Annotated in this window: 47 protein-coding genes and 1 tRNA gene (1 of these 48 running past the window's edge); 24 read left to right on the plus strand and 24 right to left on the minus strand. The window is 71.0% G+C overall.

Features of this window, described 5'->3' with window-relative positions; translation table 11 throughout:
• Positions 1-549, minus strand: a 549-nt coding sequence (locus ACFY1E_RS45115) for a Scr1 family TA system antitoxin-like transcriptional regulator (RefSeq protein WP_389087678.1), incomplete at its 3' end; no start/stop codon positions are given.
• A gap of 125 nt (positions 550-674) precedes the next feature.
• On the opposite strand from ACFY1E_RS45115, the gene ACFY1E_RS45120 reads away from it, so the two are divergent.
• Positions 675-1,103, plus strand: a complete 429-nt coding sequence (locus tag ACFY1E_RS45120; protein WP_389087680.1) for an ATP-binding protein — start codon at positions 675-677, stop codon at positions 1,101-1,103.
• Between the two features lie 12 nt (positions 1,104-1,115).
• Positions 1,116-3,104: a hypothetical protein gene (locus ACFY1E_RS45125; protein ID WP_389087683.1), complete on the plus strand. Its 1,989-nt coding sequence runs from the start codon at positions 1,116-1,118 to the stop codon at positions 3,102-3,104.
• 94 nt (positions 3,105-3,198) lie between these two features.
• On the opposite strand, the gene ACFY1E_RS45130 is transcribed toward ACFY1E_RS45125, so the two are convergent.
• On the minus strand, positions 3,199-5,394 hold the full coding sequence (locus ACFY1E_RS45130) for a CDP-glycerol glycerophosphotransferase family protein (RefSeq protein ID WP_389087686.1): 2,196 nt from the start codon (positions 5,392-5,394) through the stop codon (positions 3,199-3,201).
• A gap of 229 nt (positions 5,395-5,623) precedes the next feature.
• On the opposite strand from ACFY1E_RS45130, the gene ACFY1E_RS45135 reads away from it, so the two are divergent.
• Positions 5,624-7,189 (plus strand): N,N-dimethylformamidase beta subunit family domain-containing protein, encoded by a 1,566-nt coding sequence (locus tag ACFY1E_RS45135; protein WP_389087688.1) that lies wholly within the window; start codon positions 5,624-5,626, stop codon positions 7,187-7,189.
• A gap of 6 nt (positions 7,190-7,195) precedes the next feature.
• On the opposite strand, the gene ACFY1E_RS45140 is transcribed toward ACFY1E_RS45135, so the two are convergent.
• The 3 genes from ACFY1E_RS45140 to ACFY1E_RS45150 all read right to left on the minus strand — a co-directional run bounded on the left by ACFY1E_RS45140 (position 7,196) and on the right by ACFY1E_RS45150 (position 10,768).
• A complete protein-coding gene (locus tag ACFY1E_RS45140) occupies positions 7,196-7,750 on the minus strand; it encodes an isochorismatase family protein (protein ID WP_389087691.1) in 555 nt (184 codons plus the stop codon).
• An 83-nt stretch (positions 7,751-7,833) separates the two neighbouring features.
• Positions 7,834-10,044 (minus strand): MMPL family transporter, encoded by a 2,211-nt coding sequence (locus ACFY1E_RS45145; protein WP_389087693.1) that lies wholly within the window; start codon positions 10,042-10,044, stop codon positions 7,834-7,836.
• 127 nt (positions 10,045-10,171) lie between these two features.
• Complete coding sequence (locus ACFY1E_RS45150; protein ID WP_389087695.1) at positions 10,172-10,768, minus strand: TetR/AcrR family transcriptional regulator; 597 nt, start codon at positions 10,766-10,768, stop codon at positions 10,172-10,174.
• 176 nt (positions 10,769-10,944) lie between these two features.
• Here ACFY1E_RS45150 and ACFY1E_RS45155 point away from each other — a divergent pair, with 176 nt between their 5' ends.
• Positions 10,945-14,223, plus strand: a complete 3,279-nt coding sequence (locus ACFY1E_RS45155; protein WP_389087699.1) for a S41 family peptidase — start codon at positions 10,945-10,947, stop codon at positions 14,221-14,223.
• A gap of 54 nt (positions 14,224-14,277) precedes the next feature.
• Here ACFY1E_RS45155 and ACFY1E_RS45160 read toward each other — a convergent pair whose 3' ends face one another.
• The 4 genes from ACFY1E_RS45160 to ACFY1E_RS45175 all read right to left on the minus strand — a co-directional run bounded on the left by ACFY1E_RS45160 (position 14,278) and on the right by ACFY1E_RS45175 (position 17,863).
• The gene (locus ACFY1E_RS45160; RefSeq protein ID WP_389087701.1) at positions 14,278-14,481 is read right to left on the minus strand and encodes a hypothetical protein; all 204 of its coding nucleotides are present in this window, start codon (positions 14,479-14,481) and stop codon (positions 14,278-14,280) included.
• A gap of 87 nt (positions 14,482-14,568) precedes the next feature.
• A complete protein-coding gene (locus ACFY1E_RS45165; protein WP_389087704.1) occupies positions 14,569-15,453 on the minus strand; it encodes an SDR family oxidoreductase in 885 nt (294 codons plus the stop codon).
• On the minus strand, positions 15,450-16,367 hold the full coding sequence (locus ACFY1E_RS45170) for an alpha/beta fold hydrolase (protein WP_389087706.1): 918 nt from the start codon (positions 16,365-16,367) through the stop codon (positions 15,450-15,452). The genes ACFY1E_RS45165 and ACFY1E_RS45170 overlap by 4 nt, the downstream gene beginning before the upstream one ends.
• Positions 16,364-17,863 (minus strand): flavin-containing monooxygenase, encoded by a 1,500-nt coding sequence (locus tag ACFY1E_RS45175; RefSeq protein ID WP_389087709.1) that lies wholly within the window; start codon positions 17,861-17,863, stop codon positions 16,364-16,366. The genes ACFY1E_RS45170 and ACFY1E_RS45175 overlap by 4 nt, the downstream gene beginning before the upstream one ends.
• A gap of 128 nt (positions 17,864-17,991) precedes the next feature.
• On the opposite strand from ACFY1E_RS45175, the gene ACFY1E_RS45180 reads away from it, so the two are divergent.
• Both ACFY1E_RS45180 and ACFY1E_RS45185 read left to right on the plus strand, forming a co-directional pair.
• Positions 17,992-18,633: a MerR family transcriptional regulator gene (locus ACFY1E_RS45180; RefSeq protein ID WP_389087711.1), complete on the plus strand. Its 642-nt coding sequence runs from the start codon at positions 17,992-17,994 to the stop codon at positions 18,631-18,633.
• Between the two features lie 93 nt (positions 18,634-18,726).
• On the plus strand, positions 18,727-19,362 hold the full coding sequence (locus ACFY1E_RS45185) for a DUF6518 family protein (RefSeq protein WP_389087714.1): 636 nt from the start codon (positions 18,727-18,729) through the stop codon (positions 19,360-19,362).
• Positions 19,363-19,375: 13 nt separating this feature from the next.
• Here the strand turns inward: ACFY1E_RS45185 and ACFY1E_RS45190 are convergent, their stop codons facing one another.
• Positions 19,376-20,179 carry an exodeoxyribonuclease III gene (locus ACFY1E_RS45190; protein WP_389087716.1) on the minus strand — a complete coding sequence of 268 codons (804 nt, stop codon included), beginning with the start codon at positions 20,177-20,179 and terminating at the stop codon, positions 19,376-19,378.
• A 68-nt stretch (positions 20,180-20,247) separates the two neighbouring features.
• Between ACFY1E_RS45190 and ACFY1E_RS45195 the strand changes: the two genes are divergently transcribed.
• Positions 20,248-20,724 (plus strand): GNAT family N-acetyltransferase, encoded by a 477-nt coding sequence (locus ACFY1E_RS45195; protein ID WP_389087719.1) that lies wholly within the window; start codon positions 20,248-20,250, stop codon positions 20,722-20,724.
• Positions 20,725-20,865: 141 nt separating this feature from the next.
• Here the strand turns inward: ACFY1E_RS45195 and ACFY1E_RS45200 are convergent.
• The 7 genes from ACFY1E_RS45200 to galU all read right to left on the minus strand — a co-directional run bounded on the left by ACFY1E_RS45200 (position 20,866) and on the right by galU (position 26,357).
• A tRNA-Ala gene (locus ACFY1E_RS45200) sits at positions 20,866-20,939 on the minus strand.
• A gap of 88 nt (positions 20,940-21,027) precedes the next feature.
• Complete coding sequence (gene glpR, locus ACFY1E_RS45205; protein WP_389087721.1) at positions 21,028-22,218, minus strand: gephyrin-like molybdotransferase receptor GlpR; 1,191 nt, start codon at positions 22,216-22,218, stop codon at positions 21,028-21,030.
• A 217-nt stretch (positions 22,219-22,435) separates the two neighbouring features.
• Positions 22,436-23,038, minus strand: coding sequence for a GNAT family N-acetyltransferase (locus ACFY1E_RS45210; protein ID WP_389087723.1), 603 nt, complete (start codon positions 23,036-23,038; stop codon positions 22,436-22,438).
• A 20-nt stretch (positions 23,039-23,058) separates the two neighbouring features.
• Positions 23,059-23,565 carry a molybdenum cofactor biosynthesis protein B gene (locus ACFY1E_RS45215; protein ID WP_389087725.1) on the minus strand — a complete coding sequence of 169 codons (507 nt, stop codon included), beginning with the start codon at positions 23,563-23,565 and terminating at the stop codon, positions 23,059-23,061.
• Positions 23,562-24,041 carry a cyclic pyranopterin monophosphate synthase MoaC gene (moaC, locus tag ACFY1E_RS45220; protein ID WP_389087728.1) on the minus strand — a complete coding sequence of 160 codons (480 nt, stop codon included), beginning with the start codon at positions 24,039-24,041 and terminating at the stop codon, positions 23,562-23,564. The genes ACFY1E_RS45215 and moaC overlap by 4 nt, the downstream gene beginning before the upstream one ends.
• A gap of 85 nt (positions 24,042-24,126) precedes the next feature.
• The gene (gene glp / locus ACFY1E_RS45225) at positions 24,127-25,449 is read right to left on the minus strand and encodes a gephyrin-like molybdotransferase Glp (protein ID WP_389087730.1); all 1,323 of its coding nucleotides are present in this window, start codon (positions 25,447-25,449) and stop codon (positions 24,127-24,129) included.
• A 5-nt stretch (positions 25,450-25,454) separates the two neighbouring features.
• Positions 25,455-26,357: a UTP--glucose-1-phosphate uridylyltransferase GalU gene (gene galU / locus ACFY1E_RS45230; protein ID WP_389087733.1), complete on the minus strand. Its 903-nt coding sequence runs from the start codon at positions 26,355-26,357 to the stop codon at positions 25,455-25,457.
• 94 nt (positions 26,358-26,451) lie between these two features.
• On the opposite strand from galU, the gene ACFY1E_RS45235 reads away from it, so the two are divergent.
• Positions 26,452-27,066 carry a 5-formyltetrahydrofolate cyclo-ligase gene (locus ACFY1E_RS45235; protein WP_389087735.1) on the plus strand — a complete coding sequence of 205 codons (615 nt, stop codon included), beginning with the start codon at positions 26,452-26,454 and terminating at the stop codon, positions 27,064-27,066.
• Between the two features lie 62 nt (positions 27,067-27,128).
• Here ACFY1E_RS45235 and ACFY1E_RS45240 read toward each other — a convergent pair whose 3' ends face one another.
• Complete coding sequence (locus tag ACFY1E_RS45240; protein ID WP_389087737.1) at positions 27,129-29,921, minus strand: penicillin acylase family protein; 2,793 nt, start codon at positions 29,919-29,921, stop codon at positions 27,129-27,131.
• Between the two features lie 240 nt (positions 29,922-30,161).
• Here ACFY1E_RS45240 and ACFY1E_RS45245 point away from each other — a divergent pair, with 240 nt between their 5' ends.
• From ACFY1E_RS45245 to mscL, 6 genes are all read left to right on the plus strand, one after another.
• Positions 30,162-31,697: a potassium/proton antiporter gene (locus tag ACFY1E_RS45245; RefSeq protein ID WP_389087889.1), complete on the plus strand. Its 1,536-nt coding sequence runs from the start codon at positions 30,162-30,164 to the stop codon at positions 31,695-31,697.
• A gap of 277 nt (positions 31,698-31,974) precedes the next feature.
• Positions 31,975-33,237 (plus strand): MFS transporter, encoded by a 1,263-nt coding sequence (locus ACFY1E_RS45250; protein ID WP_389087740.1) that lies wholly within the window; start codon positions 31,975-31,977, stop codon positions 33,235-33,237.
• 67 nt (positions 33,238-33,304) lie between these two features.
• Positions 33,305-33,610, plus strand: coding sequence for an FmdB family zinc ribbon protein (locus ACFY1E_RS45255; protein ID WP_389087742.1), 306 nt, complete (start codon positions 33,305-33,307; stop codon positions 33,608-33,610).
• 98 nt (positions 33,611-33,708) lie between these two features.
• Complete coding sequence (locus ACFY1E_RS45260) at positions 33,709-34,542, plus strand: S-methyl-5'-thioadenosine phosphorylase (protein WP_389087745.1); 834 nt, start codon at positions 33,709-33,711, stop codon at positions 34,540-34,542.
• A gap of 173 nt (positions 34,543-34,715) precedes the next feature.
• Positions 34,716-35,261 carry a hypothetical protein gene (locus ACFY1E_RS45265; protein WP_389087747.1) on the plus strand — a complete coding sequence of 182 codons (546 nt, stop codon included), beginning with the start codon at positions 34,716-34,718 and terminating at the stop codon, positions 35,259-35,261.
• 93 nt (positions 35,262-35,354) lie between these two features.
• On the plus strand, positions 35,355-35,813 hold the full coding sequence (gene mscL, locus ACFY1E_RS45270; protein WP_389087749.1) for a large conductance mechanosensitive channel protein MscL: 459 nt from the start codon (positions 35,355-35,357) through the stop codon (positions 35,811-35,813).
• A 19-nt stretch (positions 35,814-35,832) separates the two neighbouring features.
• On the opposite strand, the gene ACFY1E_RS45275 is transcribed toward mscL, so the two are convergent.
• Complete coding sequence (locus tag ACFY1E_RS45275; protein WP_389087752.1) at positions 35,833-36,015, minus strand: hypothetical protein; 183 nt, start codon at positions 36,013-36,015, stop codon at positions 35,833-35,835.
• A 140-nt stretch (positions 36,016-36,155) separates the two neighbouring features.
• On the opposite strand from ACFY1E_RS45275, the gene ACFY1E_RS45280 reads away from it, so the two are divergent.
• The 4 genes from ACFY1E_RS45280 (at position 36,156) to ACFY1E_RS45295 (ending at position 40,777) form a co-directional block, all read left to right on the plus strand.
• The gene (locus ACFY1E_RS45280; protein ID WP_389087754.1) at positions 36,156-37,412 is read left to right on the plus strand and encodes a low temperature requirement protein A; all 1,257 of its coding nucleotides are present in this window, start codon (positions 36,156-36,158) and stop codon (positions 37,410-37,412) included.
• Between the two features lie 38 nt (positions 37,413-37,450).
• Positions 37,451-38,479: a P1 family peptidase gene (locus ACFY1E_RS45285; protein WP_389087757.1), complete on the plus strand. Its 1,029-nt coding sequence runs from the start codon at positions 37,451-37,453 to the stop codon at positions 38,477-38,479.
• 147 nt (positions 38,480-38,626) lie between these two features.
• On the plus strand, positions 38,627-39,865 hold the full coding sequence (locus ACFY1E_RS45290) for an Ig-like domain-containing protein (protein ID WP_389087759.1): 1,239 nt from the start codon (positions 38,627-38,629) through the stop codon (positions 39,863-39,865).
• Between the two features lie 165 nt (positions 39,866-40,030).
• Positions 40,031-40,777, plus strand: a complete 747-nt coding sequence (locus ACFY1E_RS45295) for a DUF6227 family protein (protein ID WP_389087761.1) — start codon at positions 40,031-40,033, stop codon at positions 40,775-40,777.
• 144 nt (positions 40,778-40,921) lie between these two features.
• Here the strand turns inward: ACFY1E_RS45295 and ACFY1E_RS45300 are convergent, their stop codons facing one another.
• From ACFY1E_RS45300 to ACFY1E_RS45315, 4 genes are all read right to left on the minus strand, one after another.
• Positions 40,922-41,206: a hypothetical protein gene (locus ACFY1E_RS45300; protein WP_389087763.1), complete on the minus strand. Its 285-nt coding sequence runs from the start codon at positions 41,204-41,206 to the stop codon at positions 40,922-40,924.
• Between the two features lie 80 nt (positions 41,207-41,286).
• Entirely contained in the window at positions 41,287-43,374 is a 2,088-nt protein-coding gene (locus ACFY1E_RS45305) for a fructose-specific PTS transporter subunit EIIC (protein ID WP_389087766.1), read from the minus strand.
• Positions 43,375-43,600: 226 nt separating this feature from the next.
• On the minus strand, positions 43,601-44,548 hold the full coding sequence (gene pfkB, locus ACFY1E_RS45310; RefSeq protein ID WP_389087768.1) for a 1-phosphofructokinase: 948 nt from the start codon (positions 44,546-44,548) through the stop codon (positions 43,601-43,603).
• 39 nt (positions 44,549-44,587) lie between these two features.
• A complete protein-coding gene (locus ACFY1E_RS45315) occupies positions 44,588-45,349 on the minus strand; it encodes a DeoR/GlpR family DNA-binding transcription regulator (protein WP_389087771.1) in 762 nt (253 codons plus the stop codon).
• 169 nt (positions 45,350-45,518) lie between these two features.
• On the opposite strand from ACFY1E_RS45315, the gene ACFY1E_RS45320 reads away from it, so the two are divergent.
• The 6 genes from ACFY1E_RS45320 (at position 45,519) to fxsT (ACFY1E_RS45345) (ending at position 56,398) form a co-directional block, all read left to right on the plus strand.
• Positions 45,519-46,412 carry a toll/interleukin-1 receptor domain-containing protein gene (locus ACFY1E_RS45320; RefSeq protein ID WP_389087773.1) on the plus strand — a complete coding sequence of 298 codons (894 nt, stop codon included), beginning with the start codon at positions 45,519-45,521 and terminating at the stop codon, positions 46,410-46,412.
• Entirely contained in the window at positions 46,412-48,940 is a 2,529-nt protein-coding gene (fxsT, locus tag ACFY1E_RS45325; protein WP_389087776.1) for an FxSxx-COOH system tetratricopeptide repeat protein, read from the plus strand. Before ACFY1E_RS45320 ends, fxsT (ACFY1E_RS45325) begins: the two co-directional genes overlap by 1 nt.
• 78 nt (positions 48,941-49,018) lie before the next feature.
• On the plus strand, positions 49,019-49,864 hold the full coding sequence (locus ACFY1E_RS45330) for a toll/interleukin-1 receptor domain-containing protein (protein WP_389087778.1): 846 nt from the start codon (positions 49,019-49,021) through the stop codon (positions 49,862-49,864).
• Positions 49,861-51,414, plus strand: a complete 1,554-nt coding sequence (locus tag ACFY1E_RS45335; RefSeq protein ID WP_389087781.1) for a hypothetical protein — start codon at positions 49,861-49,863, stop codon at positions 51,412-51,414. The genes ACFY1E_RS45330 and ACFY1E_RS45335 overlap by 4 nt, the downstream gene beginning before the upstream one ends.
• 51 nt (positions 51,415-51,465) lie before the next feature.
• Positions 51,466-52,386: a MoxR family ATPase gene (locus ACFY1E_RS45340; protein WP_389087783.1), complete on the plus strand. Its 921-nt coding sequence runs from the start codon at positions 51,466-51,468 to the stop codon at positions 52,384-52,386.
• A gap of 163 nt (positions 52,387-52,549) precedes the next feature.
• The gene (fxsT, locus tag ACFY1E_RS45345; RefSeq protein ID WP_389087785.1) at positions 52,550-56,398 is read left to right on the plus strand and encodes an FxSxx-COOH system tetratricopeptide repeat protein; all 3,849 of its coding nucleotides are present in this window, start codon (positions 52,550-52,552) and stop codon (positions 56,396-56,398) included.
• A 63-nt stretch (positions 56,399-56,461) separates the two neighbouring features.
• Here fxsT (ACFY1E_RS45345) and ACFY1E_RS45350 read toward each other — a convergent pair whose 3' ends face one another.
• Positions 56,462-57,671, minus strand: partial view of an HEXXH motif domain-containing protein gene (locus ACFY1E_RS45350; RefSeq protein ID WP_389087788.1) — the 3' portion only. It continues 581 nt past the right edge of the window; 1,210 of the gene's 1,791 nt are visible here — the last part of the coding sequence; its start codon lies beyond the right edge, outside the window; the stop codon is at positions 56,462-56,464.

Genomic DNA, 57,671 nt, shown 5'->3' on the forward strand with positions numbered 1-57,671 from the left:
CCTTCCACCGATGGGCCGTTCCAGCGTCACCTGTTCCTGGATGAAGCTGAGCATCGGAGCGGGCTCCCGCTTGAAGATCACTTTTCGGGCTACGCGTGCGGTGGTTCCACGGTCCACCTCGTCCTGCGAGTAAGCGGGCTGCCTCACCTCGAACAGCGCCCGTGTGTACTCCGGCGTCTGCAACAACCCATGGATGTTGTGGCTGCTGTAGAACATCAGCTCCACCGCCCGCCCCTCCAGGTCCGTGAGCTCCCGCACCTTCTTCGGATAGCGGGCCTTGTCGATGTCTTCCATGAAAGCCCGAAGGTGCCCTCGCGCTCCGAGGACTTGGTCCGCCTTGTCGAGGAACTCCGGCCGGGGGATCCGCTGGCCCCGCTCCATCTTGCGGATCATGTCTTCGCCGTAACCAACGAGATCGCCCAGTTCGGCAGCCTTCATACCGGCCGACTCTCGACAGACCTTGATCAAGCGGCCCACCGCGTACACCAACGGCGCGACCTCGTCCCCAGGTTCAAGGTCCCAGCCGACCTCATCCACGTCCTCGCTCATGCCCACCTCCGTACCCGTCCAACTCCCGAGACAGCCGAGACAGCGCAGGACAAGAGCAAGACAGTCACCCTACGCACACGCGCCATCACTCACCCAGAGAACCAGAACCGGCCACGCTGAGTGACATGAATCAAGAAGCCGCCGAGCTCCGCCCCCAACGCGACAACCCCATCCGCAACTTCAGCGTCCGCCTGTCCCCCACACCCCTCGGCGCCCGCCTCGCCCGTCTCCTCGCGGAGGAACAACTGCTCACCTGGGGGCTCCCGTTGGAGCGCGCGACGCACATCGTCGCCGAGCTGGCGGCCAACGCCGCGACACACGGCCGCGTACCGGGGAGAGACTTCCGCCTGACCCTCTACGTCGTCGGGAGCACCCTCCGTATCGAGGTGACGGACACCCGCCCCGACCGCCTCCCCCGCCCCGCACCGGCGGACCCCGCCTCCGAGTCGGGCCGCGGCCTGCTCCTGGTGGACGCGCTCGCGGACCGGTGGGGCGTCGCTCCGGGGCCGTATCCACGGAAAACGGTCTGGGCGGAGCTTCGCGTGCCGCTCTGATACAAGTGTCGGATGGCGGTGAGCACGATAAACCCGAGAAAACTGCTGGGCAGGGTGCCGGTGACGGCGGTTGCGGGGATCGCGGGGTTCCCGGTCGCGCTGCTCGGGCTGTTCGTGGCCGCGGTGGTGCCCAGCGGCTGGGCGTTCGCCGTGTTCGCGGCCGCGGACTACCTCGCGGAGCCCAAGGCACTGCGCCGGATCGCAGGCTCCATGCAGCCCCTCGGCCAGGTGTGCCTGAGCGTCACGGCGGGCTCGCTGCTGCGGGGCGCGGCGGCGCTCGTGCTGCTGGCACGGCTGGGGGACGCGCAGTCGGGCGCGTTCGTCCTGACCGCCCTCGGCTTCCTGGCGCTGCAGGCGCTGCGCGGCGGTTGTGCGGGACTGCTGCTGTTCGTCTGGTGGTGCAGGCGACTGCCGGTGGTGACCCGGAACGTGGATCTGTCCGCGCTGCGGATCCCCGACGCGCCGCCGCGGCTGCTCATGGACCTCCACCGGGGACCGCTCACCTTCGTGGACCTGCCGCTGGTCGTCGGTGCGGCCGTCGCGGCGGCGGCCGGGGCGAAGTGGGCGGCGATCGGCGCCGGGGCCGCGGTGCTCGCCGCCCTGGCAGCCGCCGGGTGGCTGGCCCTGCACGCCTGGCGGGGCCGGCACCTGGCGGCGAAGGGCAAGGTGCTGCGCGCGGTGAACGAGCAGGTGGAGGCGTACCGTCCCGAGGTCGTCGCGTACTTCTCCGGCGCCCTGGAATCGGCGTACCAGCTCAACGGCTGGCTGCCGGTGCTCGACCGGCTGCGGCGGCGGGTCGTCGTCGTGCTGCGCGAGCGCGAGATGCTCACCCGGCTCGATCCGACGTCCCGGCCCGTGGTGTGCCTGCCGCTGGGCAAGGACCTGACCGCCTTCCGGCTGCCCGAGGCGCATGTGGCGCTGTTCGTGGCCAACGCCGCCAACAACACCCATCTGCTGCGGCTGCCGGAGTTCCGGAGCGTCTACCTCGGTCACGGGGACAGCGACAAGCCGACCAGCTCCAATCCGTTCACCAAGGTGTACGACGAGGTGTGGGTGGCGGGGCCCGCCGGGCGCGAGCGTTACGCGCGCTCGGGGTCCGGCGTGGCCGACGCGGACGTCGTCGAGGTCGGCCGCCCGTCGCTCGGACGGCTGAACGCCACCGGCGGCACCTCCTCGTCGCCGATGCCGACCGTGCTCTACGCGCCCACCTGGGAGGGCTTCCACGGCGACCCGGGCGCGGCGACGTCCCTGATCGGCATGGGGCCCCGGATCGTGAAGACCCTGCTGGAGCGCGAGCCGCCGGTCCGCCTGCTCTACCGTCCGCACCCACTGACCGGCACCCTGGACCCCCGGGCGCGCGCGGCGCACGCCGAGATCCTCGCGATGATCGACGACGCGAACACCGCCCGGGACGCCCGCGAGGAGTTCCGGCGGCAGGACACGCGGGAACAGGCCGCGCAGGCGGCCCGGCTCCCGGAGCTCACCCGCCGCCTCGACGAGCTGCGCCGGCCCGCACGCGGGGACGAGGCGCAGGCCGCGCGGGACGCCGGAGCGCCCGAAGAGCCGCCCTCGGCCGCCTGGGAGTCGGCACTGGCGGAGTGGAACGAGGCGTACTGGGCGGCCGAGGGCTGGTGGCGCCACCGCGTCACGGGCGGCTCCCGACCGGGCCTGTACGACTGCTTCGACCACGCCGACCTGCTCATCGCCGACGTCTCCGGCGTCGTCACCGACTACCTGGCCACCGGCAGGCCGTACGCCGTCGCCAACCCCGCAGGCCTCGCCCCCGACACCTTCCGCGCCCGCTACCCGGCCGCCCGCGCCGCCCACCTCATCGGCCCCGACCTGACCGGCCTCACCGCCCTTCTCGACGGCACCGATCCCCTGGCCGACGAACGAAAGCGCCTGCGCACCTACCTGCTGGGCCCGTCCACACCCGACCCCCTGGCCCCCTTCGAACGGGCCCTGGACGATCTCTTGGTCCGAGCCAAACGCGCCCTATAGGGGCGCGGGGCTGTATATCTCAGCGGCTCCGCCGCGGGGTGCGACCAGCCACAACGAACCCGCAGACGACCGCGTCCCCGGCCCGGACGGCCCGTCAGGGCTTCTCGCCGAGAAACACCCGCCGCACGACCCGCTCAGCCGCACGCCCGTCGTCAAACGCACAGAACCGCCGCCGAAACGCCGCCCGCGCCTCGTCCGCCGCGGCGGAGGTCACCGCCCCGGAGCGGAACACCTCGATCAGCTGCTCCTCGCTCTCCGCGACAGCGCCCGGCGGCTCGGCCAGCAGGTCGAAGGTGACGCCCCGGGTGGCCCGGTACGTGTCCCAGTCCGGGGCGTAGACGACGATCGGCCGGTCGAGGCAGGCGTAGTCGAACATGATCGACGAGTAGTCGGTCACCAGCACATCGGCCGCAAGGCACAGGTCCTCGACGACCGGGTACGACGAGAGGTCGACGACCCGGGCGGCGCCCTCGGCCCGCCTCTCGGCGCCCGTCTGTGCGCCTTCGGCGTCGTAGTAGTGGGAGCGCAGCATCAGCACATGATCCGGTCCGAGCGCGGCCGCCAGGCGGGACGGATCCGGCAGCGGACCGGCGCCCCCGTACTCCCGGAACGTGGGGGCGTACAGCACGGCCCTCTGGCCGGGCTCGATGCCCAGGCGGGCGCGGATGGCGGCGATCTCCTCCGGGCCGGTGCGGAAGTAGCGGTCGTTGCGCGGATAGCCGGTCTCCAGCAGCTCGTAGCTGCCGGGGTAGACGCGCGGCCACACCTCGGAGGAGTGCGGGTTGGCCGACAGCAGGAAGTCCCAGCGGGCGGAGTGCTCGCGCAGCCGCGCGAAGTTCATCCCCTGGGCACCCACCGGGTAGTGCTGCTGGTCCAGGCCCATGGCCTTCAGCGGGGTCCCGTGCAGCGTCTGGAGATGCACCGAGCCGCGGCGCTTGGACACCGTGTGCGGGAAGTTGACGTTGTTGACCAGGTATTTCGCCCGCGCCAGGACACGCAGGGAGCGCAGCGAGCCTTCCACGGCATGGTCCACCCCGGCGGGCAGCGAGGCGACCGCGTCCTTGCGTACCACCCACACCCCGTGGATGTCCGGGGCGAGTTCGCGGGCCGTCTCGTAGACCGCGCGGGGGTTGCAGGAGTAACTGCGGTACCAGTACGCCGCGTAGACGGCGAGCCTGTCGTCGACCGGGAGGCGCTTGTACGCCTCGTAGTAGAGGAGCGCCGGCAGGGCGCGGGCCCGCCGCGTCGCCGTCCGTGCCGCGCCGACCGCTCCGCGCACGCCCCGGCGGGCCTTCAGGCGCAGCCGGTTGACCGGGCGCAGCGCGGCGAACAGCCGGTAGTCGCCCCGTTCGACCAGGCGGAACTTCACGCCTCGGGCGCCGGGCGGATAGCTGTGGTCCGCGGGCCGGAAGCGGGCGAAGTGCTCGGCCATCCGGCGGAAGAACTCCCGCTGCCGGGCCGCCGGGACCCGGCCGGGTTCGTCGATGATGGTCGTGTAGTGCCAGATCGCCCGGTCGAACAGCCGGCCGCGGAACTCCTCGGCCGCCGCGCCCCGGTCGTCCAGGAAGGCGAAGACCTTCTCGTACTGGCCGAACACATCGAAGTGGCGGTCGCTGACGGTGGTGGTGATCGCGCCCGTACGCCGCTCGCGGTAGAGGTAGCAGACCCGGTCGAGCAGGGATATTCGCTCGGCGGCCACCAGGATCGGGTAGGTGACCGGCAGGTCCTCGTACAGACCCTGCCCGAAGCGCACGCCCAGACCGGTCAGGAAGTCACGGCGGATCGCCTTGTTCCACGCGGTCATCATCAGCTCGAGCACACTGGGCCGGCTCCGCAGCTCGAACGCCTCGGGCGGCGTCGGGTCACGCAGCAGGTGCGCGCGGGGAGCGGGCTCGACCCCGCCCTCGGGAAGCAGTCGTGCGTAGTCGAAGAAGAGCACGTCGGGCCGGGCCTCGGTCAGTCTGTCGGCTATCGCGGCCAGCGATTCGTCGGCGATCAGGTCGTCGCTGTCGACGAACCAGACATATTCCCCGCGAGCATGTTCCAGCCCGGCGTTACGGGCTTCGCCGAGCCCACCGTTGCGTTCCAGGTGCACGACCCGGACCCGCGGGTCCCTGCTCGCGTACTCGTCGAGGATCGCCCCGCACCCGTCGGGCGAGGCATCGTCCACGGCGATCACCTCGAACGAGGAGAACGACTGCCCGAGCATCGAATCCAGACAGGGACGCAGGTACTCCTCCACCCCGTACACCGGGAGAACGAGGCTGATCAGCACCTGGGACGACTCCACGCGTGACCTCCGGCCGACTGCGGGCGGCTAGTTCTACTGCGGAACGAAGCTACTGCGACCTGTAGGAGGTATCGGTGCCGGGCAAGGCACCTCACACCCCCACGGGCACAGTTGTTCCACAGTAACGTCGCCTTCCCGGGCCCTCGCCCTGTCATGGCGTCCAGGGCCGCGCCGTTGCAGGCTGTTCCCAGGTCGGACGCTCCGCGAGTGCGCACACACGGGAGGCGATGTGGGCCCCGAGAGGCGGGAAACACCGCGGCACGGGACGGAGGGCGGCTCGGCGCTGCGCCGCAGGACCTTCCTGGAGGCCTGCGCGGGTGCGGGGCTCGTCACGGCGGCGGCCGGTGCCTGCGACCGTTCTCATGCCGCCCAGGGCACCCGGGCGGCGGCGGCCGCGCACCGGCCCGAGGCGGAACGGGACCGCCCGGGGACACCCGACTGGCGCATCCGCTCGCCGGGTCCGCCGGCGGCCGTCGTGGGGTATGCCGACCGGGTGAGTGTGACCCCGGGTGAGGAGTGCGGTCTGTACGTCTCCACGACCGCGCCGTCCTTCCGTGTCTCGGCGTTCCGTGTCGGCTGGTACGGCGGGGCCGAGGCACGGCTGGTCTGGTCGTCCGGGCGGGTGCCGGGCGGCGTCCAGCCGGAGCCGGGCTTTGTGACCGACACCCGCACGGTCCGCGCGGACTGGCGCCGGACCCTGAGCTTCGGGACGACGGGCTGGCCGGAGGGCGCGTATCTGCTGCGGCTCGACACGCAGGACGGTCACCAGCGCTACGTCCCGCTGGTCGTGCGCTCCGTGCAGGGCGCGGGCCGGACGGTGCTGATGCACGCGCCCGCGACCTGGCAGGCGTACAACCGGTGGGGCGGCTACAGCCTCTACGCCGGCCCCTCCGGGGCGTACGCCGGACGGTCCCTCGCCGTGAGCTTCGACCGGCCCTACGACTTGGACGGCGCCGAGAAGTTCATGGTGTACGAGCGGGCGGCGGTGGTCCTCGCGGAACGGCTCGGTGTCCCGCTTGCGTACACCACCGGGGTCGACGTGCACCGGGACCCGCAGGTGCTGCACGGGGCGGCCGCCGTCATCTGCCTCGGTCACGACGAGTACTGGACCCCCGAGCAGCGCCGGCACATCACCCGGGCCCGCGACGCCGGCACCAACGTGGCCTTCCTGGGCGCCAACACCTGCTTCCGCCGGATCCGCCTGGAGCCCGCCGGGGCTCAGCCCGAGCGCACGGTGGTCTGCTACAAGTCCTCCTTCCCGTCCGACCCCTGCTACACCACCCACCCCTCCTTGGTGACGACGGACTTCCGCCGCTCCCCGGCGGCCGACCCGGAGTCCTCCCTGACCGGCGTGCTCTACGAGGGCTATCCGGTGGACGCCCCCTATGTCGTCCACGCGGCGGACCACTGGCTGTACGAGGGGACGGGCGTACGCCCCGGTGACGGCTTCGACCATCTGGTCGGGGTGGAGTACGACCGGGTCACCCCGGGTGCGCCCGTCCCCGCACCCCTGGAGATAACGGCCCATTCCCCCGTGGTGCGCAACGGCGTCCGCAGCAGCAGCGACTCGGCGTACTACACCGCGCAGAGCGGCGCCGGCGTCTTCGCGACCGGCACCATGCGGTGGGTGGAGGCGCTGATGGCCGAAACCCCCGACGGGGGCCGGGACCACGGTATGGACGCCCGCACCCGCACCTTCGTCACCCGCACGACGGAGAACCTCCTGCACGCCTTCGCGGAGGGCCCGGCCGCCCGCCACCGTCCGGCACCTCGCCCGAACATGACGGAGCTGTAGCGACCGTCAGCCCCCGAACGTCACCTGCTTCGCCTCCCTCACCGCCGCCGTGCGCCCCGGTGCCGAGTGGTACTGCCAGTACAGGTTCGTGTGGGCGATGACCTGGTCCGGCGGCGGGGCACCCCACTTGCTGTTGTCGTTCGTGGTGTGCGCGTCGGCGACCAGCGTGACGTCGTAGCCCCGCACGAACGCGCCGTGGATCGTGGAGCGTATGCAGGCGTCCGTCTCCGCGCCCGTCACGACGAGATGGCCGACCCTGGCCGCGGCGAGGACCTGCTCCAGGTCCGTGCCCTCGAAGGAGTCGCCGTAGTTCTTGTGCACCAGCGGTTCCTCGTCACGGCGGGGCAGTTCGGCCACGTACTGCCAGTCGTCACTGCCCTTCTTGAGTCCCTCGTCGGAGTGCTGGACCCAGACGACCGGCACGTCCGCGGCGCGGGCCTTGTCGACGAGGGCGGCGATGGTGGCGACGACGGCGTCCCGCTCGTGCGCGGACGCCACGACGCCCTGCTGGACGTCGATCACCAGCAGGGCGGTGCGGGGGCGTTCCTGAAGAGTGGTCATGCCGCCACGTTAGGCGGCACCACTGACAATCGCCCGGCGCTCGCGGTTCCCGGCGACCAGCCCGCCCGCCACCGGCCGGAGCGTCAGGCCCGTACCAGTTCCCGGTCCTCGTCCGGGTCGCTGTCCTTCGCGTCGCCGAGGGTCTTCAGGCCCTCGCCCTCGACGTCCACGTTCGGCACCGCCCGGTCCAGCCACTTCGGCAGCCACCAGGCCTTCCTGCCGAGCAGGCCGAGGACCGCAGGGACGATCGCCATCCGCACGACGAAGGCGTCGAAGAAGACGGCGATCGCGAGGCCGAATCCGATCATCTTGATCATGGACTCACTGGAGGTGATGAAGCCTCCGAAGACCGCGATCATGATGGCCGCGGCGGCCGCCACGACCCGCGCGCTGTGCCGGAAGCCGGTCACCACGGCCTGGCCCGGCGTCTCACCGTGGACGTACGCCTCGCGCATCCGGGTCACGAGGAACACCTCGTAGTCCATGGCGAGACCGAAGACCACGCCGACCATGAAGATCGGCATCATCGACATGATCGGGCCGGTCTGCTCGACACCCAGCAGGCCGCCGAGCCAGCCCCACTGGAAGACCGCGACCACGGCACCGAGCGCGGCCAGCACGCTCAGCAGGAAGCCGAGTGCCGCCTTCAGCGGGACCAGCACGGAGCGGAAGACCGCGATCAGCAGGAGGAAGGCGAGGCCCACCACCAGGCCCAGATACGGGATCAGGGCGTCGTTGAGCTTCTGCGAGAAGTCGATGTTCATCGCCGTGGTGCCGGTGACCAGCACCTTCGCACCCGTGTCGGCCTTGATCTCGCCGCCCTGGTCACGGATGGCGTGCACCAGGTCCTCGGTCTGCACCGAGGACGGCTTGGAGCCGGGGATGACGGTGATCGTCGCGGTGTCACCGGCCTTGTTGAACACCGCCGGGGTCACCGTCACGACGTCCTTGAGGCCCTTGATCCCCTCGGGCACCCTGTCGGCCGCCGCCTTGGGGGAGTCGCTGTCCTTGGCGTCGACGACGATCATCAGGGGGCCGTTGAAGCCGGGCCCGAAGCCCTCCGAGAGGAGGTCGTAGGCGCGGCGCTGCGTGGTGGATGTCGGCTGCGAACCGTCGTCGGGCAGGCCCAGCTCCAGCTGGGTGGCAGGGACCGCGATCGTGCCGAGGCCGACCACGCCGAGCAGCAGCACGGCGGCCGGACGGCGGATGACGAAGCTCGCCCAGCGGGCGCCCAGACCCGGCTTCGCCGGTGTGCCGGCCGTGCTGCCCCGGCGCTTCTCGCCCGCCGCCTTGACCTTCCTGCCCGCGTATCCGAGCAGTGCGGGGATCATGGTCAGCGCGATGAGGACGGCCACGACGACCGTGCCCGCCGCCGCGAGGCCCATCTTCGTCAGCATCGGCACGTTGACGACCGAGAGACCCGCGAGTGCGATCACGACCGTGAGGCCCGCGAAGACCACCGCCGAACCCGCGGTCCCGGCGGCCCGTCCGACGGCCTCCTCGCGGTCGCGGCCCTCGGCCAGTTCACTGCGGTAGCGGGAGACGATGAACAGCGCGTAGTCGATGCCGACCGCGAGACCGATCATCAGGGCGAGGGTGGACGTGGTGTCGCCCAGGTCGAGCGCCTTGGCCAGAACGGTGATGGTGGAGACGCCGATTCCGACGCCGATGACGGCCGTCAGCAACGGCAGTCCTGCCGCGACCAGTGAGCCCAGCGTGATGACGAGGACGACCGCGGCGATGGCGAGGCCCACGACCTCACCGGCCGCTCCCGGCTCGGCGCCGGCCTGCAGCGCGTCACCGCCGATCTCGACGGTCAGTCCGGCGTGCCGCGCGTCCTGCGCGGCCTCCTTCAGGGCGTCCCGGGAGGTCTCCTTGAGCTCCATGCCGGAGACCTTGTACTTCACGGACGCATAGGCGACCGTGCCGTTCTTGCTGACGGCGTGCCCCTGGTAGGGGTCGGCGACGGAGACCACCTCGGAGCCGTCGGCCAGCTCCTTCACCGTCCTCTCGACGGTCGCCTTGTTGGCGGGGTCGGTCATCTTCTCGCCCGCGGGCGCCTTGAAGACGACGCGTCCGGTCGCGCCGTCGGCACTCATCCCTGGGAAGCGCTGTTCCAGCAGGTCGAAGGCCTTCTGGGCCTCGGTGCCGGGTATGGAGAAGGAGGTGGAGCCCGCGGCGGGTGCGTTGGCGGCGCCGACCCCCGCGAGGGTCAGCAGCGCCACCCAGAACAGGGCGACGAAGTGCCGTCGCCTGAAGGCGAACCGGCCGAGTTTGTAGAGGAACGTGGCCACGGAGACGTACTCCCGGTCAGTCGTGGGTGTTTCAGGGCAGGGGTGATCAGCCCGGCGGGGAGGCAGGGGTGATCGTCCCGACGACTTGAGCGGTGACGTCAGGTGCTGGGGAGAGGGTGGGGAAGTGTCAGGCGCGGAGGGCGGGGAGGACCACCGCGTCGATGTACGAGAGGAGGAACGCCTGGTTCGGTGGCCGCTCGTCGATCAGCGTGCGGGCGGCGAACCCGCCGATCATCATGTGGATCATGTAGTCGACCGCAGGATTGTCCGCGCGGACCTCACCCCGGTCGATCGCCCGCTGCACGACACGGCGGAACTCCGCCATCTCCGGCTCGATCAGATGTTCCTTGAACGCCTTCAGGAGATCCGGATTGCTGTGGATCGCCATGGCCAGACCCCGCATCAACGCGGAGTTCTGCTCCATCTCGCAGTCGTCCGACCGCATCGTGAGGGCATGCAGATCGCCCCGGAGGGACCCGGTGTCGATCTCGCCGAGGGCCAGACCGCCCGGCTTGGTGTGCCGCACCGCCTTCGCGACCAGCTCGGCCTTGCCGCCCCACTGGCGGTAGAGCGTCGCCTTGCTGGACTTGGTGCGGGCCGCGACGGCGTCCATGGTGACCGCGTCGTAGCCCACCTCCCGGAGCAGGTCGAGCACGGCCTCGTACAACTCGGCCTCACGCTCGGGCGTGATCCGACTGCGACGCGCCGTTGCGACCTCAGTCATGCCACTCACCTTCCCGCTCGGGATGCGCCGACTCGGCGCCTGCTTCGTACGTTCATGAAGATACCCTGTCCGCTTGCGAAACGAAACAGTTTCGTACGTGTGGTGGCTCACGTAGGTGAAGGATCCATGAGTTCCCACGAGTTGCCCGGCCCCATCCGGCGGAAAAGCATGGGGAGGTGAGCTATCTGCGCCTGCCCCATCTCAGCGGTGACCTGTTGTGCTTCGTGGCCGAGGACGACCTCTGGCTCTCCCCTCTGGACGGCCCGGGCCGCGCCTGGCGCCTCACCGTCGACCGTACGAAGCTCGGCCAGCCCCGTTTCTCGCCGGACGGGACCACCATCGCGTACACGAGCTGGCGCAGTCTGGTCCCCGAGATCCACACCGTCCCGGTGGACGGCGGCCCGGGCAGGCAGCTCACCTACTGGGGGTCCGCGGACACCCAGGTCTGCGGATGGACACCCTCCCAAGGGGACAGCGGGGGCACCATCCTCGCCGTCGCCTCCCACGGCGAGCCCTTCTCGTACTTCACCTGGGCCTACAAGGTCTCCCCCGACGGCGACCCCGGACGCAAACTCCCCTGGGGCCCGGTCTCCGACATCCAGGTCGCCGACATCGAAGGCGAACGCAGGACCCTCCTGCTGACCGGCACCCCTCCGCACGAACCCGCCGCCTGGAAGCGCTACCGCGGCGGCGCCATGGGCCGCCTCTGGCTGCACGGCGAACGCCTGCTCGCCGATCTGGAGGGCCATCTGCACTCGCCGATGTTCGTCGGCGGCCGGATCGCCTTCCTCTCCGACCACGAAGGCATCGGCAACCTCTACTCCTGCGCCTACGACGGCTCCGACCTGCGCCGCCACACCGACCACGACGCCTTCTACGCCCGGCACGCCTCGAGCGACGGGGCCCGGGTGGTGTACCAGTGCGCCGGGGACCTGTGGATCGTCGACGACCTGGCCGCCGACTCCGGGCCGCGCCGCCTGGACGTACGGCTGAGCGGTCCGCGCGCGGGCCGGCGCACGTACCAGGTCCCGGCCGCCCAGCACATCGACGGCATCTCGGTCGACGAGACGGGCCGCGCGAGCGCCGTCGTCGTACGCGGCAGCCTGTACTGGCTCACCCACCGGGACGGTCCGGCGCGCACGATCACCGACACCCCGGGCGTACGGGTCCGCCTCCCGGAGATGCTCGGCTCGACCGGCCGGGTCGCCTATGTGACGGACGCGGAGGGCGAGGACGCGGTCGAGATCGCCCACCTGCCGCGCGCGACCGGCGACCGCGAGCCGCGCCGACTGGCCTCCGGCGCGCTGGGCCGCGTACAGGAACTCGTCGCCGACCCGCAGGGCGAGCGCCTCGCCCTCGCCTCGCACGACGGCCGGCTGCTGCTGCTCGATGTGGCGGAGGACTCCGCGGGCACCTCCCGGACGGAGTCCGGGGGAGGCGAGGTGACCGAGCTGATCCACTCGGTCAACGGGCCGGTGCGCGACCTCGCGTTCTCACCGGACGGCGCCTGGCTGACCTGGTCCCACCCGGGCATCGGCCGCTCCCTGCGGCAGATCAAGATGGCGCGCATAAAGGACCGTTTGATCGTCGACGTCACCAACGGCCGCTTCGAGGACGAGAACCCGGTGTTCACGAGGGACGGCCGCTATCTCGCCTTCCTGTCCTGGCGCGGCTTCGACCCGGTGTACGACGTCCACACCGGGGACCTGTCCTTCCCGCTGGGCTGCCGCCCGTACCTGGTCCCCCTGTCCTCCGCGACCCCCTCCCCCTTCGCCCTGACCCCGGAGGGCCGGCCGGCCGCCGGCGGCCTCGACCCCGTGGAGGACGAGGAGGAGGGCGGCGACGGCGCGGTCACCGTCGAGATCGAAGGGCTGGAGAACCGGGTCACCCCCTTCCCGGTCACCGCCTCCAAGTACTCGGCGCTGTACCCCGTGGCGGGCGGCGGCCTGGTCTGGCTGCGCTGGCCGATCTCGGGGGCGCTCGGCGAGACCTTCGCCAACCCGGACGACACCACCGGCCGCCCGACCCTCGAACACTTCAACATCAGCAAGGCGAAGAAGTCCGAACTCCTGGAGCACCTGGACTGGTTCGCGCTCAGCGGCGACGGCACCCGCCTGGTCGTGGTCGACGAGGGCGATCTGCGAGCCGTCCCGTCGTCCGAGTCCGGAGACGGCGACACGACGGTCTGGATCGACCTGCGCCGCATCCTGCACCAGGTCGACCCGGCCGCCGAGTGGCGCCAGTCGTACGAGGAGGCCGGGCGTCTCATCCGCGCGTACTTCTGGGACCCGGGGATGTGCGGCATCGACTGGGACGCGGTGCTCGACCAGTACCGTCCACTGGTCGAACGGGTCGCGTCCCCCGACGAGTTCGCTGACCTGCTGCGCGAAGTCCTCGGCGAACTGGGCACCTCGCACGCCTATGTCACCGCGGCCCGCCGCAACGAGGGCCCACCCCACTACCAGCGCCTCCAGGGCCTGCTCGGCGCCAACTTCGTCCGCCGGCAGGAGGGCTGGGTGGTCAAGCGGATCCTCCCGGGCGAGTCCTCGGACTCCAAGGCCCGCTCACCGCTGGCGGGCACGGGCATCAGGGAGGGCGCCGTACTGACCCACGTGGACGGCCGCCCGGTGGACCCGCTGACCGGGCCGTACCCGCTGCTGGCGGGCGCGGGCGGCACCACGGTCGAGCTCACCTTCACCGCGGCGGAGGGCGAGGCGGGCCGCTCACGCCGGGTTGCCGTGGTCCCCCTGATCGACGAACGCCCCCTGCGCTACCAGGACTGGGTGGCCAAACGCCGCGCCGTGGTGCGGGAGTTGAGCGGTGGCCGCTGCGGCTATCTACACATCCCGGACATGGGCGGCTCGGGCTGGGCCCAGTTCAACAGGGACCTGCGCATGGAGGTGTCACGGCCCGCCCTGATCGTCGACGTACGCGGCAACGCGGGCGGCCACATCAGCGAACTCGTCGTCGAGAAACTGTCCCGCACGATCCTGGGCTGGGACCTCACCCGTGACGCCCAGCCGGTCTCGTACGCCTCCAACGCGCCCCGCGGCCCGGTGGTGGCCCTGGCCGACGAGGCGACCTCCTCCGACGGCGACATGATCACGGCCGCCATCAAGCTCCTCAGGCTCGGCCCCGTCATCGGCCAGCGCACCTGGGGCGGAGTGGTCGGCATGACCGGCCGCCACCGCCTCGGCGACGGCACGATCATCACCGTCCCGATGAACGCGGCCTGGTTCGACGCCTACGGCTGGACCGTGGAGAACAAGGGCGTCACCCCGGACCTGGAGATCCTCCGCACCCCCCTGGACTGGGCGGAGGGAAGGCATGCACAGCTGGACGACGCGGTGCAACTGGCGGTGCAGTTGCTGGAGACCAACCCTCCGGCAACCCCTCCGGATTACAGCAACGTCCCGGACCGCTCACGGCCGAAGCTGCCGCCCAGGACGAAGTGAGAAAGGGTGCCCCTCGTCAGGGACACCCTTTCCAGTCAGTGCAGGACGTCGACGTCAGACGTCGTAGTCCTGGTCGAAGCGGTCCTGCTCCTCGCGCTGCAACCGCTCCGTCTCCTCGTCGCGCATGCGCTCACCCGGCTTGCCGCGCTGCGGCTGCTGGCCGCGCTGCTGACCGTGCTCGCGGCCCTGCTGGGCCTTCTGCTTGGCCTGCTCCTGCCACTGCTGCGACTGGTCCTGGAACTTGTCCTTCATACCCATGTGGGTTCACTCCCGTAGTGGGTGGGGGGAAGGCCCTTGACCGGGCCTCGACCAGATTCACACGGCCCACCACGGAACGCATTTCGATCAACTACGGTGCGTAGCGCGGGCTTCCTCGTCTGCCGCCCCACCTGCGCCGACGAGCCCCGAGCGCATGCCCTCCAACCGGGACCCGAACCGCCGCATCTCCCGCTGCCCCACCGTCCCGATGAGGCCCGGCAGATACCCCCGCACGCCCTGCATCCCGCGCAGCCACCACTGCCCGTACACATGGCTCGACCGGCGCTCGATCCCGGCGACGATCCGGTCGACCGCCGGCCCCAGCGGATACGTCTTGTTGGACGGCCACGGCAGCCGCTGCCGCAGCTCCCGCATCACCTCGTCCTGGTCGGCGCCCCGCACCATGTCGGTGTCGGTCCACGACAGATACCCGACCCCGACCCGTACGCCCTTGTAGCCGACTTCGGCCCGCAGACTGTGCGCGTACGCCTCCACACCGGACTTTGAGGCGCAGTACGCGGTCATCATCGGTGCCGGAGTGATCGCCGCGAGGGACGCGATCTGCAGCAGATAGCCGCGGCTCTCCATCAGAACCGGCAGGAAGGCACGGGCGGTCACCGCGGACCCGATGAGGTTCACCTCGATCACCCGCCGCCAGGCCTCGGGGTCGGAGTCCACGAAGGGACCGCCGGTGGCGACACCGGCGTTCGCCACGACGATGTCGACCTTCCCGAACCGCTCCTTGACCTCCTGCGCGACCCGTGCCATCGCCTCATGGTCCGTCACATCGGCGTACCAGTGGTCGCTGTCGCCGTGCAGCCGCTCGGAGACCTGCTTGAGGGCGTCCGGCTCAAGGCCGACGAGCGCCACCTTGGCGCCCCGGGCCGACAACTTCCGGGCGAGCAGCTCGCCGACACCGCGCGCGGCGCCCGTGACGACGGCGACCTGTCCTTCGAGGCTGACCCTGCTCATGCGCCCTCCTTGATCGTTGCGTACGTCGTCACAAGCTCCCGGATACGGCCGCTGACCGGCTCCGGCGCCTCCACCGGGCTCATGTGGCCCACGCCCGGCAGCTCGGTGCTGCCCACGCAGTTCGGCAGCGCGGCCACCAGCGCCCGCGCCTGCACGGGCGGCGTGAGCCGGTCCGCCGTCCCGACGACGACAACCGTCGGCACCCTCAACTCCCGTACGCCATGGTCGAGATCGAGCAGGGCGAGCACCTGAGACCAGGCGTGACGCACCTTGCGCGGACACGCGTGCACGATCCGCGCGCACGCCTCCACCATGTGCGGCGCCGAAGCAGGCCCCATCGTCCCGTACTTGAGGATCCGCCGCGCCAGGGGCGTGACCGGCCCGAGCGGTGCCCGCGCCCCCAGGATGTGCCTGGTGAGCCAGGTCCGCAGCCGCCCGGGCCCCAGGGGTACGACGGTCGACTCGGCCACCAGCCGCGAGGAGCCCGTGCTGCACAGCAGTACGGCCGCCGCATGCTCCCGGAAGCTCTTCCTCGTGGCCGCAGCCATCACCGTCATACCGCCCATGGAGTGCCCGGCGATCACGGCCTTCTCACCCGGCGCCAGGGTCGCCTCCAGTACGGCTTCGAGGTCGTCGGCGAGGGCGTCCGGACTGCACGCCGGGCTCGCCGGGCTGCGTCCGTGGCCCCGCTGGTCGTAGGCGATGACGCGGTGGTCGGCGGCGAGGTCCCGTATCTGCGCGGCCCAGAAGGCGGTGGAGCAGGTCCAGCCGTGGGCGAGGACGACGGCGGGCGCGTTCTCGGGCCCGTGTACCTCCACGTGCAGCCGGGCGCCGTCGGCGGAGACGGCGACGAGTTCGCGGACGGGGGTGGGCGGGGCGTACGGCCCGGACGTGACGTGCATCAGCCGGCTCACGCGTCCACCTCCGCCTTCTGCTGGGCGGGCGCCCGGAGCAGTTCGTACTCGGCGAGATCCACCTGCCGTGTGGCCCGCCGGAACTCGGTCGTCGTACCGGGCCAGATGGTGGTGTTGCGGCCGCTCGGGTCGAGGTACCAGCTGGTGCAGCCGCCGGTGTTCCACACCGTCCGCTTCATGCGTTCCTGTACGCGCGTGTTCCAGGCGTCGACGGCGCTGGGCCTGGCGTCGAGGGCGGCACGGCCGCCGAGGACGTCCAACTGCCGCAGGAAGTCGGCCATGTAGTTGAGCTGCGACTCGATCATCAGGATCATGGAGGAGTTACCGAGGCCGGTGTTGGGGCCGATGATGGTCATCCAGTTGGGGAACCCGGCGGCGGAGGCGCCCCGGAGCGACTCCATCCCGCCCTTCCACGCCTCGGCGAGGGTCTTGCCCTCCGCGCCGACCACCCGCTCGGCGATCGGCATGTCGGTGACATGGAACCCCGTACCGAAGATGATCGCGTCGACCTCGGCCTCGCTGCCGTCGGCAGCGACGGCGGTGGAACCGCGGATCTCGCTCAGCCCACTCGCCACGACGTCGACATTGGGCCGGGTGAGCGCCGGGTAGTAGGTGCTGCTCAGCAGGATCCGCTTGCAGCCGATGCGGTAGTCGGGGGTGAGCTTGGCGCGCAGGGCAGGGTCCTTGACGGCCCGTGCCATGTTCCGCTTGGCCAACTGCTCGACGAAGCCGAGCTCATTGGGGTGCTTGGTGAACGCCTGGACCTGCAGCTCCCGGATCCCCCACAGCAGCCCGCGGCGGGCCTGAGCGGTGAAGGGCAGCGCGCGGTGCAGGGCCCGCTCGGCGGCGCTGATGGCGCGGTCGACGCGCGGCATGACCCAGGGCGGGGTGCGCTGGAAGAGGGTGAGCCGGCCGACCTCGGGCTGGATGGCGGGCACGATCTGGATGGCTGAGGCGCCCGTCCCCACCATGGCGACGCGCTTGCCGCGCAGGTCGTAGTCGTGGTCCCAGCGGGCGGAGTGGAAGACCTTGCCGGGGAAGGAGTCGAGCCCCGGGACATCGGGCACCTTCGGGTCGGACAGCGGCCCGGTCGCGGAGACGACGACATCCGCGGACAGCGACCCGCTGCTGGTCTCGATCTCCCACCACAGCTTCTCGCTGTCCCAGGTCATCATCTTCACTTCGGAGTCGAAGCGGATGTGGGGCCGCAGGTGGAAGACGTCCGTGACGTGCTCCAGATAGGCACGGATGTGCTCCTGCCCGGAGAAGGTGCGCGGCCAGTCGGGATGGGGCGCGAAGGAGAAGGAGTAGAGGTGGGAGGGCACGTCGCAGGCGCACCCCGGGTAACTGTTGTCGCGCCAGGTGCCACCCACGGTGCCGGCCCGTTCGAGGACGACGAAGTCGGTGACGCCCTCGCGCCGCAGCCGCACGGCGGCCCCGAGCCCGCCGAACCCGGACCCGATCACCGCCACCCGCACATGCTCCCGCTCAGCCATGCCGACGCCCTTCCTCACGCGACTCCGCCAGTGAACACTGGCGCAATGGGGAGAGTAGAGCAGCCGCGTACCGATGGGTAGGGGGCAGCGAAAGGAAAGTTACCGGCGGTACAACATAGGCTGCGTCCGTGACCGAGAAGCGCGAGTACCGCATGGAGGAACTGGCCCGTCTGGCCGGCATCACCGTACGCACCCTGCGCTTCTACCGAGAACGCAAACTGATCCCGCCGCCCCGCCGCGAGGGCCGTATCGCCTGGTACGACGACCACCACCTGGCCCGGCTGCACACGATCGCGGCACTGCTGGAACGCGGCCACACCCTCACCGGCATCGCGGAACTGGCGGAGGCCCTCGACCACGGCCGGGACGTCGCCGACCTGCTGGGCGTCGAGCCGACCGAGGAGGAACCGGTCCGTCTCACCCCCGAGGAGCTCGCCGCCCGCTTCGAGGGCCAGGTCACCCCCGAGAACCTCGCCGCCGCCCTCGACCTCGGCTACCTCGGCACCGACGGCGACGAGATCGTGCACATCAGCCGCCGCCTCCTGGACGTCTCCTCCGCCCTGGTCGGCGAGGGCATCCCGCTCGCGGAGGTCCTGGCAGCGGGCAAACGGGTCCGGGAACACGTGGACGACCTGGCGGAGATGTTCGCCGAACTGGTCCTGCGCCACACCGGCGAGGAGGACCTGCAACGCCTGCGCCCGCTGGCCCGGAGCGTGGTGGAGGCGGAACTTTCCCTGGCGCTGGACCGGCGGCTGCGCAAGCGGGGATAGCCCCCTCAGGATCTCGCGTGATGCTGCGACCGACCAGCTATACGCACCGATAGCTATACACACTACGTATAGACGCAATGTATAGTCGCGCCCATGACACTCAGCACAGCCATCCGCCCGATCCTCGGGCCGGACCGGTGGTGGACAACCGCGCCGCTGGCAGGCGTCGGCCTCGGCATTCTCACCAACCTCGCCCAGGGCGTACTGCCGGGCGCCGCCAACCAGATCGCCAACTCCGGCGCGGTGTGGTGCGTCCCGGCGTTCGCCGCCGGTGCACTGGTGGCGGGCGGACAGCCGGCGCTGCGCAAGTCGGTGCTCGCCGGCCTGTGCACGACGGTCGGCCTGGTCATCGGCTACTACGGGTACGCCGAATTCGGCCGCGGCGGGATGGGCAGTCCGTTCTGGCCGCTGGTGTGGCTGGCGATGGCGCTCGTCAGCGGCCCGCTGTTCGGTGCCGCGGGGGCGTGGTGGCGGCGCGGGCGCACCGCGTCCCGTCGTGTCGTCGCACTGGCCGCACTGGCGGGCGTCTTCGGAATGGAGTCCATCCAGTACGCATGGGTGCTCCACTACGCCCCGCAGGCCTGGGCCTGTGCGGCACTCCTGGTCGCGATCCCGCTGCTGATGGCGCGCGGACACAAGGAGCGGGTGCTGAGCCTGCTCGTGGCGCTGCCCCTGTCGGCGATCGCCTACGCCGTCGTCGAACTGCCGTTGCAGCACCTGTCGACGTGAGGCCGCCAGGGCCTCACCTCTCGAAGGTCACCGTCACCGGAGCATGGTCCGACCACCGCTCCGCATGCGTGGCCGCCCGCTCCACGACCGCCTTGACGGTCCGGGCGGCCAGCCCGGGGGTCGCCACGGCGAGGTCGATCCTCCAGCCCGAATCGTTGTCGAAGGCCCGCCCCCGGTACGACCACCAGGTGTACGGCCCCTCCACCTCCGGATGCAGGGCGCGCACGACATCGACGTAGCCCCCGTCCTCGGGGTCGAAGACCCGGGAGAGCCACGCCCGCTCCTCCGGCAGGAACCCGGAGTTCTTCTGGTTCGCGCGCCAGTTCTTGAGGTCGGCCGGCTGGTGGGCGATGTTCCAGTCGCCGCAGACGACGACTTCACGTCCGCCGGCGGCGGCGCGCTCCCGCAGGGCCTTCAGATAGGCGAGGAACTCGCCCATGAAGCGGATCTTCTCGTCCTGACGCTCGGTGCCGACCTCGCCGGAGGGGAGGTAGAGGGAGGCGACCGTGACACCCGGCAGATCGACCTCGACATAGCGGCCGCTGGTCTCGAACTCGGCCGCGCCGAAGCCGACCTGGATACGGTCGGGCTCGCGGCGGGTGTAGAGGGAGACGCCCGCGCGGCCCTTGGCGGCGGCCGGCGCATGGACGACATGCCAGCCGTCGGGCGTGCGCACGTGCTCGGGCAGCTGCTGCGGCTCGGCGCGCACCTCCTGGAGGCAGAGCACATCGGCGGAGGTGCCGGCGAGCCATTCCACGAAGCCCTTCTTCGCGGCGGCGCGCAGTCCATTGACGTTGACGGAGGTCACAGTGAGCACCCGGGAACGATACCGGCACACTGGATCGAGACCGGACCCCCTCCATGCATAGGTGTACGATCCCCCACATGATTATCCGTCGTGTCTCCTTCGACCACCCCGACGCCGTCAAGCTGAACGACGAGGTCCAGGCGGAGTACCACGTGCGCTACGGCGACGGCGGGGACGCCACATCGCTGGACCCGGCGGACTTCGAGCCGCCGAACGGCGTGTACTTCATCGCCTACGACGAGAACGACGCCCCCGTGGCCACGGGCGGCTGGCGCGCCCAGGACACCAACGGCGAGGGCAACCTCGACGGGGACGCCGAGGTCAAGCGGATGTACGTGGTGGAGGCGGCGCGCGGCCGCGGGCTCGCCCGGCGCATCCTGGCCGCCCTGGAGGAGGACGCCCGCGCGGCCGGCCGCCTGCGGATGGTCCTGGAGACGGGCACGAAGCAGCCGGAGGCGATCGCCCTGTACACGTCCAGCGGGTACGAGCCCTGCGAGAAGTTCGGCTACTACCGGCACCACGAGAGCAGCCGCTGCTTCGCGAAGGAGCTGTGACAGACCTGGCGAGGGAGCTGTGACAGACCTGCCTGACAGAACGTCAGGCACAACCGCCGGGCACAACAAAGATCCCGCCCGATCTTCCGATCGGACGGGATCTCATCAACTGCCCCAGGTTTCCCTGACCAGTTGTTGCGGTGGACCTGAGGGGATTTGAACCCCTGGCCCCCTCGATGCGAACGAGGTGCGCTACCGGACTGCGCCACAGGCCCTTGCAACGAGTGAAACTCTAGCACCCCGATCCGGGTGCTTGGAAATCCGTTCCTGGCCTGCGGCCGGGCAGCGGCACAGGTCGGGGGGCTACTCGTTGGCGGCGCGGGGCCGCTCGCCGTCCTCGTACTGGTCGAACAGCGGCGTACGCCCCCGCTCCCGGGCCCGCCGCGCGGAGGCCGCCCGACGGGCGTCACTGCGCCCGTCGTCGTCCGCCTTGTCCTCCGCGGGGGCCGGTTCCGCGGTCTCGGCGGCCGGCATCTCCTGGCCCCGGGCCACGGAGCCCGAGCGCGCCGAACTCCAGGTGTCCGGCGCCCCGAGGTCGACGTCCGCGGTGGCCCGCGGAGCGACCGGCGCGGTCACATACGTCGGCAGCGGCACCGGCACCGGGTCCCAGCTGTCCCCGTGCCCGGGCCGCCGCTGCCGCTCGCGCTGCTGGTCGACCCACTCGGCGTGGTCGGTCTGCTCGACGAGGGCGCGCCGGTCGGCGGCGAGCGCGGACAGTCCGGGGTCGGTGTCCTGCGCCGGCCCCTCGTCCGATTCGCCGGCGTCCGCCTCGGTGGCGGCCGTGCGGCGGCGCGGCTGGCGGGCGCGCTCGCGCAGCCGCTCGGCGGCGTCCTCGGCGCGGCGCCGGTCCATCTGGTAGGCGAACCGGCGGCGCTCCTGGGAACGCAGGTATGCGATGTACGCGCTGAGCAGCACGGCGGGCACGCCGGGCGCCCAGAGGAACGCGAGCCCCCCGACCGCGGCGACGATCGCGCCGAGCGTGAACGCGATGAAGAGCATCACGGTGGTGCGCCGGCGCCGCGCGAGCGCCTTCATTCGCCGGGCGCGTGCCAGGGCCGCTTCCTCCGAGGGGGAGCGCCGGGCCGCGGGCACCCGTTTCCGCGCGGGGGCGGGGGCGGGGGCGGGGGCCGGTGCGGGTGCCGGGGCCTCCGCCTGTTCTCGCGCCGGTTGCGCGCGCGCCGACGCCTGTGCCGGTACGTCCGCACGCGCCTGGGGACGGGTCGGAGGCACGGCGAAGGCCCGGACGTCCACCGAGTCGGTGACGACATCCGGACGACCGGCGCTGGACTCCCCCTCTTCGGTGGAGCGCGCCTGCAGGTCCTTGGCGTACCGGCGCTCCATTCCCGCCCGTCCGGACAGCAGCCGGATGGCGGTGCTGAAGCGTTCCGTCGGACGGGCCTCGTTCAGCTCGTCCTGCCTACGGAGCCACATCGGCACCAAGTAGGCGGCCCAGGCCCCGACAATGACTGCGTAGATGAGGCCGCTGCTGCTCACGCCTCACACGGTAGAGGGGTTTGCGTGAGGCCATCTGCCAATTGAGCCGGTGTGTCGCACGATCTGGCTGATATTTCGAACTTTTTTTGTGACCGATGCGATCAGCACCCCACCGAGGGCGTGAATTTAGCGCCTCAAGGCGGTCGCCGCTCGATCAATTTCGAACACTTATTCAATTCCCGGGCTCCCGGGCTTCCCGTGCCTCCGGCCTTGCGGGTTATGCGGGATTCCCGCGAGTACGTGCCCGCTGCCAGCGGTTGAGCAACCCGTCGGGGACCTCTTCCGCGGTGAGCGCGAAGACGAGGTGGTCGCGCCAGGCTCCGTCGATGTGGAGATAACGCGGTCTGAGGCCCTCCTCGCGGAATCCGAGTTTCTCCACGACCCTGCGGCTCGGCCCGTTCTCCGGGCGAATGCAGACCTCGATGCGGTGCAGTCCGACGGTGCGGAAACAGTGGTCCACGACAAGCGCCACGGCGGTCGGCATCACTCCGCGTCCGGCCACCGACTCGTCCACCCAGTAGCCGATGTGGCCCGAGCACATGGAGCCCCAGGTGATTCCGGCGACCGTCAACTGCCCGACCAGACGCCCCTGGTACTCGATGACGAACGGCAGCATCCGGCCGGAGTTCGCTTCGGAACGCAGATGCCGGACCATCTGGCGGTAGGTCGGCCGGTGCGCGATCGGCCCGCTCGGAGTGGGCGGCGGAATGGTCGCCTCCCAGGGGCGCAGCCAGTCCCGGTTGCGCCGGTTGACCTCGCGCCAGACCCGCTGGTCGCGCAGCTTTATCGGCCTCAGGACGACGTCGCCGTCCGTCAGCACGACGGGCCAGGATGGGGTGTTCAGCTCGCACCCCCACCGGTGGAGCCGGGTCTGGGGTGGTCGCCGCCGCGGATCTGGTCGACGGCGTGGACCAGGACGGGTTCCAGGACGGCCAGGCCGTCCTTCACCCCGCCGGTGGAGCCCGGAAGATTGACGATCAGTGTGCTTCCCGCCACTCCGGCCAAGCCCCGGGAGAGCGCGGCGGCGGGCACCTTGTCCCGTCCGAACGCCCTGATGGCCTCGGCGATGCCCGGCACCTCGTGGTCGATCACCGCGCGCGTCGCCTCGGGCGTGCGGTCGGTGGGCGAAAGGCCGGTGCCGCCGGTGGTCACGATCACGTCGTACCCGGCGTCGACTGCGGCCCGCAGGGCGGCCTGCACCGGGTCCCCGTCGGGCACGACCTGCGGTCCGTCGACGGCGAAGCCGAAGCCCTTCAGGCCGTCGGCGATCAGCGGGCCGCCCCTGTCCTCGTATACACCGGCGGCCGCCCTGTTCGAGGCGGTCACGACCAGAGCGCGATACGTCATGTCCGGCTCCAGTCGCCCGACTTGCCGCCCGTCTTCTCCTCCACCCGTACGTCCGTGATGACCGCTCCCTTGTCGACCGCCTTGACCATGTCGATCACGGTGAGTGCGGCGACGGAGACGGCGGTGAGGGCCTCCATCTCGACGCCCGTGCGGTCCGTGGTCTTGACGGTGGCCAGGATCTCGACGGCGTCGTCCGCGACCGACAGGTCCAGTTTCACACCGGACACCGACAACGGGTGACAGAGCGGAATGAGTTCCGGGGTGCGCTTGGCGCCCATGATGCCCGCGATGCGCGCAGTGGCGAGGGCGTCGCCCTTGGGGACCCCCTCGCCGCGCAGCAGCTCGACCACGCGGGGCGAGACGAGGACGCGTCCGCTGGCGCGGGCGGTGCGCGCGGTCACGTCCTTGCCGGACACGTCGACCATGCGGGCGGCGCCCGCGTCGTCGATGTGGGTCAGTCGATCGTCCGTACTCATTGGCTGTGTGGCGCTCCCGTCCGGGCCCCTCGCGGTGCGGCGCGTGGGTCTGTGTGCGCGACACGGTACCGCGGGCCGGGAGCACTCAGCCGAGCAGGACGACCTCCACCTCGGAGCCGGGCTCGACGGACTCCACGTCCTCGGGGACGACGATCAGCGCGTCGGCGTGCGCGAGGGCCGCGACCAGGTGGGATCCGGCGCCGCCGACCGGGGTCACGGAGCCGTCGGCGTACGTCCCGCGCAGGAACTGTCTGCGGCCCTTCGGCGAGGTCAGCGCCTTGCGGGCGGTGAGGGTCGCGCGGGTGCGCGGCCGGTGCACGTCCTCGAGTCCCATGAGGGTGCGGATGGCGGGGCGGACGAAGAGCTCGAAGGAGACGTACGACGACACCGGGTTGCCGGGCAGGGCCAGCAGCGGGGTGTGGTCGGGGCCGATGGAGCCGAAGCCCTGGGGCTTGCCCGGCTGCATGGCGAGCTTGCGGAACTCGATGCCGCTGCCCGGCTCGTCCTCGTCGCCCACGTACGACAGGGCCTCCTTGACCACGTCGTACGCCCCGACGCTCACGCCGCCCGTGGTGACCATGAGGTCGGCGCGCACGAGCTGGTCCTCGATGGTGGAGCGGAGGGTCTCCGCGTCGTCGGCGACGGCGCCCACCCGGTAGGCGATGGCGCCGGCCTCGCGGGCGGCGGCGGTGAGGGCGAAGCTGTTGGAGTCGTAGATCTGGCCGCTGCCCAGCTTCTCGCCGGGCTGGACGAGTTCGCTGCCGGTGGACATGACGACCACGCGCGGGCGGGGGCGCACACGCACCGTGCCGCGGCCGATCGCGGCGAGCAGGGCGATCTGCGGCGGTCCGAGGACCGTGCCGGCCTCCAGGGCGCGGTCGCCGGACTTCACGTCGCTGCCCTTCGCGCGGACGTGCGCGCGTGCCTCGGCCGGGCGGTACACGTGCACATGTCCCTCGGCGCCCTCGGGGGCCAGGGACCGGGCGCGCATACCGGTCGCCGGGCCCTCGCCGAGGCCGCCGTCGGTCCACTCGACGGGGACGACGGTCTCCGCGCCGGGCGGCAGCGGAGCGCCGGTCATGATGCGGGCGGCCTGGCCGGGACCCACATGGAGCAGGCCGGCCTGGCCCGCCGCGACGTCCCCGACGACGGCCAGGACGGCGGGGAACTCCGCGCTCGCGCCCGCGATATCCGAGACCCGCACCGCGTACCCGTCCATGGAGCTGTTGTCGAACGGCGGCAGGGAGACGGGCACCGTGACGTCCTCGACCAGGACGCAGCCCTGGGCGTCGAGGAGTTGCAGCTCGATGGGTTCCAGGGGGCGGACGGTCGTGAGGATGTCCTCCAGGTGTTCGTCCACCGACCAGAGGTGGTCCTGGCCGGTGGTGCGGGGCGCGGCGCTGCTCAACGTTGCTACATCTCCTCGGCTACGTAACTGCGAAGCCAGGCCCGGAAGTCCGGGCCCAGGTCTTCACGTTCGCATGCGAGTCTGACAATGGCACGCAGGTAGTCGCCGCGGTCGCCGGTGTCATAGCGGCGGCCCTTGAAGACGACGCCGTGCACCGGGCCGCCGACCTTCTCGTCCTGCGAGAGCTGCTGGAGGGCGTCGGTGAGCTGGATCTCTCCGCCGCGGCCGGGCTCGGTCTTGCGCAGTATGTCGAAGATGTGCGGGTCGAGGACGTACCGGCCGATGATCGCGTAGTTGGACGGGGCGTCGGCGGCGGCGGGCTTCTCGACCAGGTCGTGGACCTTGACCACGTCGGCGTCCTCGGTGGGGTCCACGGCCGCGCAGCCGTAGAGGTGGATCTGCTCGGGGGCGACCTCCATGAGCGCGATCACGCTGCCGCCGCGCTGCTCCTGGACCTCGACCATGCGCGCGAGGAGCGGGTCGCGCGGGTCGATCAGGTCGTCGCCGAGGAGGACGGCGAAGGGCTCGCGGCCGACGTGCGGGGCGGCGCACAGAACCGCGTGGCCGAGGCCCCTGGGGTCGCCCTGCCGCACGTAGTGCATGGTCGCGAGGTCGCTGGACGCCTGGACCTTGGCGAGCCGGCCCGCGTCACCCTTCTTCTGGAGGGCGGACTCGAGCTCGTAGTTGCGGTCGAAGTGGTCCTCGAGGGGGCGCTTGTTGCGGCCCGTGATCATGAGGACGTCGTCGAGGCCCGCCGACACCGCCTCTTCGACCACGTATTGGATCGCCGGCTTGTCGACGACCGGCAGCATCTCCTTGGGAGTGGCCTTGGTGGCCGGCAGGAACCGGGTGCCGAGGCCCGCTGCAGGGATGACAGCCTTGCTGATCCTGGGGTGCGACTGGGTCATGGCGGCAACCTTATCCGGTGCCTTGGCAGGGAATCTGAGGCTCCGGTTAATTGGCTCTCATATGAGCACATATAGAAGGGTACGGGTCCGACCTATGAGTCACATCGGACGTGCGACCGAGGCTGACAAACGAATGTTGCGGCGAGAGCTCCTCGCGGTGAGAAACAGGTTGACGGCCGATGACGTGCGGGAATCCGCGGACGCGCTGGCCGGCCGCGCCCTGGAGCTGCCGGAGCTGGCGCATGCGCGCACGGTGGCGGCGTACGTCTCCGTGGGGAGCGAGCCGGGCACGCTCGCGCTGCTGGACGCGCTGCGCGAGCGGGGCGTGCGCGTCCTGCTTCCCGCCCTTCTCCCGGACAACGATCTCGACTGGGGCGCCTACACCGGCGAGGGCTCCCTCGCGCGCATCCAACACGGCGGGAAAATGGCCCTCTTCGAGCCCGCCGGCGAACGCCTCGGACCGGACGCCGTGACCGGTGCCGACGTCGTGCTGCTGCCCGGTCTCGCCGTCGACGCCCGCGGGATGCGCCTGGGGCGCGGCGGAGGGTCGTACGACCGCGTCCTCGCGCGTCTGGAGCGCGCGGACGCCCATCCCGCGCTGGTGGTGCTGCTGTACGACTCGGAGGTCGTCGGGCATGTCCCGGAGGAGGCGCACGACCGGCCGGTGCATGCGGTGGTGACACCGTCGGGGGTACGGCGGTTCACATGAGAAGTGCCCTCCACGCACGCGTGGAGGGCACTTTCCGCGACCGGTGATCTAGGGCCGGCGGCTCATGGCTTCAGGACCAGGGTGTCGCTCGTGTTCTTGTCGACGGCCTTGTCCGAGAAGTTCCAGTCGAGCAGTTCGCCCTTGACCCACTTGCTCGTCTGGTCGGTGTAGTGGGCGCTGTAGGCGTGCCCCGAGGCACCGGTGAGGTTGATCCACTTCGACTTGTCGAGGTCGCCGAGGTTGACCACCATGCGCATCGACGGCACCCACACGACGCCGTAGCCGCCCGCCGCGTTCCAGCCGGTGGCGTTGACCGTCGCCTCGCCGCCGCTGAGCTTCCAGGGACCGCGGTTGAGGATGTACTTCACGAAGGCGGGGCCGTCGGTGCCGAGGGTCTGGTTCTTCAGGAACAGGCGGTGCAGCCGACCCCAGCTCCAGGTGTCGATGTCCTTGCCGAGCTTGGCCGTCAGCTCCCAACGGGCGTCGATCATGGCGCGCTTGAACAGATCGTCGCGGTTGTCGCTCGCCCCGGGCCGGGTGAGCGACTTGGGCGTCGACCACCAGTCGCTCTTCTGGTCGTCCACGAGGTTGCGGACGACCTCGAACCAGCGGTCGCCGCCGTCCGGCTGCGCCTGGTCGGCGGCGCGGTCGCCGCACTCGCGCACCTTGTTCGTCTCGTCCGCGGGCCCGGTGCTGTTGACCGGATCGACCCACAGGCACTGGCCCTCGACCCGCAGTTCCTTGGGCAGCTTGTTGCCGAAGGCGAGCTTGAGGATGTTGCGCCAGACCGAGTTGAAGTAGGCGGCCGCCGCCGAGTCGGCGTCCTGGGTGTAGTCCCAGCCCTCCAGGAGGTCCTGCGCCTCGCGGACGGCCTTCGCCCCGCGGACGTCCTTGTCCGTGATGTCGATCTTCAGCAGCTTGGGCACGAGCAGCTTGGCGATCTCGCTGCTGTTGTCCAGCTGCATCTGGCGCATGTCGTCGGTGGAGATCTTGCCGCCACCCCTGATCTTCGACTCGATCAGGTCGGTGATGCGCTGGCTGCGAGTGCCGTAGCCCCAGTCCGTGGTGAGCGTGTAGGGGTACTTGTCCTTGTCGATCACGGCCTGGTTGGCGGTGACGATGTAGCCGCGCTTGGGGTTGAACTCGTACGGCAGTGCGTCCTTGGGGATGTACCCAGTCCACTTGTAGCTGGAGTCCCAGCCCGGCGCCGGGATCGAGCCGTCGTCCTTCTTCGCGTGCGTGGGGATCTTCCCGGGCAGCGTGTAGCCGATGTTGTTCTTGTCGGCGTAGACCAGGTTCTGCGAGGGCACGTCGAACAGGGCGGCCGCGGAGCGGAAGTCGCTCCAGTTCGACGCCCTGTCCATGGCGAACACGGCGTCCATGGAGGTGCCCGGGTCGAGCGCGGTCCAGCGCAGCGCGATGCCGTAGCCGTCACCGCGGTCGGGTGCCGCGGTGTTCACGGTGGCCTTCTTGCCGACCGTCACGAGCTCGTCGTCGCGGTCGGAGAGCAGGGGCATCCCGTCGGCGGTCTGGCGCACGACGATCGTCTTGGACGTGCCGCCGGCGACCTTGATGGTCTCCTCGCGGGTCTTGAACGGCCGCACCGTGCCGTCGTAGAGGTAGCCGTCGCCGGAGACCTTCTCCAGGTACAGGTCGGTGACGTCGACACCGGAGTTGGTCATGCCCCAGGCGATGTCCTGGTTGTGGCCGATGACCACGCCGGGCATGCCCGCGAAGGTGTAACCGGTCACGTCGTACTGGCACTTGCTGGAGACCGTGCGGCAGTGCAGACCCATCTGGTACCAGACGGACGGCAGCGAGGCCGACAGATGCGGGTCGTTGGCCAGCAGCGGCTTGCCGGTGATGGTGTGATCCCCGGCGACCACCCAGGAGTTGGAGCCGATGCCCTGGCCGTTCACGCCGACGGCCGTGGGTACGTTGTCCAGGACCTTGTAGAGACCCGACAGCTGGCTGGTCAGGGCCGATCCGGCCGCGCTGCTCGTGGAGGTACCCGATGTACCAGACGTACCCGACGTACCGGACGTACCGCTCGTGGACGAGCTGCCGTTCTGCTCGAACGTCTTGGTGAGCGTGCTGTACTGGCCCTCCTGGACGATCGCCTTGTTGCGGCTGTACGGGTAGTCCGGGTACAGGTCGGCGATCTGCTTGGGGCCGAGACGGCTGGTCATCAGGGCGCGGTCGATCTCGTCCTGCATGTTGCCGCGCAGGTCCCACGCCATCGCCTTCAGCCAGGAGATCGAGTCGACCGGGGTCCACTGCGCCGGCTTGTAGTCGTTGACGAAGCCCAGGGCCGCGTACTCCAGGGAGATGTCCTTGCCGTCCTTGCCCTGCAAGTAGGCGTTGACTCCCTTGGCGTACGCCTGGAGGTACTTCTTGGTGGAGGCCGACAACTTGGTGTCGTACTCCTTCTTCGCCACCCGGTCCCAGCCCAGGGTGCGCAGGAACTCGTCGTCCTTGACCTGGTCCTTGCCGAACATCTCCGACAGCCGGCCGGAGGTCATGTGGCGGCGCACGTCCATCTCGTAGAACCGGTCCTGCGCCTGGACGTAGCCCTGCGCCATGAACAGGTCCTCGTCGGAGGAGGCGTAGATCTGCGGGATGCCGTTGCCGTCGCGCTTCACGTCGACGGGTCCTGACAGGCCGTCGAGCGTGATCGATCCCTTGGTCTGCGGGAACGACGCCCGGACGGTGCTGATGGACCAGTACGCCCCGTAGGCGACGCCCCCGATGATGGCCAGGACCAGGACCAGCACGACCAATCGGGCTTTGCGCCCCTTCTTCCTGCCGGACTTGCCGGGCTTGTCACCCGTTGTGGCGGTGATGTTGGGGGGCATCGCTGTCCTTGCTGTCCTAACGCGAGCGGCAGGCGGGGCTGTGACTTTGAATGAGCGCTGGAGCAACCATAGGCGCAGGGCCCCGCGGCCCTTGACGCGGAGTCGGGAACCGGCGGGGGCAGGTGTTCGATCTTGCCTCGGCGAGCGTCAAGAAATCGTCAAGAGTTAGGTAAGGTAACGAAGTACTTGGGTGCGGAGTTTCTCGGCTTCGTGTCCTATGTACGTGAGCTCCCGCGCGGGATGCGTGTGAGTCAGGGAAGGGAACGGCCGCTGACTGTCCACCACCTCAACCAGCTTCTGCTCGTCTGCTCGCTCGTCCTGCTCGTCGCCGTGGCAGCGGTCCGGATCTCCTCGCGCAGCGGGCTCCCCAGCCTGCTCGTGTACCTGGGGATCGGGGTCCTCATGGGCCAGGACGGGATCGGCAACATCCACTTCAACAATGCCGAGCTGACCCAGGTCATCGGATACGCGGCCCTCGTCGTGATCCTGGCCGAGGGCGGTCTGGGCACGAAGTGGAAGGAGATCAAGCCGGCCCTGCCGGCCGCCTCCGCGCTGGCACTGGGCGGGGTCGCGGTGAGCGTCGGGGTCACGGCGTCGGCCGCGCACTTCCTGATCGGGCTGGAGTGGCGGCAGGCGCTGATCGTCGGGGCGGTGGTCTCCTCCACGGACGCGGCGGCGGTCTTCTCGGTGCTGCGGAAGATCCCCCTGCCCGCGCGCGTGACGGGCACGCTGGAGGCCGAGTCCGGGTTCAACGACGCCCCGGTGGTCATCCTGGTGGTCGCCTTCTCCACGGCCGGCCCGGTCGACCACTGGTATGTGCTGCTGGGCGAGATAGCCCTGGAGCTCGCCATCGGCGCGGCCATCGGCCTCGCGGTCGGCTGGCTCGGCTCCTGGGGCCTCCGGCACGTGGCGCTGCCCGCCTCCGGCCTCTACCCGATCGCCGTGATGGCGATCGCCGTCACCGCGTACGCGGGCGGCGCACTCGCGCACGGAAGCGGCTTCCTGGGCGTCTATCTCGCCTCGATGATGATGGGCAACGCCAAGCTGCCCCACTGGCCCGCCACCCGCGGTTTCGCCGACGGACTCGGCTGGATCGCCCAGATCGGCATGTTCGTCCTGCTCGGCCTGCTGGTGACCCCGCACGAGCTCGGCGACGACGTGGTGCCCGCGCTCGTCATCGGCCTGGTGCTGACCACGGTGGCGCGCCCGCTGAGCGTGGTGCTGTGCCTGACGCCGTTCCGGGTGCCGTGGCAGGAGCAGACCCTGATGTCCTGGGCCGGGCTGCGCGGCGCGGTCCCCATCATCCTGGCGACGATCCCGATGGTGCAGGGCGTCGACGCCAGCCGCCGCATCTTCAACATCGTCTTCGTGCTGGTCGTCGTCTACACCCTGGTCCAGGGGCCGACGCTGCCCTGGCTCGCCCGCAAGCTGCGGCTGGGCGAGGACGCGGAGGCCGCCGACCTCGGCATCGAGTCGGCCCCGCTGGAGCGACTGCGCGGGCATCTGCTGTCCGTCGCGATCCCGGAGGGCTCGAAGATGCACGGCGTCGAGGTGGCCGAGCTGCGCCTGCCGGCCGGGGCCGCCGTCACCCTGGTCGTCCGCGAAGGAAAATCGTTTGTCCCCCTGCCCACCACGGTGCTGCGACGCGGCGACGAACTGCTCGTCGTCACCACGGACCCGGTGCGGGACGCGGCCGAGCGGCGACTGCGCTCCGTCGGCCACGGCGGCAAGCTGGCCGGATGGCTCGGGACGGACGGGGCGGGAGCCGGGCGTTAATGGCGTGTTTCGTACGGTTCACACCCTTGGTAATCGCAGGTGAACGCCCACATGGTGCTCGTATTCACAGGCGCATCAGAGGCTGACCCCTGTACGATGAAGGCGCACCCAGATCGAACCAACTCTGCCTGACGCAGTGCTGGCGCGACCGTATGGCGGCCGGGACGTCCCCAGAGAGTGGACCGCCGGTATCTACCGCAGTTCCGCGCAAGAGGACAGCTCTCGGCGCCGCCCGTACAAAAGGGGCGCGCTACCAGGCGGCAGAAAGGCACGGGCCGTGGCATCCACGGTCACCTCCCGCCCGGGCTACGGACAGCTGCTGCGCACCCGCGGCGCCTGGACTTTCCTGCTCCCCGGCTTCGCGGCACGCCAGCCGTTCGCGATGCTCACCATCTCCATCGTGCTGCTGGTGCAGCACACCACCGGCTCCTACGGCGCGGCGGGCGCCGCGGCGGCCGTCACCGGCGTCTCCATGGCCCTGTTCGCGCCCTACAGCGGTCGTCTCGCGGACCGCTACGGGCAGCGCGCCGTGCTGACCCCCGGCGTACTGCTGCACTCGCTGTCGGGCCTGGCCCTCACCGCGCTGGCGCTGGCCCACGCACCCCTTTGGGCGCTGTTCGCGGCGGCCGTGCCGACCGGCGCCTCGGTGCCGCAGATCGGACCCATGGTGCGCGCCCGCTGGGGCGTGAAGCTCCAGGGCTCGCCCCTGATGACCACCGCGGCCGCCTTCGAGTCCGTCACGGACGAGCTGACCTTCGTCTTCGGGCCGCTGCTCGCCACCGCCCTGTGCACCGCCGTCACCCCGGCCGCCGGCCTGGTCACCGAGGCCTCGCTGACGCTCGTCGGCGGTCTGCTGTTCGCGGCGCAGAAGAGCACACAGCCCGCGGTCACCGTGACGGGGCACGCGCGCGTGGAGCACGCCTCCGCACTGCGCGTCCCTGGTGTGCGCGTTCTGGTCGTGGCCTTCCTGGGCATCGGCTCCGTCTTCGGCGGCATGCAGGTCTCGCTGGCCGCGTTCACCGAGTCGATCGGCGAGCCCGGCCTGAACGGCGTCCTCTACGGGGTCTTCGCAGCGGGCAACATGCTTTCCGGCATCGTCTGCGGCGCCGTCGCCTGGAAGGTGGCCCCGCAGCGGCGGCTCGTGCTCGGGTACGGCGCCCTCGCCCTGGCGGCCTCCGGCCTGTGGGCCGCCCACTCGGTGCTGGTCCTGGCCGGTCTCGGCCTGCTGGTGGGCATGTGCATCGCGCCCGCGCTGATCACCGGCTACACGCTGGTCGAGGGTCTGGTCCCGGCAGGCGCCCGCACCGAGGCCTTCACCTGGCTGACCGGCGCGGTGGCACTCGGCCAGGCGGCGGCCGTCACGGTCGCCGGACAGCTGGAGGACCGCTTCTGGGGCGGGGCCGGATTCCTGGTGCCGATGGCCGGTACCGTACTGGCGCTGACGACCCTCGTGGCCCTTCGGTCGCGGCTCGTGACGCGGCCCCGCAGCCTGACCGTCGCACGTGGCGTGGGTCACCGAGTGCCGTTGACGGTGGACTGATCCTCAGGAATACGTCACTATGGACCTTCGTTAGCACTCATTGAGTGAGAGTGCCAGGAGGAAGACAGTGCCCACCTACCAGTACCAGTGCACCGAGTGCGGCGAGGGCCTCGAGGCGGTGCAGAAGTTCACCGACGACGCTCTGACCGAGTGCCCCAACTGCGGTGGCCGCCTGAAGAAGGTGTTCTCCGCGGTCGGCATTGTCTTCAAGGGCTCGGGCTTCTACCGGAACGACAGCCGCGGCTCCTCTTCGAGCAGCTCGCCGTCGTCGTCCTCGAAGTCGTCGACGTCCACCTCGTCCTCGGCGCCGTCCTCGTCGTCCTCGGACTCGAAGCCGTCGAGCACCGGGACGGCCTCCAGCTCCGCCGCCTAAGGCTTGCTCACGGGACCCTGACGTCGTACGACGTCAGGGTTCTCGCCGTCTCCTGATCCCCCTCACCGAGCGCCGCCGGGGCCCGATACTGTGCGGCCATGGCGAACGCAGAGATCGGTGTAATCGGCGGCTCGGGCTTCTACTCGTTCCTCGACGACGTGACCGAGGTCCAGGTGGACACCCCTTACGGGCCGCCCAGCGACTCCCTCTTCCTCGGTGAGCTCGCCGGCCGACGGGTCGCCTTCCTGCCCCGTCACGGCCGCGGCCACCATCTGCCGCCGCACCGGATCAACTACCGGGCCAACCTGTGGGCGCTGCGGTCGCTCGGCGTGCGCCAGGTGCTCGGTCCGTGCGCGGTGGGCGGGCTGCGACCCGAGTACGGGCCGGGGACGCTGCTGGTGCCGGACCAGCTGGTCGACCGTACGAAGTCCCGGGTGGGGACGTACTTCGACGGGCTGCCGCTGCCCGGCGGCAACATCCCGAACGTGGTGCATGTGTCCCTGGCCGATCCCTACTGCCCCGTCGGACGTGCCGCCGCCCTGAAGGCCGCGCGCGGCCGGGACTGGGAGCCGGTGGACGGCGGCACCCTGGTCGTGATCGAGGGGCCGCGCTTCTCGACCCGCGCAGAATCGTTGTGGCATCAGGCGCAGGGCTGGTCGGTGGTCGGCATGACCGGCCATCCCGAGGCGGCGCTCGCCCGTGAACTGGAGCTGTGCTACTCGACGATGACGCTGGTCACCGACCTCGACGCGGGTGCCGAGACCGGCGAGGGCGTCTCGCACGACGAGGTGCTGCGGGTGTTCGCGGCGAACGTGGACCGGCTGCGGGGCGTGCTGTTCGACGCGGTGGCCGCGCTGCCGGCGAACGAGGAACGGGACTGCCTGTGCACGAACGCGCTGGGCGGGATGGATCCGGGGTTCGAGCTGCCGTAACAGGGGCCGGGGGAGCCTCGGGCGGTTCGAGATTCCGGAACTTCCCGTTCGGGTGAGGGAGTTGTCCACAACCCGTCGGTAGTCCACCGGCGTCGGCGGAGATCGCGATGAGGCCTCATCGTGGGCCTGCAAGGCGATTCCTCGATGGCTCCTCGACGCAGGCGGTGATCCGCATGTCCCTCCCTCCCCCGTCGCTCTTCCCCTCCCCTTCCGCCCCTCGCCCGCCCGGCACCGACGCCCCCGCCACTTGCGAGGTCCCGCACTTCGCTCCCGTGCGGGTGCGCGGCGGGCGGTATCAGCTACGACGGCTCGTACGGCAGCGGAGGCGGGCCGTGGCCGCAGGTCTCGCGGTGACCGCGGCCGCGCTGGTGGCCGCGGGGCCACGGGTCACCGGTCCCGCGCGTGGGCATCCGGTGGCGGATCCCGTACGGAAGCACCGCGCCGTCGAGATGGTGGCCGCGCCGGTGCGGATCGCCGACGGGGCCACGGTCCGGCTGCTCAGGCCCGGCGACCGGGTGGACGTCGTCGCCGCCCAGGAGACGGCGACGGGCGGCGACGCCCGCGTGGTCGCGCGCGGGGCGCGGGTGACGAAGGTGCCGGAGCCTTTGGACGGTGGGGCCGACAGCGGGGCGCTGGTGGTGCTCTCGGTTCCTCGTTCCACCGCGGCGCACCTCGCCGGCGCGAGCGCGACGGCCCGGCTGGCGGTGACGGTGTGCTGATCCAGCCACCCGGACGGGCAGGCCGGTCCGGCGGTGCCGTAGGTTGCGGAACTGTTTGTTCCCCAACCTGTGCGTGCGAGAAGAGGACCCGAGGTGAGCGAGAAGAAGGAACCGAGCATCTGGCACGGCTTCAAGGCCTTCCTGATGCGCGGGAACGTCGTCGATCTGGCGGTGGCGGTGGTGATCGGGGCCGCGTTCACCAACATCGTGAACTCAGTGGTGAAGGGGCTCATCAACCCGCTGGTCGGGGCGATCGGCACCACGAACCTCGACAACTACAAGTCGTGCCTGAGCGAGTCGTGCAAGGGCAACCACGGGATCCAGCTGCTGTGGGGCTCGGTCCTCGGCGCCACCCTCAGCTTCGTGATCACCGCGGCCGTCGTCTACTTCCTGATGGTGCTGCCCATGGCGAAGTACCTCGCCCGCGTGGAGGCCCGCCGCAAGGCGCGGGAGGGTACCCACGAGGTGATCGAGGTGACCGAGCTGGAAGTGCTGAAGCAGATCCGCGACGAGCTGGTCGCACAGCGCGCGGCCGGGCGCAACGGGCGCTAGCGGCAGCGGCCCGCGCGGCTCAGAGGTGGTGGGGCGGCTTCTCGTCGAGGAAGCGCTTCAGGTCGGCCGCCGAGTCCCCGTCGGAGCGCGGCCGCTCGCCCCAGCCGCGGTCGGTGTCGTCCGAGGACTGCTGGTCCAGCGGGTCGTCGAAGATCAGCGCGGGCTTCGGAGCGCGCGGCTCGGGGGTCGGGGCGGAGGTCATGCGTCCAGGGTACGGCCCCGGGGGCGCGCGGCGACCGGGTCGCGCCGGTGACCCGTCGGGCCCGCGGGCCGTGCGCCGTGCGGGCAGGCCCGTCGCTGCCGCCGAGGAATTCCCGCCGGTTATCTGCTGTGCTTGGTCCCATGACGACCAGCTCGACTCCGCCGCCCGCGTCCTCCGGCACCCCGGCGGACCGCCGACCACTGCGCAGGCTCGCGGCCCGGGGCCGCGAGGAGGCGCACCGCGTCGCCTCGCCCCTCGAGCTCTTCTTCGACCTGTGCTTCGTCGTGGCCGTCGCCCAGGCGGGCGTGGAACTGGTGCACGCCATCACCACGGGGCACGCGGGCGAGGGGATCCTCAACTACGGGATGGTGTTCTTCGCCATCTGGTGGGCGTGGATGAACTTCACCTGGTTCGCCTCGGCGTACGACAACGACGACGTGCTCTACCGGGTCGTCACCCTGGTGCAGATCGCCGGGGTGCTGGTGCTGGCGGCCGGGATCTCCCGGGCGTTCGAGAAGCACGAGTTCCTGGTGGTCTGGCTGGGCTATGTGATCATGCGGGTCGCCATGACGGCGCAGTGGCTGCGTGCGGCACGGTCGGCCGAGGGCGCGGAGCGGACCATGGGGCTGCGTTATGCCGCGGGTGTGTCGCTGTGCATGGTCGGTTGGCTCGGGCTGGTGGTGCTGCCGGTGGATGCCCGGGTGTGGGTCTTCGTGGTGATGGCGGTCCTGGAGATGTGCGTGCCGCCGTACGCGGAGAAGGACCACCCCACGTCCTGGCATCCGCACCACATCTCCGAGCGGTACGGGCTGTTCACGATCATCGTGTTGGGCGAGACCATCGCGGCGGCCACCGTCGCGGTGAAGTCGGGCATCGACGAGAACGACGCCCTGGGCGATCTGCTGCCCATCGCGGCGGGCGGGCTGCTGATCATCTTCGCCGCCTGGTGGATCTACTTCGCGGTGCCGATCCACGGTCATCTGCGCAGCAACGGGCAGGCGTTCCTGTGGGGCTACGGCCACTACCTGATCTTCGCCTCGGCGGCCGCGGTCGGGGCGGGCCTGGAGGTGGCGGTGGAGCAGACGGTCGGCAAGGCGCACATCTCCACGCTGGAGGCGTCGGCGGCGGTGACCCTCCCGACGGCGCTGTATCTGCTCACCGTGTGGGCGCTGCACTCGCGTTACTACAAGGTGGGCATCGCCCAGCAACTGGTGCTGCCGAGCACGGCGTTGCTCGTGATCGTCTGCACCTTCCTGGGCCACTGGGCGGTGTTCGCGGCGGGCCTGGTGTCGGCACTGGCGGTGGCGTCCGGGGTGGCGCTGGCGGCGAGCAGAGGTGCCGGGGAGCGCGGGGCGAGCGGATCGAGCGGGCAGCGCGCGACGAGTCCGGTCGGCTGACGGGTCACTGTCGTGCCGGGCCGGGCCAGACTGGCTCCATGACAGTTGACGCATTGACGGACGTCACCGGAGTGCGGGTGGGGCATGCGACGCGCACCGGCGGCGGCTGGCTCACCGGCACCACGGTCGTCCTCGCCCCGGAAGGCGGCGCCGTCGCCGCCGTGGACGTGCGCGGCGGCGGTCCCGGCACCAAGGAGACCGACGCGCTCGACCCGCGCAACCTCGTGCAGAAGGTCGAGGCGATCGTGCTGACCGGCGGCAGCGCGTACGGGCTCGATGCGGCGTCGGGGGTGATGGCCTGGCTGGAGGAGCAGGGCCGCGGGGTGCGCGTGGGGGTGGACCCTGCGCACGTGGTGCCGGTGGTGCCCGCCGCGTGCGTCTTCGACCTCGGGCGGGGCGGCGACTTCCGGGCCAGGCCCGATGCCGCCACCGGGCGGGCGGCGGTCGAGGCGGCCGCGGCGAGCGAGGCCGGGGCGCGGGTGCAGGAAGGGTGCGTGGGCGCCGGCACCGGGGCGGCCGTGGGGCCGATGAAGGGCGGGGTCGGCACGGCGAGCACGGTGCTCGGCTCGGGGATCACGGTGGCCGCCCTGGTGGTGGCCAACGCGGCCGGCTCGGCGATGGATCCGGAAACGGGGGTTCTGTACGGGGAGTTGTTCCAGGGGCGCGTGAGCCACCCCGAGCCGCACGTCCACGAGGCCGCGCGCGGCCGCCTCACCGAGAGCGCCGCGAAGAACGCCCTCCCTCCCCTGAACACCACGCTCGCCGTGGTCGCCACCGACGCGGACCTGTCGAAGGCGCAGGCGCAGAAGCTCGCCGGTACGGCGCACGACGGCATCGCGCGTGCCGTGCGGCCGGTGCACCTGCTCAACGACGGGGACACGGTGTTCGCCCTGGCGACCGGAGCGCGCCCGCTCGACGCCGGGCACCCCCTCGCGCTGAACGAGATCCTCGCGGCCGGCGCGGACCTGGTGACGCGGGCGATCGTGCGGGCCGTGCGCGCCGCCGAGCCGGTGGACGGGCCCGGCGGGATGTGGCCGTCGTACGAGGAGTTGTACGGGAGTCGGTAACAACAGGGCTGCGTTCGCACGCGATTGTCCCGGTTCTGTCACGTGATCGCGTTCATCGCGGACGGAGGGAACCTCACGGTCCGCCGAATCCCTCCTTTCACACGCACTGGAACGGACAACGCACATCACACGAACCTGGAGCAGCCCGTGACAACGCCGGACATTGCAGCGCGGCGCGTACGCGTACTGGGAGCCTGTGCCGCCCTGATGGTCGGCGCCCTCACCCTGACCGCCTGCGGTGGCGACGCCAACGCCGACTCCTCGGGCTCGTCGAGCGACGGCAAGAGCGGCCAGAGCCCGTCCAAGACGTCGACGGCGAAGATCGTCATCTCGGCGAAGGACGGCTCGACCGACGCGTCGATCAACACGACCGGCGTGAAGGTCAGCGGCGGCAGGCTGACCGACGTGAAGATGACGGTGGCCGGGTCGGGTCAGGCGGTTCCGGGGTCGATATCCGCGGACGGCGGGGAGTGGAAGCCCAAGGAGCAGCTGGAGCGCGGGACGAAGTACCGGATCTCGGCGACCGCGAAGGACGGCAGCGGCCGTACCGCGGCGGCCAACTCGATCTTCACCACCGTCACTTCGGCCAACAGCTTCATCGGGACGTACACGCCGGACAACGGGACGACCGTCGGCGTGGGCATGCCGGTGTCGTTCGACTTCAACAAGGTGATCAGCGACAAGAAGGCCGTGCAGTCGCACATCACGGTCACGTCGAGCAGCGGGCAGAAGGTGGTCGGGCACTGGTTCGGAGCGCAGCGGCTCGACTTCCGGCCCGAGGAGTACTGGAAGGCCGGCTCCAAGGTCACGATGAAGATCGACCTGGACGGCGTCGAGGGTGCGAACGGCGTCTACGGGGTGCAGAAGAAGACCGTCACCTTCACCATCGGGCGCTCGCAGGTCTCCACGGTGGATGTGAACACGCAGACCATGACGGTCGTGCGGGACGGCCAGACGCTCAAGTCGGTGCCGATCTCCTCGGGCAGCCCGGAGCACACGACGTACAACGGTCAGATGGTGATCTCCGAGAAGTTCGTGCAGACACGCATGAACAGCGAGTCGGTGGACCTGGGCAGCGAGTACGACATCCCGGATGTGCCGCACGCGATGCGCCTGACCCGGTCCGGCACCTTCATCCACGGCAACTACTGGTACAACAGGGGCAATCCGCCCTTCGGCCGCCAGGGCACCAGCCACGGCTGCGTCGGGCTCGCGGACGTGCAGGGCGCCCAGGGCGCCACGAACGCCAAGTGGTTCTACGACAACTCGCTGATCGGCGACGTCGTCATCGTCAAGAACTCCCCCGACAAGACGGTCGCCCCCGACAACGGGCTCAACGGCTGGAACATGCCGTGGAGCGAGTGGGTGGCGGGGAGCGCCGCGTAATCGCCTGAGCAGCACTTTCTGACGGATCGTCGGGCCGTGTGGGAATTCCTCACACGGCCCGCGCGTTCTCCGGGCGTACGTTTTCTCGGTTCCCGGACATGATGTCCGATCGAGGGGCTACGGTATGCACCCACAAGGTGACATGCAGCAACGCCGGGAGAAACCTTGAGCGTTCCGTACGAGACGGCAGCGTACGAACCAGCCGAGTCGCCCGAGTCTCCGGAGGAGCATCTCGAGCGACTCCTCGGCCGTGCCCTGAACTCCTTCGAGCTGCCGGACGAGACGATACGGCAGCTGGACTGCGCGCTGGCGCACGACAGCTCGCTGCACTCCGCGCACCACAGCGCGGGGCTGCACCGCGAGACGTACCGGCACACCTGGCTGCTGGTCGACGGCTCGGCGCTCACCCTGTGGGAGCTCGTGCACAACACCGCGCCGGGCAGCCCCGCGCAGCACGAGGTGTATGTCGACGAGGAGGAGTTGCGTGCGGCCACCGCCCGGCTGCCGCTGTCTCCGGACGCACCGGACTTCGAGCTTCCGGTGACCGTGCAGCTGTCGCCGATCCCGGCGCCGCGGCACGCCTATCAGCCGGACGACTCCGCGGATCATGCGCGTCGGCTGCTGCGCCGCGCGGAGAACCCGGACCGGCCGGGCGCGGAGACGGCCGCGCTGCTGACCACGGCGTTCGCGCACCAGATCACACAGGCCTTCGGGCGCCCGTGCCGGGCGGGGCGGGCCGGGCTGTGCTTCTCGCTCTACGAGCACGCGTTCCTGCTGCGTGACGGCGTGGAGGTCTCCCTCTGGGAGGTCGAGCACACGGCGACGCCCGACGGACGGCACATGTGCGAGGTGTACGTCAGCGAGGACGCGGCCCGGGAGGCGATGGAGCGGCGGGCGGCGCAGGTCTCCTGAGCCCTGAGCCGACCCTGCCGGTTCGGGCAGCGCCCCCCAGGGGCGCGGGGAACTGCGCGACCAGCCCCGAACAAGGCCTCAGACGAAGGACGGCGCATCGCCCCCCGGCGGCTGCCCAGCACCCCGCCAAACCCAGCGGAGCGCTCAGCGGCCCTCGCTGAGCTGTCGTACCAGGCCCGCGAAGGCGGTCCGCTCCGCCGGGGTCAGTTCGACGTACTCCAGATGCGGAGGGAAGTGCCGCTGGTGCGGAAGGGACCGCCGCGGGGTGCGGCCGGTGTACCAGAGGGTGCGGAAGGCGAGCCGCAGGCTGCCGGCACCGGAGCGGCCGCGGCGCATCAGGCCGACCAGGCCGAGCGTCCAGACGACGGCCGCGAAGGCGAGGACGGCCACACCCAGCGACTGGAGGATCGAGACGTGCTCATCGGGCATGCGTCCCAGTAGACATCACGGTCCGGGACTTTGGCCCCGGACCGTGATGTATCCCACCAAAGGGATATGTGCACTCGCGGTTACGCCGCCACCGGCTGCTTCGCCTGGGACGTCGCCGTCGCCGTGTCGTCCGTCGTGCCGGGCTTCACGGCCCCCGGGGCCGGCTTGCGCATGCCCTTCAGGAACACCACCAGACCGGTGGTGACACAGACGCCGACCGCGATGGCGATCAGGTAGAGGAAGGCGTTGCCGATCAGCGGGACCACGAAGATGCCGCCGTGCGGGGCGCGCAGGGTGGCGCCGAAGGCCATCGACAGGGCTCCGGTGATCGCGCCGCCCACCATCGAGGAGGGGATGACGCGCAGCGGGTCGGCCGCGGCGAAGGGGATGGCTCCCTCGGAGATGAAGGAGGCACCCAGCACCCAGGCGGCCTTGCCGTTCTCCCGCTCGGTCTCGGTGAAGAGCTTCCCGCGGACCGTGGTGGCCAGCGCCATCGCCAGCGGCGGGACCATGCCGGCGGCCATCACCGCGGCCATGATCTTCATCGCGGAGTCGCTCGGGTTGGAGACCGCGATACCGGCCGTGGCGAAGGTGTACGCGACCTTGTTGACGGGGCCGCCGAGGTCGAAGCACATCATCAGGCCGAGCAGCAGGCCGAGCAGGATGGCGTTGGAGCCGGAGAGGCCGTTCAGCCAGTCGGTCATGCCCTTCTGGGCGGAGGCGATGGGCTTGCCGACCACGACGAACATCAGGAACCCGACGATCGCCGAGGAGATCAGCGGGATCACCACCACCGGCATGATGCCGCGCAGCACCGCCGGGATGTTGATCTTCTGGATGGCCATCACCACACCACCGGCGAGCAGACCGGCGACCAGACCGCCGAGGAAGCCCGCGTTGATGGTGGAGGCGATCATGCCGCCGACGAAGCCGGGGACCAGACCCGGCCGGTCCGCCATGCCGTAGGCGATGTAGCCCGCCAGGACCGGGACCAGGAAGCCGAAGGCCACGGCGCCGATCTGGAACATCAGCGCGGCCCAGCTGTCGGTCTGCGTCCACACGAAGTGGTCCATCACCGACGGCGCCGACTTGATCTTGTAGCCGCCGATCGCGAAGCCGAGGGCGATCAGCAGACCGCCGGCCGCGACGAACGGGACCATGTAGCTCACGCCGGACATCAGCCACTTGCGCAGCTTGGTGCCGTAGCCCTCGCCGGACTCGCCGGCGCGCTCGACCGGGGTGCCGGGCGCGGCCCCCGCGGTCACCTCACCGCGCTCGGCCTTGCCGCGCACCTCGGTGATCAGCTCGCCGGGCCGGTTGATGCCGGCCTTCACACCGACGTCGACGGTCGGCTTCCCGGCGAAGCGTTCCTTCTCCCGTACGGGGACGTCGTGCGCGAAGATCACGGCGTCCGCCGCGGCGATGACGGCCGGGTCGAGCCGGGTGAAGCCCGCCGAGCCCTGCGTCTCGACGGTGACCTCGACGCCCGCCTCGCGGCCCGCGTTCTCCAGCGACTCGGCCGCCATGTACGTGTGTGCGATACCGGTCGGACAGGAGGTGACGGCGACGATGCGGAAGGGGCGCTCGTCCGCGGCGGGGGCGCCCGACGCCGGGGCGGACGCGTCCTCGACGCTCGCGCCCGGCGCCGGGGCCGTGCTGCCCGCTGCGGCGTCGGCGGAGGCCGCCCCCGACGCCGCAGCGGAGTCTTCGGAGCCGGTCGCGGCCGGCTCGTCCCCGCGGATCAGTGCGGCCGCGGCCGCCGCGTCGCCCGCCGACCGCAGAGCGTCGGTGAACTCGGCGTTCATCAGCTGCCGGGCCAGCGACGAGAGGATCGTGAGGTGGGCGTCGTCGGCGCCGGCGGGGGCCGCGATCAGGAAGATCAGGTCGGCTGGGCCGTCCGCCGCGCCGAAGTCGATGCCGGCGGCGCTGCGCCCGAAGGCCAGCGTCGGCTCGGTGACGTGCTCGCTGCGGCAGTGCGGGATGCCGATGCCGCCGTCGAGGCCGGTGGGCATCTGTGCCTCGCGGGCGGCCACGTCGGCGAGGAAGCCGTCCAGGTCGGTCACCCGGCCCAGGGCCACCATGCGCTCGGCGAGGGCACGCGCCGCCGCTTCCTTCGTATCGGCGGACAGGTCGAGGTCGACCAGGTCCGCGGTGATCATGTCGCTCATCGCGGGCTCCTTCGCACGCGTATCGCCCGGGGGGTGGGGTGGGCGGGGGTGGGGACGGGGGTGCTGCGGGGGGTGGGATCAGTGGGGGTGGAGGCGGGGCCGGGGAAACCCCGCCTCCGGTCGGCCGCGAGGAGTAACGGGGAGCCTCGCCGCCCATGCGCTCCACTGGCTGTGTCCGTTCGCGGCTTCACCGTGGGGTCGCGATGCGCCGTCTTTCGCCTGTACGTCATGACACCGGCTCCTCAAGTACACGATCCACCGGCACGTCGGCCGTCACCGTCACCGCCGCCGGATCCAGGTCCCGCGGCGTCGGCATCACGCTGCCCGGCAGCTGGACGGCCGCCGCGCCGTGTGCGACCGCCGAGGCCAGGGCCTCAGGACCGCTGCCGCCGGCGATCAGGAAACCGGCCAGCGAGGAATCACCGGCACCCACATTGCTGCGTACGGTGTCCACGCGCGCGCTGCCGAACCAGACGCCCGAGGCGTTCACGAGCAGCTGCCCGTCGGCACCCAGGCTCGCGAGGACGGCGCGCGCGCCCATCTCGCGCAGTTCCTCGGCCGCCTTCACCGCGTCGCCCACGGTGAACAGGGGGCGCCCGACGGCCTCCGCGAGCTCCTCGGCATTGGGCTTCACCACGTCGGGCCGCTCGCGCAGCGCCTCGAGCAGGGCGGGCCCGGAGGTGTCCAGGGCGATCCGCGCGCCCCCGGCGTGCACCCGGGCGACGACATCGGCGTACCAGGCCGGCGCGAGCCCTCGGGGCAGGCTCCCGCAGCAGGCGATCCAGTCCGCGTCGGGCGACTGCCGGTGCACGGTGTTCAGCAGCAGCTCCTGCTCCTGGGCCGAGAGCTCGGGACCGGGAGCGTTGATCTTCGTGAGCACCCCGTCCGCCTCCGCGAGCGCGATGTTCGAGCGGGTGGCCCCGGCGACCGGGACCGGCGCGACCTCGATGCCCTGCGCGTCGAGCAGCTCGGCGACGAGCGCGCCCGGCGCACCGCCCAGGGGCAGCACGGCGACCGTGCGCTGCCCGGCTGCCGCGACCGCACGCGAGACGTTCACACCCTTGCCACCCGGGTCCATGCGCTCACCGGTGGCGCGGATGACCTCGCCACGGTGGAAGGCGGGGACCTCGTACGTACGGTCCAGGGACGGGTTCGGGGTGACGGTGAGGATCATGCGCACTCGTTTCTCGACACACAGCACTTCCGTGCCGCTCTACACACTCAGCACTTCTGTGCCGCCGCGCTCGATGGCGGTGGCGTCTTCCGGGCTCAGCCCGCTGTCGGTGATCAGCAGGTCGACGTCGCTCAGGTCGCCGAAGCGGGCGAAGTGCTCCTGGCCGTGCTTGGAGGAGTCGGCCAGCAGCACCACCCGGCGGGCCGCGGCCACCGCCGCGCGCTTGACCGCGGCCTCGGCGAGGTCCGGGGTGGTCAGCCCGTGGTCGGCCGAGAAGCCGTTGGCCGCCACGAACAGCACGTCCGCCCGGATCTCGCTGTAGGCACGCAGCGCCCAGGCGTCCACGGCGGCGCGCGTACGGTGACGTACGCGCCCCCCGACGAGGTGGAGCTGGATGCCGGGGTGGTCCGCGAGGCGGGCCGCGATCGGCAGGCTGTGCGTGACGACGGTGAGGGACGCCTCCAGGGGCAGCGCGGCGGCGAGCCTCGCCACCGTCGTACCGGCGTCGAGGATCACCGTGCCCTCGCTCGGCAGCTCCGAGAGGGCGGCCTTGGCGATGCGGTCCTTCTCGTCGGTGGAGGTGCCCTCGCGCTCGGCGAGATCGGGCTCGAAGTCGAGCCGCCCGGCCGGTATGGCACCGCCGTGCACCCGCCGGACGAGCCCCGCACGGTCGAGGGCCTTCAGGTCCCGGCGGATCGTCTCCGCCGTCACCTGGAACTCCTCGGCCAGCGACACCACGTCCACGCGGCCGCCGTCACGGGCGAGCCGGAGGATCTCCTGCTGCCGCTCCGGTGCGTACATGTCCGTTCACCTCCGACCTCATGCCCGAACTTGTGGTTTCACTGGGAGGCTACGCCCGGATTTCTGGAAAGTAAACAGGTTCGGGCGCCACTCGGACACAAACGGGCATCGATGCAGAAAGGAGCATCAGCATTACCCTGGTCTGGGGACACACCTTCGGGGGGACGCTGTGGACCAGAGCGAGGCCGGCCTCCGTGATCGTCCGGAGCACGACTGGCAGACGGAGACCGTCGAAACGCTGCTCCACTCGGAGACGTTCGCCGACCCGCACGCACGAGCCCTGCTGATCTGGCTGGTCGAAGCCGCCCTGGCGGAACAGAGCTCTTCGGCGGCTCCTCTCTCCCAAGGTGCTCCCGCCAACCATCAACGAGCCCCCACCACCGCACTGCTGGAGTGCGTGGAACTCGTCCGGCGTTGCGACCGCCGGCCCGGGGGGCTACGCACCCTGGCCGCCACGTTACGGCTGTTGCAGCCGGACAGCGGATCCGCGCAGCGCGTGGCCGAACTGGCGGAGGAACGCAAGGCCGACCCACCTGCACAGGGCGTACCGCAGCCCGCCCTCCTTGATGCCCATCCGGTACCGCACCACCAGGACGACCGCAGGGATTTCTTCATCTCCTACGCCGCCGCCGACCAGCGATGGGCGGTATGGATCGCGTGGGAATTGGAGGGTGCCGGTTACCGAGTCCTGATGCAGGAGTGGGACTTCGTCCCGGGCAGCAACTGGCAGCTCGGGATGGAACGGGGCGTGTCGGAGTGCGAACGCGTCGTGGCAGTCCTGTCCCCGGCCTATGTCGAGTCGGTGTCCGGGCGGCTTGAATGGCAGGTGACACAGGGGAGCGATCCAACCGGTTTCGCGCGCAGGCTCGTACCCGTGCGGGTGACCCCCTGCCGTCCGGGCGGGCTGCTGGCGGCCCTGGTCTTCATCGACCTGGTGGGGCTGACCGTGGAACAGGCGCGCTCCCAGCTGCTCCACGGCATGGACACCGTGCGCACAGGCCGGTCGAAGCCCCTCACACCCCCCCGGTTCCCAGCGTCCGACCGCAAAAAGGGAGAGGTGTGATGCCGCACGATGCCATCGGGGCCCATGCCGGGCATACCCGGGCCGCCCCGGCGGTCTGGGGAAATGTCCCGCCCAGCAATCCCAACTTCACCGGCCGCGAGGACATGCTGACGGAGCTGCACCAGCGCCTGCTGCGGGACAAGGGAGCCGCCGTCGTGCCGCAGAGCCTGCACGGCCTCGGCGGTGTGGGCAAGACATCGATGGCCGTCCAGTACCTGTACCAGCAGATGGCCGACTACGAGGTCGTGTGGTGGATCTCCGCCGAGCGCACCGCACAGGTCTCCGCATCCCTGGTGGAACTCGCCCCACACCTCGATGTGCCGACCGGCCCGGACGTCGCCTCGACCGTCGGCTGCGTTCTGGAGGCATTGCGCGCCGGACGGCCGTACACCAACTGGCTGTTGGTGTACGACAACGCCGAAAGCCCGGAGGCGATACGGCCGTTCCTTCCGGCCGGCGGACCCGGCACCGTTCTCATCACGTCCCGCAATCCGCACTGGGCGGAGATCGCGCGCACCTTCGAGGTCGATGTATTCACCCGGGAGGAGAGCAAGCGTGTGCTGCGCGAGCGGAGCCCGGGCATCGACGACACGGATGCCGACCGGCTCGCCGCAGTGCTCGGTGATCTGCCGCTGGCCATCGAGCAGGCGGCAGCCTGGCACGCCGAGACCGGTATGCCCGTCGACGAATACCTCCAGCTCCTCGAAGAGAAACGCGTCGACCTGCTGCGCGAGACCGCACTGCCGTCGGCCCGGCACCCGGTCATAGCGGCCTGGAACGTCTCCCTGGACCAGCTCCGGGCCGAGAACCCGGCCGCGTATCAACTCCTCCAGATCTGCTCCCTGTATGCTCCCGAGCCGATCCCCCGCTCGCTGTTCGGACGCAGGCCACGCGCCGCCGTAACGCCCGAGCTGGATCCGGTCCTGGGCGATCCGATCCGACTCGGACAGGCGATCCGGGAGATCGGTCGGTACTCGCTGGCCCGTGTCCACCGCAACAACTCCCTCCAGATGCACCGCTTGGTGCAGACCGCTGTGTCGTCCCGCATGACCGGCGACGAACGGAGCGTCATGCTCCGGGCAGCTCATCTGCTGCTGGCCGCGAGCGATCCCCACGACCCGAACAACGTGCAGCACTGGGAGCGGTACGGCTCGCTGCATCCCCACGTCCTGGTGTCCGGTGCGGTGAGTTCCGACGAGGGCTGGGTGCGCAACCTCGTCGTCAACGAAGTCATCTACCTCCTGCGGTGGGGCGACTACGAATCCTGCCTGGAACTCGCACGCACCGCTCACGAGACCTGGTCCGGGAAACTCGGCCAGGACCACGCCGAGACCCTCCAGGTCGCGCGCTGGCTGGGCTTCCTGCTCTTCAGCATGGGCCGCTACCGGGAGGCGGCCGAGCTCAACTCGGCAGTCCTGGAGGCCCATCGGCGCACCAGCGGCCCCGACGCGCAGGACACCACCGACGCCCTCGGCAACGTCGCCATCGACCACCGCGTGAGCGGCGCCTTCAGCGAGGCCCTCACCCTCTCGGAATCCGCCCACCGGCAATACCTTCGGCTACTCGGCCCCGACGACCCGGAAACCCTGCGTGCCGCCCACAACGTCGGCGTCAGCCTCCGTCTCGTAGGCGACTTCGCCCGCGCCCGCGAACTCGACCAGCAGACCTGGAACGGCTACACCGAGATCTACGGCCAGGACCATGTGGCCTCGCTGCACAGTCGGCTCGGCCATATCGTCGACACCCGGGAACTCGGCCGGTACGGCGAAGCGTTGGCGCACCACCGGGAGATCGTCGAGCGGTCCGGCTCCCTGCTCGGCGGCAACAATCCGCTCAGTCTCTCCTGCTACAGACACCTCGCCGTCGCACTGCGCAAGGCAGGCAGATCTGCAGAGGCACTGGCCGCAGCGGAACGAGCCCATGCCGCGCTCGCCCGCAGCTACGGCACGAACAACCCAGAATCCATGTGCGCAGCACTGGAGTTGAGCGTCCAGCTGCGCCACGCGGGCCGGCACCGGTCCGCGCTCGACCTGGGCATGGAGACCTGGCACCTGTTCGAGCAGACGTACGGACGCATGCATCCGCACACCCTGTCGTCCGCGGTGAACATGGCCGTCACGTTCCGGTGCACAGGCAACCCGGCCGCTGCCCGGCGCATCGACATACTTGCCCTGCAGGGCTTCGTCACGGCTCTCGGTGAGACGCATCCCTCGACCCTGATCTGCCGTACCAACCTCGCCAGCGACCACTACGCCCTCGGCGACCCCACCACAGCCCGCGAACTGGACGCCGAAACCCTGCGCCGCTCCCGCGAGGTCTTCGACGAAGACCACCCCTCCACCCTCGCCTGCGCCACCAACCTCGCCATGGACCTCCGCGCACTCGGCCACACCGACGAAGCCGACACCCTCCACACCGACACCCACGAACGCCTCAGCCGCAAACTCGGCAGCAGCCACCCTTCGGTGCGACTGGCCGCCGACCGGGAACACCGAGCCGACTGCGACATCGACCCCATGCCGTTATGAGCTGCCTGCGGAAGCCCTGACGGGCTGTCACCCCGTCCGTATCCTGGACGGTGGGACGCAACTTCTTCGGGGGGTGTTGTGGACACGGACGACCCCAACCCGCTTGCCCGGGCGGACGGCGGTCGCAACTGGCCCATCAGTGTGGTCCAGGCGCTGCTCGCCTCGCCCAAGCTCGCGGACGGTCTCACCCGGGCACTGCTGTTCGAGCTGGTGGGGGCGGAGCTGGAGCAGCCGCTGGAGGCGGCGGACCAGCCGAGCCTGATGCGCGAGTTCCTGGAGCTGGTGCGGTACTGCGAGGAGCAGCAGGGCGGTCTGATGGCGTTGGCGCACGCGGTGGAGCAGATCGAGGGCCCGAGCTGGACCTCCCATGTGGTGGGCGAGCTGGTGCGGCAGCGGCTGGCCCGGGCGCCGTCGGCCGGGGTCAACGGGGCCGCCGTACCGGCGCACCGGCGGATCGACGACCGCCGGGACTTCTTCGTCTCGTACACCGCCACGGACCGCCGGTGGGCGGTGTGGATCTCGTGGCAACTGGAGAAGGCGGGCTACAGCGTCCTGGTGCAGGACTGGGACTTCGTCCCGGGCACCAACTGGCTGTTCGGCATGGACGGGGGCGTGACACAGTGCGAACGCACCATCGCGGTCCTCTCCCCGGCGTATCTGGACTCCGTCTACGGCCGGCTGGAGTGGCAGGCGGTCCAGAACGGCGACCCGGACGGGCTGCTGCGCACTCTCGTGCCGGTGATGGTCGACCGGTGTGCTCCGCAGGGCCTGCTGGGCTCGGTCGTGTACATCGATCTGTCGTCGCCGGAGCTGGGCGACGAGGCCGCCCAGGAGCTGCTGCTGGCGGGCGTCGGCGGTGCGCGCACCGGCCGCTCCAAACCCGCCGTGGAGCCGCCCTTCCCCCGCTCGGAGGGGCCGCGTTGACGGAGGCGGGCGGCGAGGACCGCAACGCCTCCCGGATACGCCGCCGGATCGGCGCACAGACGGCGCGGACGCTGCTCGGGATGCGCGCGCTGGGCACGTCCGAGGGGCGCGCCGAGCTGGCCGCCGCGGTGGCCCGGGAGACCGGGCGACCGTTCGCGACGCGGGACGAGGACACCGTCCCCGAGCAGTTTCTGGACGTGTTCCGGCACTGCTCTCTGGATCCGGACGGGCTGTCGGTGCTGGCTGACGTGCTGCACGGCATGGATCCGTACTGCCCGCAGGTGTTCGCGGTGCAGCGGCTCGCCGACGAGTGGACCGCGGTCGGCTCGCTGGAGGGCCTCGCCGTCCTCGGGTCGTGGAGGTATCTCGCCGAGGCGCTGCGCCCGCTGCAGCCGCTGCCGTACCCGTACAAGATGCGGTCCGCCCTGGTCTGGCTCGCCACCGGGAAGCGGCTGAGCGAACCGCCGCCGCACGCCGAGAACCCGTGGCACGACTTCCTCTATCTCGCCGGGCAGAACACGGCACCGGGTGAACTGCCCCCGTGGATGCTCCACCTGGACGTCTGCGCCCCGTACATGAGCCGGGAGCTCAGCGAGGAGGTGATGGCCCGCAACCGGCACTGGTCGCTGGGCCTGGGCCTGTCCGAGCTGCTGGACGAGGAGCGGAACAGGGCGCGCGGGGCGTCGGTGTCCGGGGTGGCCCGGCAGCTGAGGCGGTACCTGGCGATCCGTATCGAGGCGGACCCGCTGAACAACACCCAGTACAACGTGTTCCCCTCGCACATGTCGGACGGGCCGGGCCGCGGCTGGGTGCAGGGGCAGCCGCGGCACCAGGTGCCGGTGGAGCAGCTGGAGGACGTGGTCGGTTCGATCGTCCGGCAGACCGAGCGGCACCGGCAGGCGGGGCCCGCCGGTGCGGCCGAACCGGCGCCGCTCTTCCTGGAGTTCGTACTGCCGTTCGAACTGCTGAACCTGCCGGTGGAGTGGTGGCCGCACGACTGGGACTGGGCCGCGCAGGTGACCTCGGCGAGCGAGTTCTCGGTGGTCATCCGCAGCCTGGACCGCCTGCAGACCCGGGAGTGGCACGAGTTCTGGAACACCCGCTGGCAGCAGCTCGGTGTGGACGAGCCGCCCTCGCGCTCGGTCTGCTACGCGGCCGACACCCGGGCCCGGTCCGGTGGGCCGCACGCCCTGGAGCAGCGTCTCGGCGAGGACGAGCACCTGGTCGCCCTGGTGCTGAGCGAACCGCCGCTGACCGGCACCGGGCACGGCAGCGAGGAGCTGCACACCGCCCTGCGCATGGGGCTGCCGGTGGTCATCTGGAACCGGGCCGACCGGACTACGCAGGGGCTGCGGGAGGTCCTGGACGAGTTGCTCCGCGGCGGCCTGAAGCGGTTCCCGGCCAGGGTCGACGCGTACCGCCGGGAGGCCGCCGGCCAGAACGGCGAGGCCGCCACCGGCCGTACCGGCCGTACCGGCCACATCGGCCGCCATCTGACGGTCCTGTGGGACGACGCCGAACGCAATCCGATGGACCCGGACCCGGCCTGACCGCGGCCGGGGGGCACGTGCACAGCCGTACGACCGGAGAGGACACCGCTGATGTCGCCGACCGCCGAGCCCTGGGGCGTCTACCGAGGAACCGGCCGGCCCGGCGCTTCGGCCACGGGCCCCTGGCCGGAGCCGCCGCCCTGGCGCCGGTTCCACAACGGCCCCTGCCTGCCCGCGCCGCCCGCCGACCCGTACGCCTCGTCCGTGCTCGGCGACGGAACGAAGCCGCTGCCGGCCGCCCCCGGCGAGGCCGAGCGGGTCAACGCGGCGCTGGCACTGTGCCGTCCCCTGCTGGTGACCGGCGAGCCCGGCACCGGCAAGTCGGCGCTGGCATACCGCATCGCCCGCGAACTGGATCTGGGCCGGGTGCTGCGCTGGCGCATCACCAGCGTGTCCACGCTCCGGGAGGGCCTCTACGACGGGGCCGGCCGGCTCGGTCCGCTGGGCACCGCCCTGCTGCCGTACCGCAGACCGCGGGTGCTGCTCCTCGACCGTCTGGACCGCGCGGAGATCGCGCTGCCGGAGGACCTGTGCACGGTGCTGGACGCGGGCGGGTTCACGGTGCCCGGGGCTCCCGCGCAGGTGGCGACCGACGACGACGCGGAGGCCGCGGTGGCGCTGCGCGGCGGCGCCGTACAGTGTCACGCCTTCCCCCTCGTGGTCATCACCACCGGCGGCGACCGCGACATATCGCCTGCGCTGGCCGAGCAGTGCGTGCCGCTCACGCTCCCGCCGCCGACCAGGGCGACCCTGGAGGCAATCGCGACAGCACGCTTCCCCCAGGGCCTCGCGGAGGACGTCCTGACCGCCTTCCTGGACCGCGCCGAGGCAGCCCAGGGGGCGGTGGTGCGGCGGCTCCTCGACGCACTGCACCTGGCGGCCCAGGGCGCACTGACCTCCCTGTCCGAAGGGCGCAGCTGGCAGGAGGCACTGGACACGGTGTGGGCGTGGACGGAGGCGGAGCAGCCGTGAGCGGCGCTCCGCTGGAGAGAGCGCGATATGCCGTCTGTCATCTGCGGCGCCGTTGTGGCTGGTCGCGCAGTTCCCCGCGCCCCTTCAGGGCGCGGCCTGCGTTACCCGACGCACCACGACCCGCCGGCCCCACCCCCACCACGGGAACCGAGGCCCACACACCATGACCCCACCACCCACCTGGCCCCCGCTGCCGGCCGGGCTACCCGACGCACTACGCCGCACCGGCACCGCACTACGACGGCCCGCCGGACACCCCGCAGGCACCCGCTGGGACGTCTCCGTGGTCGCCGACTCCGGTCCCACCATGGGGATCTGGGAGCCGACGGTGCGGGCGTTCGCGCGCGAACTGCACCGCACCGGGTCCTTCGGAAGGATCACCGTGCACCGGCTGCCGTACGGGCGCGGCAGGGCCCCGGCGACGCTGCCTCGGCACGGCACGGCGGGCAGGCTGACCCTGCTGCTCACCGACGGTGCCGGGGCGCACTGGCGCGACCACGGCGTGGAGCCCTTGCTGCGCCGCTGGGCGCAGTCCGGACCGCTCTGCGTGCTCCATCTCCTGCCGCACCCGGTGTGGCCGGTGACGGGTCTGCGCGGCTGGCAGGTGCAGCTGCGCTCCCCCGCCCCGGGAGCCCCCAACGACCGGCTGCGCTGGCGGGCCCGTGGGCTGGGCCCCGACCCCTACGATCTGCCGCAGGCGCCGGGACGGCCCGACGTACCGGTCCCCGTGCTGGAGCTGTCCGCCCGCTGGCTGGACGCCTGGTCGAGCCTGCTGGGCGGGGCGCCCCCGCGCTGGCTGCCGCTCACCGTGACCTTCCCCCGCGCGCACGTGCCCGCCCCTCCCGAGCCGGATCCGCTGCCGCAGGACGCCCCCGCGCTGGTGGCCCGGCTGCGGTCGGCCGCGCCCCAGCAGGTGTTCACGCTGGCCACCATGCTCGCCGCGATCCCCCTCACCGACTCACTGGTCCGGCAGGTGCAGGACGCACTGCTGCCGGGCAGCTCGCTCACGGACTTCGCGCTGCTGCTCGCGCAGGGGATCGTCCGCCCGGCCGACCGCGCGTTCCCCGCCTACGAGTTCGCGCCCGGCGTACGCGAGGAGCTGCTGGCCGCCGGACGCCGTACCGACCTGGTCCGGGTTGTCGAACTGGTGGGGGATCGCCGGGGACCCGGCGGGGAACACTTGTGGCGACTGCCCCGGCTGCTGCGCGGCGAGTCCGTGTCCCGAGTCCCTTCCGTGGACGCGGAGTCCGGTCCGTGGCTGCTGGCGGAAAGCGCCGTGCTCCACGCCTTGTCCGGGCCGTTCCTGAAACCGGCCGGAGAGGTGGACGAGGCGGTCGCAGGCCTCCGTGAGGAGCCTGCGCACCGGCACTCGTCCCGCACCAGCACCACCGCACCGTTCACACTCAGCGACCCCGTCGCCCGCACCCCGGGCGACGCCGACCACCCGACGCATCAGGGGAACAGGAGGCCGGTGATGCCAGAGCAGGCCCCGGCGCACACGGCGGGTACCGAGCGCACCAGGAACACCCCCACGGTCTGGGGGAACATCCCGCCGCGCAACCCGAACTTCACCGGCCGCAAGGAGCTCCTGGAGGCCCTCCACCAGCGGCTGCTGCAGGAGAAGACGACAGCCGTCCTGCCGCACGCCCTGCACGGCATGGGCGGCGTCGGCAAGAGCCTGCTGGCGGTGGAGTACCTGTATCGCCGGATGTCCGAGTACGACGTGGTGTGGTGGATCTCCGCCGAGCGCACCGCGCAGATCTCCCTGTCCCTGGTGGAGCTCGCTCCGCGCCTCGGCATCACCGCAGGCAGCGACGCCTCCTCGACGGTCGCGGCCGTCCTGGAGGCGCTGCGCATCGGACGGCCGTACGCCAACTGGCTGTTGGTGTTCGACAACGCCGAAAGCCCTGAGGCGGTACGGGCGTTCTTCCCGGCCGGCGGCCCCGGCAACATCCTCATCACCTCCCGCAACCCCCAATGGGCGTCCATCGCCCGCCCGTTGGAGGTCGACGTCTTCCTCCGCGAGGAGAGCAAGCAGCTGCTGCGGCTGCGCGGTCCGGAGATCAGCGACGAGGACGCCGACCGGCTGGCCCAGGCGCTGGGCGACCTGCCGCTGGCCATCGAGCAGGCGGCCGCCTGGCACGCGGAGACCGGCATGCTGGTCGACGAATACCTGCGCCTGCTGACCGAGAAACGCGTGGACCTGCTGCGCGGCACGGCCCCGCTGGACAACCAGCATCCGGTCATCGCGGCCTGGAACATCTCCCTGGACCAGCTGGAGACCAAGAACCCGGCCGCCTACCAGCTCCTCCAGGTCTGCTCCTTCTACGCCCCCGAACCCATCGCCCGCTCCCTCTTCGCCCGTATGCCACGGGGTTCGATCGCACCGGAACTGGACCTGGCCCTGGAGGACCCGATCCGGCTCGGCCAGGTCATACGGGAGATAGGCCGCTACTCACTGGCCCGCTTCAACCACCGCAACAACTCCCTCCAGATGCACCGTCTGGTCCAGGCCGCCCTGCTGTACCGGATGACGGAGGAGGACCGGTCGACGATGCGGCGGGGGGCGCATCTGCTGCTGGCGGCGAGCGACCCCAACGACCCGGAGAACGTGCAGCGTTGGGAGCGGTACGGCTCGCTCTACCCGCATGTGCTCGTCTCCGAGGCGGCCCATTCCGACGAGGGCTGGGTACGCAACCTCGTCGTCAACGAGATCATCTACCTGCTGCGCTGGGGAGACTACGGTCCCTGCCTCGAGCTCGCCCGCACCGCGCACGAGACCTGGTCCGAGAAGCTGGGCCCGGACCACCCGCAGACCCTCCAGGTGGCCCGCTGGCTGGGCTTCCTCCTCTTCAACCTGGGCCGTTACCAGCAGGCCGCCGAGCTCAACTCGGCCACCCTGGAGGCCTATCGGCGCACCGTCGGCCCCGACGCCCAGGACACCGCCGACGCCCTGGGCAACGTCGCCATCGACCACCGCGTGAGCGGCGCCTTCAGCGAGGCCCTCACCCTCTCGGAATCCGTCCACCAGCAGTATCTGCGGCTGCTGGGTCCCGACGACCCGGAAACCCTGCGTGCCGCCCACAACCTCGGCGTCAGCCTCCGCCTCGTAGGCGACTTCGCCCGCGCCCGCGATCTCGACCAGCAGACCTGGAACGGCTACACCGAGATCTACGGCCAGGACCACGTGGTCTCGCTGATCAGCTGGCTCGGCTTCATCCTCGACACCAGGGAACTGGGCGAGTACGCCGTCGCGCTGACATACCACCGGGAGATCGTCGACCGGGCCGGCTCCCTGCTCGGCGGCAGCAATCCGCTCAGTCTCTCCTGCTTCCGGCACCTCGCGGTGGCGTTGCGCAAAGCGGGCGAACACCAGGAGGCGATGGAGACGGCGGAACAGGCCCGCACCGACATCATCCGCCGGTACGGCACCGACAACCCCGAATCCATGGCCGCCACCTTGGAGTTTTCGGTGCATCTGCGACACAGCGGCGACCTCCCCGAGGCGCTGCGGCTGGGCACCGACATCTGCGAGCGCTACGAGAAGGCGTATGGCAAACACCATCCGCACGCCCTGTCGGCCGCACTGAACCTGGCGATCACCTACCGGCTGCTGGGCAACGCGGCGGCCTCCCAGTACATCAACTCACTGGTGCTGGACGAGTTCACGGCGACCCTGGGCGAGACGCATCCGTCGACCCTGGTGTGCCGCACCAACCTCGCCAGCGACCACTACGCCCTCGGCGACCCGGCCACCGCCCACGAACTGGACACCGAGACCCTGCGGCGGTCCCGTGAGGTCTTCGACGACGATCATCCGTCGACCCTCGCCTGTGCCGCCAATCTCGCCATGGACCTGCGTGCGCTCGGCCATACCGAGGAGGCGGCCACGCTCCATACCGACACCCATGAACGCCTCAGCCGCAAGCTGGGGAGCAGCCACCCTGCGGTGCGGATGTCTGCCGACTGGGAACACCGAGCCGACTGTGACATCGATCCCATGCCGTTGTAACAGGGGTTCGGCCGTCGGTTGTCTGCGGCTGCGTGGGGGCTGGTGGCGCCGTTCCCCGCGCCCCTAAAGGGGCGCCAGCCACTGCGCCAGGGCTACTGGATCCGGAGGTTCCGGCAGCAAACGGCTTACGGCTACGGCGAGTTCGGGACTGTTGGTCAGGGCGGCCCCGGCGGCCTCCTCGCCCGTCTCGGTCAGCGCCAGGCCCAGGCCTGCCCAGGCTGCGGGTCTGGCTCCGGGAAGCGCCAGTTCCTCGGCATAGAGCTTGACCGCGGTTTGTGCGTCGCCGGCCACCAGGGCCAGGTCGGCCGCGGCGGCGCCGGGGATCTGGGCGGCGGGGTCGGGGTCGGTGAGCAGCCTTGCGTACTCCGCGGGGTCGACGAGGCTGAGGCGGGACAGCAGTGCCAGGGTGTCGAGCCGGCAGGCGCCGGGGTCCGTGCGCAGTTCGGGTTCCGGCACCGGCCGCAGCGGGGCGCCGCCGTGCTGCCAGGCCTGCGCCAGCGCCTGGGCGTAGGTCTTGGGGGTGTGCAGGTGGTGGGCGCGCCAGGTCGCCTGGTGGTGGGCGGACGCCAGCCGGGCGAGGTTGTGCTCGTGCTGCCCCACTGGCTCCGCGCTCCAGTGTGCCGTCTGCTCCGAGAGCGCCTCGCAGAGCCGGCGCCCCAGCGGGGTCAGCAGGGGGTGGTCCCGCAGGGTGGTGAGCACCTGGTCCAGGGCGTCCCGCAACAGCGCGAACTCGAAGCCCGCGAGACCCTCCTCCCCGCGCGCACGCCAGTAGCGTGCGACCCCCGAGAAGGCGTACGCCCCGTGCACCAGCCCGCCGAGCGGACGCGGATCGTCCCGCCAGGGGGCGTAGAACAGGTCGGCGCAGTCCTCGAAGAGCGGGGCGAGGAAGATGAGGCCGTTGAGCAGGGTGTGCCGGAACTCATGGATGAGAGCTACACCGAGCTGGGCCGGCAGCACCGCCGTGTCCTGGTCGGGTTCCGTCAGCAGGACGCAGCCGAAGGCGTCGCTGGAGGAGGCGGTGCGCCCGCGCAGGCGTTCCCGGTGGGGCAGCGGGACGAGGGACAGCAGCCCTGCGGAGAGCGCGCGGGCGTCGGCCCGGTGGTCGGCCACCAGAAGGGGCCACATGGCGGAGATCCAGCGCTCCCAGTCGGCGAACTGCTCGGGTGCCAGCCGCCGGGAGGCGGCCAGCCCGGACACCGCCGAATAAGGGCCGAGGTCGTCGATCGCGAGCGTGAGGGTCAGGCCGTCGGCCGTGGCGCGCAGCCGGCGCAGC

This window comes from Streptomyces sp. NPDC001604, from assembly GCF_042893475.1.
GTDB lineage: Bacteria > Actinomycetota > Actinomycetes > Streptomycetales > Streptomycetaceae > Streptomyces.

What these genes read in the sequence shown, in the direction of transcription:
- ACFY1E_RS45120 (WP_389087680.1), top strand. Translation starts at nt 675, where the DNA reads ATGAATCAAGAAGCCGCCGAGCTCCGCCCCCAACGCGACAACCCCATC.
- ACFY1E_RS45125 (WP_389087683.1), top strand. Translation starts at nt 1,116, where the DNA reads ATGGCGGTGAGCACGATAAACCCGAGAAAACTGCTGGGCAGGGTGCCG.
- ACFY1E_RS45140 (WP_389087691.1), bottom strand. Translation starts at nt 7,750, where the DNA reads ATGACCACTCTTCAGGAACGCCCCCGCACCGCCCTGCTGGTGATCGAC.
- ACFY1E_RS45150 (WP_389087695.1), bottom strand. Translation starts at nt 10,768, where the DNA reads ATGACTGAGGTCGCAACGGCGCGTCGCAGTCGGATCACGCCCGAGCGT.
- ACFY1E_RS45160 (WP_389087701.1), bottom strand. Translation starts at nt 14,481, where the DNA reads ATGGGTATGAAGGACAAGTTCCAGGACCAGTCGCAGCAGTGGCAGGAG.
- ACFY1E_RS45165 (WP_389087704.1), bottom strand. Translation starts at nt 15,453, where the DNA reads ATGAGCAGGGTCAGCCTCGAAGGACAGGTCGCCGTCGTCACGGGCGCC.
- ACFY1E_RS45175 (WP_389087709.1), bottom strand. Translation starts at nt 17,863, where the DNA reads ATGGCTGAGCGGGAGCATGTGCGGGTGGCGGTGATCGGGTCCGGGTTC.
- ACFY1E_RS45185 (WP_389087714.1), top strand. Translation starts at nt 18,727, where the DNA reads ATGACACTCAGCACAGCCATCCGCCCGATCCTCGGGCCGGACCGGTGG.
- ACFY1E_RS45195 (WP_389087719.1), top strand. Translation starts at nt 20,248, where the DNA reads ATGATTATCCGTCGTGTCTCCTTCGACCACCCCGACGCCGTCAAGCTG.
- ACFY1E_RS45215 (WP_389087725.1), bottom strand. Translation starts at nt 23,565, where the DNA reads ATGACGTATCGCGCTCTGGTCGTGACCGCCTCGAACAGGGCGGCCGCC.
- moaC (WP_389087728.1), bottom strand. Translation starts at nt 24,041, where the DNA reads ATGAGTACGGACGATCGACTGACCCACATCGACGACGCGGGCGCCGCC.
- galU (WP_389087733.1), bottom strand. Translation starts at nt 26,357, where the DNA reads ATGACCCAGTCGCACCCCAGGATCAGCAAGGCTGTCATCCCTGCAGCG.
- ACFY1E_RS45235 (WP_389087735.1), top strand. Translation starts at nt 26,452, where the DNA reads ATGAGTCACATCGGACGTGCGACCGAGGCTGACAAACGAATGTTGCGG.
- ACFY1E_RS45240 (WP_389087737.1), bottom strand. Translation starts at nt 29,921, where the DNA reads ATGCCCCCCAACATCACCGCCACAACGGGTGACAAGCCCGGCAAGTCC.
- ACFY1E_RS45245 (WP_389087889.1), top strand. Translation starts at nt 30,162, where the DNA reads ATGCGTGTGAGTCAGGGAAGGGAACGGCCGCTGACTGTCCACCACCTC.
- ACFY1E_RS45260 (WP_389087745.1), top strand. Translation starts at nt 33,709, where the DNA reads ATGGCGAACGCAGAGATCGGTGTAATCGGCGGCTCGGGCTTCTACTCG.
- ACFY1E_RS45265 (WP_389087747.1), top strand. Translation starts at nt 34,716, where the DNA reads ATGTCCCTCCCTCCCCCGTCGCTCTTCCCCTCCCCTTCCGCCCCTCGC.
- ACFY1E_RS45275 (WP_389087752.1), bottom strand. Translation starts at nt 36,015, where the DNA reads ATGACCTCCGCCCCGACCCCCGAGCCGCGCGCTCCGAAGCCCGCGCTG.
- ACFY1E_RS45280 (WP_389087754.1), top strand. Translation starts at nt 36,156, where the DNA reads ATGACGACCAGCTCGACTCCGCCGCCCGCGTCCTCCGGCACCCCGGCG.
- ACFY1E_RS45285 (WP_389087757.1), top strand. Translation starts at nt 37,451, where the DNA reads ATGACAGTTGACGCATTGACGGACGTCACCGGAGTGCGGGTGGGGCAT.
- ACFY1E_RS45300 (WP_389087763.1), bottom strand. Translation starts at nt 41,206, where the DNA reads ATGCCCGATGAGCACGTCTCGATCCTCCAGTCGCTGGGTGTGGCCGTC.
- ACFY1E_RS45305 (WP_389087766.1), bottom strand. Translation starts at nt 43,374, where the DNA reads ATGAGCGACATGATCACCGCGGACCTGGTCGACCTCGACCTGTCCGCC.
- pfkB (WP_389087768.1), bottom strand. Translation starts at nt 44,548, where the DNA reads ATGATCCTCACCGTCACCCCGAACCCGTCCCTGGACCGTACGTACGAG.
- ACFY1E_RS45315 (WP_389087771.1), bottom strand. Translation starts at nt 45,349, where the DNA reads ATGTACGCACCGGAGCGGCAGCAGGAGATCCTCCGGCTCGCCCGTGAC.
- fxsT (WP_389087776.1), top strand. Translation starts at nt 46,412, where the DNA reads ATGCCGCACGATGCCATCGGGGCCCATGCCGGGCATACCCGGGCCGCC.
- ACFY1E_RS45340 (WP_389087783.1), top strand. Translation starts at nt 51,466, where the DNA reads ATGTCGCCGACCGCCGAGCCCTGGGGCGTCTACCGAGGAACCGGCCGG.
- fxsT (WP_389087785.1), top strand. Translation starts at nt 52,550, where the DNA reads ATGACCCCACCACCCACCTGGCCCCCGCTGCCGGCCGGGCTACCCGAC.